Annotated in this window: 50 protein-coding genes and 1 pseudogene (1 of these 51 running past the window's edge); 42 read left to right on the forward strand and 9 right to left on the reverse strand. The window is 72.6% G+C overall.

Features of this window, described 5'->3' with window-relative positions; translation table 11 throughout:
• Positions 1–291: 291 nt before the first annotated feature.
• The 8 genes from AB0M35_RS15480 to AB0M35_RS15515 all read left to right on the forward strand — a co-directional run bounded on the left by AB0M35_RS15480 (position 292) and on the right by AB0M35_RS15515 (position 11,195).
• Positions 292–741 carry an SAV_6107 family HEPN domain-containing protein gene (locus AB0M35_RS15480; RefSeq protein ID WP_363745723.1) on the forward strand — a complete coding sequence of 150 codons (450 nt, stop codon included), beginning with the start codon at positions 292–294 and terminating at the stop codon, positions 739–741.
• A gap of 158 nt (positions 742–899) precedes the next feature.
• On the forward strand, positions 900–1,622 hold the full coding sequence (locus AB0M35_RS15485) for a hypothetical protein (protein ID WP_363745725.1): 723 nt from the start codon (positions 900–902) through the stop codon (positions 1,620–1,622).
• A gap of 60 nt (positions 1,623–1,682) precedes the next feature.
• Entirely contained in the window at positions 1,683–3,635 is a 1,953-nt protein-coding gene (locus AB0M35_RS15490) for a DNA polymerase Y family protein (RefSeq protein WP_363745727.1), read from the forward strand.
• 90 nt (positions 3,636–3,725) lie between these two features.
• Entirely contained in the window at positions 3,726–7,148 is a 3,423-nt protein-coding gene (locus tag AB0M35_RS15495) for an error-prone DNA polymerase (protein WP_363745729.1), read from the forward strand.
• Positions 7,149–7,259: 111 nt separating this feature from the next.
• Positions 7,260–8,006 (forward strand): methyltransferase domain-containing protein, encoded by a 747-nt coding sequence (locus AB0M35_RS15500; RefSeq protein WP_363745731.1) that lies wholly within the window; start codon positions 7,260–7,262, stop codon positions 8,004–8,006.
• A gap of 152 nt (positions 8,007–8,158) precedes the next feature.
• Positions 8,159–9,385 carry a nucleotide pyrophosphatase/phosphodiesterase family protein gene (locus AB0M35_RS15505; protein WP_363746187.1) on the forward strand — a complete coding sequence of 409 codons (1,227 nt, stop codon included), beginning with the start codon at positions 8,159–8,161 and terminating at the stop codon, positions 9,383–9,385.
• Between the two features lie 39 nt (positions 9,386–9,424).
• Positions 9,425–10,684, forward strand: coding sequence for a DNA polymerase IV (locus AB0M35_RS15510; RefSeq protein ID WP_363745733.1), 1,260 nt, complete (start codon positions 9,425–9,427; stop codon positions 10,682–10,684).
• 115 nt (positions 10,685–10,799) lie between these two features.
• A complete protein-coding gene (locus tag AB0M35_RS15515) occupies positions 10,800–11,195 on the forward strand; it encodes a DUF3040 domain-containing protein (RefSeq protein ID WP_363745735.1) in 396 nt (131 codons plus the stop codon).
• 401 nt (positions 11,196–11,596) lie between these two features.
• Here AB0M35_RS15515 and AB0M35_RS15520 read toward each other — a convergent pair whose 3' ends face one another.
• Genes AB0M35_RS15520 through AB0M35_RS15530 form a run of 3 tightly spaced genes read right to left on the reverse strand, consistent with a single transcriptional unit; the run spans position 11,597 to position 16,437 of the window.
• Entirely contained in the window at positions 11,597–14,071 is a 2,475-nt protein-coding gene (locus tag AB0M35_RS15520) for a DUF3488 and transglutaminase-like domain-containing protein (protein WP_363745737.1), read from the reverse strand.
• Between the two features lie 16 nt (positions 14,072–14,087).
• A complete protein-coding gene (locus AB0M35_RS15525) occupies positions 14,088–15,383 on the reverse strand; it encodes a DUF58 domain-containing protein (RefSeq protein ID WP_363745739.1) in 1,296 nt (431 codons plus the stop codon).
• A gap of 1 nt (position 15,384) precedes the next feature.
• Positions 15,385–16,437 (reverse strand): MoxR family ATPase, encoded by a 1,053-nt coding sequence (locus AB0M35_RS15530; protein WP_363745741.1) that lies wholly within the window; start codon positions 16,435–16,437, stop codon positions 15,385–15,387.
• A gap of 572 nt (positions 16,438–17,009) precedes the next feature.
• Here AB0M35_RS15530 and leuS point away from each other — a divergent pair.
• Entirely contained in the window at positions 17,010–19,892 is a 2,883-nt protein-coding gene (gene leuS, locus AB0M35_RS15535) for a leucine--tRNA ligase (RefSeq protein ID WP_363745743.1), read from the forward strand.
• Positions 19,893–19,971: 79 nt separating this feature from the next.
• On the opposite strand, the gene AB0M35_RS15540 is transcribed toward leuS, so the two are convergent.
• Complete coding sequence (locus AB0M35_RS15540; protein ID WP_363745745.1) at positions 19,972–20,808, reverse strand: hypothetical protein; 837 nt, start codon at positions 20,806–20,808, stop codon at positions 19,972–19,974.
• Positions 20,805–21,716, reverse strand: coding sequence for an ATP-binding cassette domain-containing protein (locus AB0M35_RS15545; RefSeq protein ID WP_363745747.1), 912 nt, complete (start codon positions 21,714–21,716; stop codon positions 20,805–20,807). Before AB0M35_RS15545 ends, AB0M35_RS15540 begins: the two co-directional genes overlap by 4 nt.
• Before the next feature lie 130 nt (positions 21,717–21,846).
• Between AB0M35_RS15545 and AB0M35_RS15550 the strand changes: the two genes are divergently transcribed.
• Positions 21,847–23,133, forward strand: coding sequence for a histidine kinase (locus tag AB0M35_RS15550; RefSeq protein ID WP_363745749.1), 1,287 nt, complete (start codon positions 21,847–21,849; stop codon positions 23,131–23,133).
• Entirely contained in the window at positions 23,130–23,786 is a 657-nt protein-coding gene (locus tag AB0M35_RS15555; protein ID WP_363745751.1) for a response regulator transcription factor, read from the forward strand. The genes AB0M35_RS15550 and AB0M35_RS15555 overlap by 4 nt, the downstream gene beginning before the upstream one ends.
• Before the next feature lie 44 nt (positions 23,787–23,830).
• Here AB0M35_RS15555 and AB0M35_RS15560 read toward each other — a convergent pair whose 3' ends face one another.
• The 3 genes from AB0M35_RS15560 to AB0M35_RS15570 are packed head-to-tail and all read right to left on the reverse strand — an operon-like array spanning position 23,831 to position 26,497.
• Complete coding sequence (locus tag AB0M35_RS15560; protein ID WP_363745753.1) at positions 23,831–24,541, reverse strand: VTT domain-containing protein; 711 nt, start codon at positions 24,539–24,541, stop codon at positions 23,831–23,833.
• Positions 24,538–25,260 carry a glutamine amidotransferase gene (locus AB0M35_RS15565; protein ID WP_363745755.1) on the reverse strand — a complete coding sequence of 241 codons (723 nt, stop codon included), beginning with the start codon at positions 25,258–25,260 and terminating at the stop codon, positions 24,538–24,540. Before AB0M35_RS15565 ends, AB0M35_RS15560 begins: the two co-directional genes overlap by 4 nt.
• A complete protein-coding gene (locus AB0M35_RS15570; protein ID WP_363746188.1) occupies positions 25,250–26,497 on the reverse strand; it encodes a MurT ligase domain-containing protein in 1,248 nt (415 codons plus the stop codon). The genes AB0M35_RS15565 and AB0M35_RS15570 overlap by 11 nt, the downstream gene beginning before the upstream one ends.
• A 346-nt stretch (positions 26,498–26,843) precedes the next feature.
• On the opposite strand from AB0M35_RS15570, the gene mraZ reads away from it, so the two are divergent.
• The 24 genes and pseudogenes from mraZ to AB0M35_RS15690 form a co-directional block, all read left to right on the forward strand.
• Positions 26,844–27,275: a division/cell wall cluster transcriptional repressor MraZ gene (gene mraZ, locus AB0M35_RS15575; protein ID WP_363745757.1), complete on the forward strand. Its 432-nt coding sequence runs from the start codon at positions 26,844–26,846 to the stop codon at positions 27,273–27,275.
• A 209-nt stretch (positions 27,276–27,484) separates the two neighbouring features.
• Positions 27,485–28,585: a 16S rRNA (cytosine(1402)-N(4))-methyltransferase RsmH gene (rsmH, locus tag AB0M35_RS15580; protein WP_363746189.1), complete on the forward strand. Its 1,101-nt coding sequence runs from the start codon at positions 27,485–27,487 to the stop codon at positions 28,583–28,585.
• Positions 28,582–29,190: a hypothetical protein gene (locus AB0M35_RS15585; RefSeq protein ID WP_363745759.1), complete on the forward strand. Its 609-nt coding sequence runs from the start codon at positions 28,582–28,584 to the stop codon at positions 29,188–29,190. The genes rsmH and AB0M35_RS15585 overlap by 4 nt, the downstream gene beginning before the upstream one ends.
• A gap of 3 nt (positions 29,191–29,193) precedes the next feature.
• Positions 29,194–31,401 (forward strand): penicillin-binding transpeptidase domain-containing protein, encoded by a 2,208-nt coding sequence (locus AB0M35_RS15590; protein WP_363745761.1) that lies wholly within the window; start codon positions 29,194–29,196, stop codon positions 31,399–31,401.
• Between the two features lie 159 nt (positions 31,402–31,560).
• Positions 31,561–33,081 carry a UDP-N-acetylmuramoyl-L-alanyl-D-glutamate--2,6-diaminopimelate ligase gene (locus tag AB0M35_RS15595; protein ID WP_363745763.1) on the forward strand — a complete coding sequence of 507 codons (1,521 nt, stop codon included), beginning with the start codon at positions 31,561–31,563 and terminating at the stop codon, positions 33,079–33,081.
• Positions 33,078–34,502 carry a UDP-N-acetylmuramoyl-tripeptide--D-alanyl-D-alanine ligase gene (gene murF, locus AB0M35_RS15600; RefSeq protein WP_363745765.1) on the forward strand — a complete coding sequence of 475 codons (1,425 nt, stop codon included), beginning with the start codon at positions 33,078–33,080 and terminating at the stop codon, positions 34,500–34,502. Before AB0M35_RS15595 ends, murF begins: the two co-directional genes overlap by 4 nt.
• A complete protein-coding gene (gene mraY / locus AB0M35_RS15605) occupies positions 34,499–35,632 on the forward strand; it encodes a phospho-N-acetylmuramoyl-pentapeptide-transferase (RefSeq protein ID WP_363745767.1) in 1,134 nt (377 codons plus the stop codon). Before murF ends, mraY begins: the two co-directional genes overlap by 4 nt.
• Before the next feature lie 450 nt (positions 35,633–36,082).
• A complete protein-coding gene (locus AB0M35_RS15610) occupies positions 36,083–37,516 on the forward strand; it encodes a putative peptidoglycan glycosyltransferase FtsW (RefSeq protein ID WP_363746190.1) in 1,434 nt (477 codons plus the stop codon).
• A complete protein-coding gene (murG, locus tag AB0M35_RS15615; protein WP_363745769.1) occupies positions 37,516–38,622 on the forward strand; it encodes an undecaprenyldiphospho-muramoylpentapeptide beta-N-acetylglucosaminyltransferase in 1,107 nt (368 codons plus the stop codon). Before AB0M35_RS15610 ends, murG begins: the two co-directional genes overlap by 1 nt.
• A 121-nt stretch (positions 38,623–38,743) precedes the next feature.
• A complete protein-coding gene (gene murC / locus AB0M35_RS15620; RefSeq protein WP_363745771.1) occupies positions 38,744–40,276 on the forward strand; it encodes a UDP-N-acetylmuramate--L-alanine ligase in 1,533 nt (510 codons plus the stop codon).
• On the forward strand, positions 40,273–41,088 hold the full coding sequence (locus tag AB0M35_RS15625; protein ID WP_363745773.1) for an FtsQ-type POTRA domain-containing protein: 816 nt from the start codon (positions 40,273–40,275) through the stop codon (positions 41,086–41,088). The genes murC and AB0M35_RS15625 overlap by 4 nt, the downstream gene beginning before the upstream one ends.
• A 242-nt stretch (positions 41,089–41,330) precedes the next feature.
• Entirely contained in the window at positions 41,331–42,446 is a 1,116-nt protein-coding gene (ftsZ, locus tag AB0M35_RS15630; protein ID WP_013735081.1) for a cell division protein FtsZ, read from the forward strand.
• A gap of 9 nt (positions 42,447–42,455) precedes the next feature.
• Complete coding sequence (locus tag AB0M35_RS15635) at positions 42,456–43,202, forward strand: YggS family pyridoxal phosphate-dependent enzyme (protein ID WP_363745775.1); 747 nt, start codon at positions 42,456–42,458, stop codon at positions 43,200–43,202.
• Between the two features lie 195 nt (positions 43,203–43,397).
• Positions 43,398–44,087: a cell division protein SepF gene (sepF, locus tag AB0M35_RS15640; protein ID WP_363745777.1), complete on the forward strand. Its 690-nt coding sequence runs from the start codon at positions 43,398–43,400 to the stop codon at positions 44,085–44,087.
• Between the two features lie 29 nt (positions 44,088–44,116).
• The gene (locus AB0M35_RS15645; RefSeq protein ID WP_111212523.1) at positions 44,117–44,422 is read left to right on the forward strand and encodes a YggT family protein; all 306 of its coding nucleotides are present in this window, start codon (positions 44,117–44,119) and stop codon (positions 44,420–44,422) included.
• 44 nt (positions 44,423–44,466) lie between these two features.
• The gene (locus tag AB0M35_RS15650; RefSeq protein ID WP_363745780.1) at positions 44,467–45,267 is read left to right on the forward strand and encodes a DivIVA domain-containing protein; all 801 of its coding nucleotides are present in this window, start codon (positions 44,467–44,469) and stop codon (positions 45,265–45,267) included.
• Positions 45,268–45,335: 68 nt separating this feature from the next.
• Positions 45,336–45,890 (forward strand): hypothetical protein, encoded by a 555-nt coding sequence (locus tag AB0M35_RS15655; RefSeq protein WP_363745782.1) that lies wholly within the window; start codon positions 45,336–45,338, stop codon positions 45,888–45,890.
• A 10-nt stretch (positions 45,891–45,900) separates the two neighbouring features.
• Positions 45,901–46,209, forward strand: coding sequence for a DUF167 domain-containing protein (locus AB0M35_RS15660; RefSeq protein WP_363745784.1), 309 nt, complete (start codon positions 45,901–45,903; stop codon positions 46,207–46,209).
• 321 nt (positions 46,210–46,530) lie between these two features.
• On the forward strand, positions 46,531–46,950 hold the full coding sequence (locus tag AB0M35_RS15665) for a TraR/DksA C4-type zinc finger protein (protein ID WP_363745786.1): 420 nt from the start codon (positions 46,531–46,533) through the stop codon (positions 46,948–46,950).
• 68 nt (positions 46,951–47,018) lie between these two features.
• A complete protein-coding gene (locus tag AB0M35_RS15670) occupies positions 47,019–47,657 on the forward strand; it encodes a signal peptidase II (RefSeq protein ID WP_363745788.1) in 639 nt (212 codons plus the stop codon).
• The gene (locus AB0M35_RS15675) at positions 47,654–48,598 is read left to right on the forward strand and encodes an RluA family pseudouridine synthase (protein ID WP_363745790.1); all 945 of its coding nucleotides are present in this window, start codon (positions 47,654–47,656) and stop codon (positions 48,596–48,598) included. Before AB0M35_RS15670 ends, AB0M35_RS15675 begins: the two co-directional genes overlap by 4 nt.
• Positions 48,599–48,640: 42 nt before the next feature.
• Positions 48,641–49,684: a hypothetical protein gene (locus tag AB0M35_RS15680; protein ID WP_363745792.1), complete on the forward strand. Its 1,044-nt coding sequence runs from the start codon at positions 48,641–48,643 to the stop codon at positions 49,682–49,684.
• A 96-nt stretch (positions 49,685–49,780) separates the two neighbouring features.
• A complete protein-coding gene (locus AB0M35_RS15685) occupies positions 49,781–51,247 on the forward strand; it encodes an AAA family ATPase (protein WP_363745794.1) in 1,467 nt (488 codons plus the stop codon).
• A gap of 49 nt (positions 51,248–51,296) precedes the next feature.
• A pseudogene (locus AB0M35_RS15690) lies at positions 51,297–51,923 on the forward strand (DUF2567 domain-containing protein); the annotation flags it as partial.
• Positions 51,924–52,128: 205 nt separating this feature from the next.
• Here the strand turns inward: AB0M35_RS15690 and AB0M35_RS15695 are convergent.
• A complete protein-coding gene (locus tag AB0M35_RS15695) occupies positions 52,129–52,830 on the reverse strand; it encodes an LON peptidase substrate-binding domain-containing protein (protein ID WP_363745796.1) in 702 nt (233 codons plus the stop codon).
• A gap of 106 nt (positions 52,831–52,936) precedes the next feature.
• Between AB0M35_RS15695 and hisD the strand changes: the two genes are divergently transcribed.
• The 7 genes from hisD to priA form a co-directional block, all read left to right on the forward strand.
• Positions 52,937–54,256, forward strand: a complete 1,320-nt coding sequence (gene hisD / locus AB0M35_RS15700; RefSeq protein WP_363745798.1) for a histidinol dehydrogenase — start codon at positions 52,937–52,939, stop codon at positions 54,254–54,256.
• Entirely contained in the window at positions 54,253–55,368 is a 1,116-nt protein-coding gene (locus tag AB0M35_RS15705) for a histidinol-phosphate transaminase (protein WP_363745800.1), read from the forward strand. The genes hisD and AB0M35_RS15705 overlap by 4 nt, the downstream gene beginning before the upstream one ends.
• Positions 55,368–55,979 (forward strand): imidazoleglycerol-phosphate dehydratase HisB, encoded by a 612-nt coding sequence (hisB, locus tag AB0M35_RS15710; protein ID WP_363746192.1) that lies wholly within the window; start codon positions 55,368–55,370, stop codon positions 55,977–55,979. The genes AB0M35_RS15705 and hisB overlap by 1 nt, the downstream gene beginning before the upstream one ends.
• A gap of 46 nt (positions 55,980–56,025) precedes the next feature.
• The gene (locus tag AB0M35_RS15715; protein ID WP_363745802.1) at positions 56,026–56,199 is read left to right on the forward strand and encodes a hypothetical protein; all 174 of its coding nucleotides are present in this window, start codon (positions 56,026–56,028) and stop codon (positions 56,197–56,199) included.
• A complete protein-coding gene (hisH, locus tag AB0M35_RS15720) occupies positions 56,196–56,849 on the forward strand; it encodes an imidazole glycerol phosphate synthase subunit HisH (protein WP_363745804.1) in 654 nt (217 codons plus the stop codon). Before AB0M35_RS15715 ends, hisH begins: the two co-directional genes overlap by 4 nt.
• An 84-nt stretch (positions 56,850–56,933) precedes the next feature.
• Positions 56,934–57,257, forward strand: coding sequence for a hypothetical protein (locus tag AB0M35_RS15725; protein ID WP_363745806.1), 324 nt, complete (start codon positions 56,934–56,936; stop codon positions 57,255–57,257).
• Positions 57,258–57,276: 19 nt separating this feature from the next.
• Positions 57,277–57,671, forward strand: the 5' portion of a protein-coding gene (priA, locus tag AB0M35_RS15730; RefSeq protein WP_363745808.1) for a bifunctional 1-(5-phosphoribosyl)-5-((5-phosphoribosylamino)methylideneamino)imidazole-4-carboxamide isomerase/phosphoribosylanthranilate isomerase PriA. The gene runs 331 nt beyond the window's last position; the window shows 395 of its 726 coding nt (coding positions 1–395); the start codon lies at positions 57,277–57,279; its stop codon lies beyond the right edge, outside the window.

Below are 57,671 nucleotides of genomic sequence, written 5' to 3' on the forward strand. Positions count from 1 at the left end.
GTTTTTCGCGGCACCCGCCCCTGTTTGGGGGGGTCCCGCGGACCGCACGGGGGCCCCGGGCCGTCGCGAGTCCGCACCAATCAGGCAGCAACGGCCCCCGCCCCCCCCCACCCCGGGGCGGCGGGCGACGGACCCGCCGGTACGCCGGCCGGGTGTGGTGTGGGGAAGCTCCACACCCGGCCGGCCGCCCATCTGGTGCGTCTTCCTCCGCACCGCCCGCCGCGGGTGTCCCGCGCCGACGGATGCGTTCCGCCGCGCGGTCGCCCGCCCCGGTCCGCCTGGAGGAGTGACATGCCGACCAGCCCGGCCCAGGTGCCGACGGTGCCCGCGCACGTGCTGCCGCACCGCACCCCCGCCCAACTGCTGGCGGTGGCTCGGCAGGGGCTCGCCGAGGCCGCCCGGACGACCCCCGACGGCCTCCGGTACGCCGCCGCCCACCTCGCAGCCCTGCGCGCCGCTGCGGCGGTGCTCGCCGCCCGGGCCCGCCCCGCACCCACCCGCCGCAGCCGGATCACCAGTGTCTGGGTCCTGCTCGCCGGCGTCGCCCCCGAGCTGAACGAGTGGGCCAACTACTTCGCCCTCGCCGCCGGCAAGCGGGCCGCCGCCGAGGCTGGCATACCTCGGGTGGTCACCGCCCGGGAGGCCGACGACCTGCTCCGTGCCGCCGAGGATTTCGTGGCGGTGGTGGAGTCCGCACTCGGTCTGGCTCATCAGCCGGCGATCGAGGGTCTCGTCGCCTGAGTCGCGGCGTCCGGTCACCACCGGCGGGATCCAGGGTGACCGGACGCCGTCCGGCAAACGGCGCCGACCTGACCACGCTGCGTCAGCACGTCCTTATCCGATCAACGACAGCACCATCCCGGGCCGGTGCCCGGGGCGACACGACGGGGGTAGATCCGATGGCGGGCCGCATGGTCGTCGGTTCCGCCGCGCTGGCCGAGCTGGTGCGTCCGGCCAGCGCACCCGACCCGGCGGGCGCACACCGGATGCTGCCGGTGCGGCCCGAGCTGAGTGGGTTGCTGCCCGGCCGAGGGTTGCGGCGCGGCAGCACCATCGCGGTCGGCGCCGGGCAGCCCCGGCACCACGGCACCACGTCGCTGGTGTTCGCCCTGCTCGCCGAGGCGTCCCGCACCGGTTCCTGGTGCGCGGTGGTCGGGATGCCGACCTTCGGGGCTGGCGCGGCAGCCGAGGCAGGGATCGCCCTGGACCGGCTAGCCCTGGTGCCGCAGCCCGGTCCCGAATGGCCCACCGTGGTCGCCGCGCTCATCGACGGGGTCGACGTGGTGGTCACCGCCGTACCGGCCACCGTCTCCGCCTCCGTCGCCAGTCGGCTGGCCGCCCGGGCCCGGCAGCGCGGCAGCGTGCTGGTGCCGTACGGCCGGTGGGACGGTGCGGACGTGACGCTCCAGGTGGTGCGTGGGGTGTGGGAGGGACTCGGGTCGGGGCGGGGGCGGCTGCGTCGCCGCGAGGTGACCATCTCGGCCCGTGGCCGGGGCGCGGCCGCCCGCCCCAAGGAGGCCAAGGTCTGGCTACCCGGTGCCGCCCTGACCCGGGTCATCCCCCGGCCGACCGGTACCCCCGACAGGCGTGCGCCGATCTTGCAGTTGTGGTCGTCGAGATGAGTATTTCGCGGCTTATCTGGCGACCAGAAGTGCAAGATCGCGGCGGGTGGTGAGGGCGACGTGAGTACGGCGACGCGGACCTTGCTGCTCTGGTGTCCGGACTGGCCGGTGCTGGCCGCAGAGATCGTCGACGGGGTGCCGGCCACCGGTCCGGTCGCGGTGCTGCACGCCAACCGGGTGCTCGCCTGCTCCGAGCAGGCCCGGGTCGAGGGCGTGCGCCGAGGACTACGTCGGCGGGAGGCGCAGGGGCGCTGCCCGCAGCTGACCGTCGTCGACCACGATCCCGGCCGGGACGCGCGGGCCTTCGAGCCGGTGGTGGCCGCGGTCGAGGAGGTGGCGGTCGGAGTCGAGGTGATCCGCCCGGGGGCCTGCGCGCTGCCCGCCCGGGGACCGAGCCGGTACCTCGGCGGCGAGGAGGCGGCGGCCGAGCGGATCGTGGAACAGGTCGCGCAGAGTTGCGCGGTGGAGAGCCAGGTCGGCATCGCCGACGGGGTCTTCGCCGCCGGGCTGGCCGCCCGGCAGGGGCGGATCGTGCCGCCCGGCGGGACACCGGAGTTCCTGGCCGCCCAGCCCGTCGAGGCGATCGGCCGGCCCGCCCTGGCCGATCTGCTGCGCCGACTCGGGGTGCGTACGCTCGGTGACTTCGCCGCGTTGTCCGCCGGTGACGTGCTGGCCCGGTTCGGCTTCGACGGGGCGCTGGCCCACCGGATGGCCGGCGGCCGGGACGACCGCCCGCTCGCGGTCCGGCGTCCGCCCGTCGACCTGACGGTCACCACCGACCTCGACGAGCCGATCGAACGGGTCGACGTCGCGGCGTTCGCCGCCCGTACGCTGGCCGAGCGGCTGCACGAGCGGCTGGCCGGGCACGGGCTGGCCTGCACCCGGCTCGGCATCGAGGCGGTCACCGCGCACGGCCAGGAGTTGCACCGGGTCTGGCGGCACGACGGTCTGCTGAGTGCGGCGGCGATCGCCGACCGGGTCCGCTGGCAACTGGACGGCTGGCTCACCGGAGCTCGCCGGGGTGGCCCGGCCCGGCCCACCGCCGGGATCATCCGGCTGCGGCTGGTGCCGGACGGGATGGTCGCCCAGACCGGGCTGCAGGCCGGGCTGTGGGGAGAGGCCGGCGAGGAACGCGAGCGGGCACACCGGGCGCTGAGCCGGGTGCAGGGCCTGCTCGGCCCCGAGGCGGTGGTCACCGCCGTGCTCGGTGGCGGGCGGTCACCGGCTGACCAGGTACGGATGGTCCCGTGGGGCGACGAGCGTCGGCCCGCCCGCCCCGGTCCGGCACCGCTACCCGAACCCGCCGACCAGCCCGACACCTGGCCGACCGGCACCGACGCAGGCGATTCGGCCAGCCAGGTGTCCGACCCGGACACCTGGCCCGGTGGCTACGCCGGGTCGGCTGGTTCCGGCGCGCGGCAGTCGCCTGCCGGGTCGGCTGGTTCCGGTTCCGGGTCGGCTGGCTACGCCGGGTCGGCTGGTTCCGGTTCCGGGTCGGCTGGCTACGCCGGGTCGGCTGGTTCCGGTGTACGGCGGTCGGGTGCCGGGTCGGGCATGCCGTCCTGGCCGGGTCGGCTGCCGCCGCCCTCCCCGGCGGTGGTGTTGCCGACCCCACTCGCTGCGAGTGTGCGGGACGCCACCGGTGCGCTGGTCCTGGTGAGTGCCCGGTTGGCGGTGAGTGCCCCGCCGGCCCAGCTGACCATCATCGCGACCGGGCAGCCCGCTACCGGCCCCGATGCCGCGATCGCGCGGCCTGCCAACGGCCCCGGTGCCGCGATTGCGCGGCGTGCCAACGGCCCCGATGCCGCGATCGCGCGGCCTGCCAGCGGCCCCGGTGTCGCGACCACGGCCGAGATTGTCGGCTGGGTCGGTCCGTGGCCGGTCGACGAGCGGTGGTGGGTCCCGGCCGAGGCCCGCCGCCGAGCCCGCTTCCAGGTCCTGCTGGCCGACGGTGCCGCACTGCTGCTCGCCGTGGAGGGCGGCCAGTGGCTGGTGGAGGCGATCTATGACTGAGATGGATCTTGGTGCGTTTCCGCCCCGTGGAGGGCCGAAACGCACCAAGATCTCGATGGCGGTCCGGGGATCTGCGGAGGGCGGGGGACGGTGAGTTTTCACAATCCTCGGCTGCCCTGGTCGGAGCTGGAACGGGTGCTCTCCGGGCGGCCGGCCGGTGCCGGGACGAGCGGTGCGGAGCGCGGCAGCGGTGGAGCGCGGGGGAAGGGGGCTGGGCGGCATCTGCATGTGGTGGATCCCCTCGCCGTCGATGCCGACGGAGGCGACTCGCCGGCCTGGAGCCGGCGGCGGGAGCACTACCGGCCGCCGGAGCTGATCCGGCCCGACGGCGCGGTGCCGTACGCGGAGTTGCACGCGCACACCAACTTCAGCTTCCTCGACGGTGCCAGCCACCCGGAGGAACTGGTCGAGGAGGCGACCCGGCTGGGGCTCACCGCGCTCGCCGTCACCGACCACGACGGCTTCTACGGTGTGGTGCGCTTCGCCGAGGCGGCCCGTGCGCTGCACCTGCCGACGATCTTCGGGGCGGAACTGACCCTCGGCCTGTCCGACCCGCCAGGGAGGTCCGGGGGACGCAACGGCGTACCGGACCCGTACGGCAGCCACCTGCTGGTGCTGGCGCACGGTCACGAGGGGTACGCCCGGCTGGCCACCACCATCGCCCGCGCCCACCTGCGCGGCGGGGAGAAGGGCCGCCCGGTCTACGGCGAGCTGGAGGAGATCGCCGCCGACCTGCGCGACCACGTGCTGGTGCTGACCGGCTGCCGCAAGGGGCACGTGCCGGCCGCCCTGCTCACCGAGGGGGTCGACGCGGCGGCCCGCGAGCTGGACCGGCTCACCGCGCTGTTCGGGGCGGAGACGGTGGCGGTGGAGTTGACCGACCACGGGCATCCGGTCGACGGCGACCGCAACGAAGCCCTGGCCGAGTTGGCCGCGGCAGCCGGGCTGCCCACCGTGGCCACCAACAACGTGCACTACGCCACGCCGGGGCGGCGCCGGCTGGCCACCACCCTCGCCGCCGTACGGGCCCGGCGCAGCCTGGACGAGATCGACGGTTGGCTACCGGCCGCCGGCACCGCCCACCTGCGCAGCGGCGCCGAGATGGCGGCCCGGTTCGCCGCGTACCCGGGTGCGGTTGCCAGGGCGGCCGAGTTCGGCGCGGAACTCGCCTTCGATCTTCAGCTCGTCGCGCCGCAACTGCCGGCGTACCCGGTGCCGCCGGGGCACACCGAGATGAGCTGGTTGCGACAGCTCACCGAGGCCGGCGCGCGGGAACGCTACGGCCCCCGCGAGGCGCACCCGCAGGCGTACGCGCAACTGGACCACGAACTGAACATGATCGAGGCGTTGGGGTTTCCCGGCTACTTCCTGGTGGTCTACGACATCGTCGAGTTCTGCCGGCGGGCCGACATCTACTGCCAGGGTCGGGGCTCGGCGGCGAACTCGGCGGTCTGCTACGCGCTGCGGATCACCAACGTCGACGCGGTCCGGCACCGGCTGCTGTTCGAACGCTTCCTCGCCCCCGAACGCGACGGCCCGCCCGACATCGACGTGGACATCGAGTCCGACCGTCGGGAGGAGGTCATCCAGCACGTCTACGCCCGGTACGGCCGGGAACACACCGCCCAGGTGGCCAACGTGATCTCGTACCGGCCCCGGTCGGCGGTGCGGGACGTGGCCAAGGCGTTCGGTTTCCCGCCCGGCCAGCAGGACGCCTGGAGCAAGCAGATCGACAGGTGGGGCGACGTGGCCACGGTGGACGTGCCGGAGATCCCCGAGCAGGTGATCGCGTACGCCAACGAGGTGCAGACCTTCCCCCGGCACCTGGGCATCCACTCCGGCGGCATGGTGATCTGCGACCGGCCGGTGATCGAGGTCTGCCCGGTGGAGTGGGGTCGGATGCCCGGCCGCAGCGTGCTCCAGTGGGACAAGGACGACTGTGCCGCCGTCGGCCTGGTCAAGTTCGACCTGCTCGGCCTCGGCATGCTCTCCGCGTTGCACTACGGCTACGACATGATCGGGATGAGTCTGGATCTGGGCGACATGACGCTGGACGATCCCGAGGTCTACGACATGCTCTGCCGGGCCGACTCGGTCGGGGTGTTCCAGGTGGAGAGCCGGGCCCAGATGGCCACCCTGCCCCGGCTGAAACCCCGGACGTTCTACGACCTGGTGGTCGAGGTGGCACTGATCCGGCCCGGCCCGATCCAGGGCGGCTCGGTGCACCCGTACATCCGGCGCAAGAACGGCCAGGAGCCGGTGACGTACGCGCACCCGCTGATGCGCAACGCGTTGGAGAAGACCCTCGGCGTGCCGCTGTTCCAGGAGCAGTTGATGCAGCTCGCCATCGACCTGGCCGGCTTCGACGCGGCCGAGGCCGACCAGTTGCGCCGGGCGATGGGCGCCAAGCGGTCGGTGCAGCGGATGGCGCGCATCGCCGACCGGCTCTACGCCGGTATGGCGCAGCGGGGCATCACCGGCGAGTTGGCCGACGACGTCTATCGCAAGCTCACCGCGTTCGCCAGCTACGGCTTCCCGGAGAGCCACGCGATGAGCTTCGCCTACCTGGTGTACGCCAGTTCCTGGCTCAAGCGCTATCACCCGGGCCCGTTCCTGGCCGCGCTGCTGCGCGCCCAACCGATGGGTTTCTACTCGCCGCAGACCCTGGTCGACGACGCCCGCCGGCACGGCGTGGAGGTACGCCGCCCGGACGTCAACGCCAGCGGTGTGCAACCGGTGCTGGAGTCCACCCCGGACACCCGGTGGGGCAGCCGGCCGGGGGAGCCACCGCACGCCTGGGGGCTGGGCGGGCCGGTCGTACGGCTCGGGCTGTCTGGTGTGCGTACCCTCGGCGAGCCGGTTGCGCAGCGGATCGTGGCCGAGCGGACGGCGCACGGGCCGTACCGGGACATGCCGGATCTGGCCCGGCGGGTGGGTCTGACCGCCGCGCAACTGGAGGCGCTGGCCACCGCGGACGCCTTCGCCTGCTTCGGACTGACTCGGCGGCAGGCGCTGTGGGCGGCGGGCGCGGCGGCCCAGGATCGACCGGACCGGCTGCCCGGCACGGTGACCGGCGCGACGGCACCGACCCTGCCCGGGATGGAGGCGGTGGACCGGCTGGTCGCCGATGTGTGGGCCACCGGCTTGTCCCCGGAGAACCATCCGGCCCGGTTCATCCGCCCGCAACTGGACACGATGGGCGCGGTACCGATCGACCGGCTGGGCCGGGTGGATCCGGGTCGGCGGATCCGGGTCGGCGGGATCGTCACCCACCGGCAGCGGCCGGCGACCGCAGGTGGGGTCACCTTCCTCAACCTGGAGGACGAGACCGGCATGCTCAACGTCACCTGCTCGCCGGGGCTGTGGCAGCGGCACCGGCGGGTGGCCCGCACCAGCGCGGCCCTGGTCGTGCGGGGACGGCTGCAACGGCACGAGGGGGTGATCAACCTGGTCGCCGACCGGTTGGAGGCCATCGAGCCACCGGTCCGTCCGGCCTCCCGCGATTTCCGCTGACGAGGTGGGCAGACCACCTCGGGTGGTCCGACCCGGCGTGACCTGGGCCGGTGGCGCGCGGACCCAACCTCGGTGAGCAGGATCGGCGGGACAGGCCCTAGGCTCGACCGGGTGGAACAGACCCCAGGCGCGGCCGGGCCGCCACTGACCCCCCGTACCGCCGTGGTCTGGTCGGTGCTGCGCGCCGAGCTGGACCGTCGGCCCTCCGCCGAATTGACCGTGTTGGACGTGGGAGGCGGCACCGGCGGTTTCGCCGTACCGCTGGCCCAGGCCGGGCACCAGGTCACCGTGGTCGACGCCAGTCCGGACGCGCTCGCCGCACTCAGCCGCCGGGCCGCCGAGGCCGGGGTGGCCGAGCGGGTACGCGCGGTGCAGGGCGACGGTGACGCGCTCGCCGGGCTGGTCGAGCCGGCCAGTGTCGACCTGGTGCTCTGTCACGCCGTACTGGAGGTGGTCGACGATCCGGCGCCGGTGGTGGCCGCGCTGGCCGGTGCCCTGCGCCCCGGCGGTGCGGCGAGCGTGCTGGTCGCCGGCCGGTCGGCGGCGGTGCTCGCCCGGGCGATGAACGGTCACCTCGACATGGCCGCCGCGTTGGCCGCCGACCCCGACGGCACCGCCGGGCCCCGGGACACGTTGCGCCGCCGCTTCGACGCCGAGGGCGCCGCTGCGCTGCTCACCGCCGCCGGCCTCACCATCGAGGAGATCCACGGCGTACGCGTCCTCGCCGACCTGCTGCCCGCAGCCGTCGCGGACGGCCAGCAGACCGCCCTGGTCGAGTTGGAGCGGACCCTGGCCGCCCAGTCGCCCTGGCGGGACGTCGCCGCGCAGCTGCACCTGTTCGCCCGCCGTCCGGCATGACCGACCCCACCGCAACACCCGCCCCTCACCCGGTGCCGCCCGCCCCTCACCCGGTGCCGGCCGTCCCTCACCCGGTGCCGCCCGCCCCTCACCCGGTGCCGGCCGTCCCTCACCCGGTGCCGCCCGCCCCTCACCCGGTGCCGGCCGCCAGCATGCCCGCCGGGCAGCACTCGCCGGCCCGGCCGCCGGTGTTAAGCGGGGCCCCCTCCTCTACACCAGGCGTTAACAAGGGGCCCTTCCTTGCGCCGGTGGCGCCGCAGTACGGCGGGGCGAGCCTGGCCGACGTGCTGCCCAGCGTGCTGGCGGTGCTCGGGGTGCCCGGCGCCGCCGACCTGCTCGGGCTCACCGACGAGTTGATCGGGGTACGTCGTGTCGCGGTGCTGCTGGTCGACGGGCTCGGCTGGCACCAGATCCCGACCGCCGCGCCGTACGCGCCGACCCTGGCCGGGCTGACCGCCACCGCGGGACGGCCGCTCACCTGCGGTTTCCCCTCCACCACCCCGACCAGCCTGGTCACCCTCGGCACCGGTACGGCCTCCGGCGCGCACGGCGTGCTCGGTTTCACCCTGCGTGTGCCGGGCACCGACCGGGTGCTCAACCACATCGAGTGGTCCGGCGAACCGCCACCGCTGCGCTGGCAGCCGGTCCCCACCCAGCTGGAACGGGCCCGGGCCGCAGGTGTCGCGGTGACCGTGGTGAGCCGGCCGGAGTTCGGTGGCACCGGCCTGACCGTGGCCGCCAACCGGGGAGGCGACTACCGGGGTGCCGCCGGTGTCGACGCGCTGGCCGCCACGATGCTGGCCGCCCTGGCCGCCGGGAGCGGCCCCACCCTGGTTTCCGGCTACCACCCGGACGTCGACCGGCACGGTCACCTCAGCGGCGTCGACTCGATGCCCTGGCGTACGGCCGTCAGCGAGGTGGACGGGCTGTTGGCCCGGTTGGTGGACGGGTTGCCGCCGGACGCGGCGCTGCTGGTCACCGCCGACCACGGGCAGTTGAACGTGCCGGCCGGACACCGGTTCGACCTGGACACCGACCCCCGGTTGACCGCCGGGTTGCAGGTGGTCGCGGGGGAACCCCGGGTGCGCTACCTGCACGTCGCCCCGGGCGCCACCGAAGACGTACGGGCCGCCTGGTCGGAGGTGCTGGGCCCGGCCGCCCGGGTGCTGACCCGCGACGAGGCGGTGGCCACCGGCTGGTTCGGGCCGGTACCCGAGGATCACCTGCGCCGAATCGGCGACGTGGTGGTGGTCTGCAACGACACGTACGCCGTGCTGGCCAGCCGGTCGGAGAGCCCGGTGCTGTCCCGGCTGGTGGGCTTCCACGGTGCGGACACGGCGGCCGAGATGACCATTCCGCTGCTGGTCGTACGGGGCTGACCGGCCGGTTGTGTCGGTGGCGGGCGCTAACCTGCCCAGGTGGGCCGCAGCCAGTCGTTACCTCGGGGAGGTGATCCCCGTTTCGGGCCGGATGCCGACGACACCGGCTGTCCGATCCTGCACGTCGACATGGACGCCTTCTACGCCTCCGTGGAGGTGCGACACCGGCCGGAGCTGCGCGGCCGGGCCGTCGTGGTCGGCGGAGTCGGTCCGCGCGGGGTGGTCAGTTCGGCCAGCTACGAGGCCCGACGGTACGGCGTACGCAGCGCGATGCCCACGATGCGGGCCCGCGCCCTCTGCCCGCACGCGGTCTTCCTCCCGCCGGACTTCACCCGCTACACGGCCGCCTCCCAGGCGGTCATGCAGATCTTCCGAGACGTCACACCGTTGGTCGAGCCGCTCTCGCTGGACGAGGCGTTCCTCGACGTCGCGGGGGCCCGGCGGTTGTTCGGCTCGCCCACGACCATCGGCCGCCGCATTCGCGAACGGGTCGCGGCGGAACAGGGCCTGACCTGTTCGGTCGGGGTGGGGCCGAGCAAGTTTGTCGCCAAGCTCGGCTCGACCCGGGCCAAGCCCGACGGGTTGCTCGTCGTCCCGGCCGCCCGGGTGCTGGACTTCCTCCATCCGCTGCCGGTGTCGGCGCTGTGGGGGGTGGGGGAGCGCTCCGCCGAGGCGCTGCTCCGGCTCGGCCTGCGCACCGTCGGTGATCTCGCCCAGGCGCCGATCGGCATGCTGCGCACCGCGCTGGGCCAGGCCGCCGCCACGCACCTGCACGAGCTGGCCTGGGGGCGGGATCCGCGCCGGGTGAGCCCCGAGCAGGTGGAGAAGTCGATCGGCGCGGAGGTCACCTTCGACGTCGACGTGGACGACCCGGAACAGCTCCGCCGGACGCTGCTCGCGTTGGCCGAGAAGGTCGGCGCCCGGCTGCGTGATGCCGGTCAGGTGGGGCGGACCGTGTCGGTGAAGGTGCGGATGTCGGATTTCCGCACCGTCAGTCGGTCACGCACCCTGGAAGTACCGACTGATGTCGCTCGGGAGATCTTCGACACGGCATGGTCCCTGTTCACCGCCCTGCCTTCCGGTGACCGGATCCGTCTGTTGGGCGTACGAGCTGAGGGACTCAATTCGGCGGACGCGACACCCCGGCAGCTCACCCTTGGCGAACCGGAGCGGGGATGGCGGGAGGCGGAGGTCGCCGCCGACGCCGCGGCTGCCCGTTTCGGGCGGTCCGTCATAGGACCGGCGAGTCTTCTCACCGGCCGTGATCCGCGACGAAAGGAAAATCCGACCCGGCCATAGGTCGTCCCGCTTTCCGACGCGCGAGCCCCCTCGTAGACTTGCGGGTAAGCAGCCGGTTGGCTGCCACGGTCTGTCGGTCCGACCGGACCGACCAACGTGACCGGGGAGGAGTGCCGTGCCGCTCTCGGAGCACGAGCAGCGGCTGTTCGAGCAGATCGAGCGGTCGCTTGCCGAGGACCCCAAGTTCGCCTCGGCCGTGCGCGCCAGCGATCCGCGCTTCCACGCGCGGCGTCGCCTGCTCGTCGCTGCCGGCTTGATCGTCGCCGGCTTGGCGTTGTTGGTTTATGGCGCGGTGATCAAAACTCCGCCGCTGGCAGTGGCGGGATTTGTTGTCATGTTGGCCTCGGCCGCGTTCGCGGTGCAGTCGCACCGTCGGGCGCAGTCGCCGGACCTGCACATTGTCGGGGGGACGGCGAGTCGTCGTCGATCTCGCGGGCGTGCCGGACGGCGTTCGGGCTTCATCGACCGGATGGAGGACCGGTGGCGGCAGCGTCCGGAGGGGCACCGCTGATTCGGTCCCGCCAGCCCTAGGCGGCGGGCCCGCGTCACCGGCCCCACACCGGGCGCCTCTGTGCTCGATCGACCCAGTGTCGATCGAGCGTTCCGCCGTACCCACCGAATGGGCGGGCAGCAGCAGACCGACGACCGCCCGAGACCCCCAACGCGCTCGGCCCCGGCCACCCCCACCACCGCTACGACAAGCGCACCGCACCGCGCGCCCCCAGCCCAGCTCGTCCCACCTCGTCCCCGCCCCACCCCGCCCCGCCGTGCTCGCCCCGCCCCAGGGCGAGCACGTTGAGCGCGATCTTGCACTTTCGGTCTGAACATAAGCAGACAAAAGCGGCATTCCGGCGACCAAAAGTGCAAGATCGGCGAGGCGGACGGGCGGACGGGGCGAGCGAGGGCGGTGGGTTAGCGGCCGGTGCGGTTGGCGATCAGTCGGCGCGGGTTGAACCGCAGCAGCCGGTACCGTAGCTGTGAACCGGAGGCCACCAGGCGTGCGGAGGTGTCCGCGACGGCGGTGCGCCAGCGTCCCAGCACCGACGGCGGCAACGCGGTCGCCACCAGCCGGGTTCGCCGGTCGGCTTGTCCGGCGAGGGCGCCCCGCACCGTCCGTAGGGCGGCCGGCAGGGGTTCTCCGGTCAACGGGTCCCGCGCGTAGCGTGCCCGTTCCTCGGCCCGTCCGAGCAGGCGTACCGCCGTACCGGCTTCGGTGGCGGCGCCGACCGATTCCCGGGCGAGTCGGTCGGCGGTCGCGCGGGGGGTCTCCGTCGGGTCGATCCGGACCCGGTAGTCGACCAGCGTGTCGATCAATTCGTCCCAGGCGGCGTGTGCGTCCGCCCGGGCCCGGTCCGGATCGGTGTCGACAACCACCCGTGGCTGACCCGGGGTGGCGGAGGCCGCGTCCGGTGGGTCGAGTGTCCGGGCGACCGGGGTCAGCCGCCCTCGCCGCCTACGCAGCGCGAGTCGGCGCAGCGCGGGCACGGCGAGCAGGACGAGCAGCGTCAGCACGCCGAGAGCGGTCAACCAGGGCCAGGGCGACGTCTGGCTGGCCGGGGTGTCGGGACCACCAGCGGCACCAGGGTCGAAACCGTCCTCGAACTGGTTCGGGCCACTGTCCGGCTCCGCCGTGGGGTCGGTCTGGTCGGGCGCGTTCGACGGTCCGGTCTGCGGCGTCGTCTGCTCCGGCGCGTCGACGTCCGGCGCCCAGGCGGACCGGGTCGAGCCGGGCACCCCGTAGGTCGGGGTGGCGTCGAACGGCACCCAACCGATCTGGTCGAAGTAGACCTCGGTCCAGGCGTGCAGGTTCCGGTTGGTCAGGGTCAGGGTGTCACCGGCGCGTTTGTTGCCGTTGGTGAAGCCGAAGGCGACCCGGGCCGGGATGCCGGCGTCGCGCACCATCCAGGCCAGTGCCGCGGCGTACTGCTGGCAGTAGCCGACCTTGTTCTCCAGGAAGTCGAGGATCTGCTGGCCGCTGGTGCCCTCCTCGGTACTCAGCTGATAGGTGAAGCCGTTGTCCTCGGAGAAGTAGTCGTAGATGGCCCGCACCTTGTCGTACTCGGTGCGCTTGTCCTGGGTCAGCTCCGCGACCAGGGCCCGCACCTCGGGCACGTCGGGGGTGACGGTCTGCTGTCGGCGCAACGGCAGGTCGGCCGGCAGCGGCTGCGCCGAGCGCAGGGCCTGCGGGGTGTACGTCGAACGCACGTAGTCGAACGAGAACTTCTTGCCCCGGGAGTTGTCCCGGTTGGAGAAGAGTACTTGCAGGTTCGGGTCGTAGAACCAGTTGTTGCCGAGGTCGGCGAAGTTGACCGGCTCGGCGTAGAACGGCAGGAAGTGCATGTTCAACTCGCGGGACACCTCCACGGTGGCCCGGTGTCGCGTCCGCTCGATGCCGGGCCGCGACCCCCCGGCCGGATCCGGCAGATCCCCGGTGGCCCGCTGGCCGTTGGAGCCACGGACTCGGAAGCCGTCGGCGCGCAGGTCGTCGGCGACCCCGAAGCGTAGGTAGAACGGCTCGTCCTCGGTGGTGGTGACCTTGACCAGGTCGGTCACCTGGGACTGGTTGAGTTCCCCGCTGAGCGCGGCGAACAGGTCCACCCGGCCGGGGGCACCGCCCAGCCCCGAGCCGCCGAGGCCGGAGCCCACACCGGAGTTCAACGAGTTCATCAGACCGACGGTCATCCCCGGTACGGCCAGCGGCACCAGCACCGCCAGCGCGAGGCCCACCACGGCCAGCCGCCGGCCGGCGGCGGCCAACGGGGACGCCTCCCAGACATCGACGTCGCGGCCGTCGCCGGTGAACCGGCGGCCGAACCGGCGGACCCGGTCCACGTTGTCGGTGACGAGCAGCCAGAGGAAACCGGCGGCGCCGAGGGCGAACGGCAGCGGCGGGACGCTGTCCACGTAGACCGCCACCGGCACCGAGTAGATGGCCAACATGGGTAGCCCGGCCAGGGCAGGTCGGCGCATCCCGACACAGAGCACGTCCACCACCACCGCCACCGCACCGATGCCGAGCACGGTGACGAACAGCAGCGGGTCGGTGTCGGGCACCTTCACGCCGTAGGCGCGCATGTCGTCGACCGAACCGGTGAGCAACTCGGCGAAATGCCCGAAGGTGCCTGGCGTGGGCAGCACGGCCAGCAACTCGGCACCGCTGGGGAACAGCCAGGTCAGGGCGAGCGTGAGGCCGCCCAGCATGGCCAGTACCTGGGCCCACAGCGGGGATCGGCCGAGCCGGGCCAGCGCCGCCGCAGCGGCCACCGCGGCCACCGCGATGACGGCCTGCACCAACCAGGTCCAGCGTTCGAAGATGGTCGACAGGGGCGCGGCGGCGAGCAGCGTCGCCGCGGCGGCCACCAGGCCCAGGTTCCGGTGGGCGATCATGAGGGGGACCTTCCGTTCATCGCACGCCGCCGGCCACCGTCTCGGCCATCGCCGCACGCAGGGCGAACCCTTGTGAGCCCCGACCGGCCTGCGGCCAGAGCGCCGGCAGCCGGCCGCCGTGGTCGACGCCGATCACCCGCCACCCGGCCTGGAGCAGGGCCAGCGCGGCAGCGTCGTGCGCCTGGTCGGCCTCGGTCCGGGCAGGCGCCGGCAGGTTGAGCCAGGCCGAGCTGTCCAGCAGGAAACACACACAGGTGGCGTTGTTGGCGCGCAGCCCGGCCAGCAACTCCGCCTCGGCGGTGCTCAGCGTTCCGAACAGGCCGATGACCAGGCCACCGTCGGAGCGTTGTCGGACGTGCTGCATCAGGGTGGTGATCTCGACCCGCTGGTCCAGCCGGACCTCGGCGAGATGGTCGAGCAGCAGTCCGTCGCTGCCCTCGCCGGCGTCGACGTCCGCACCGGCGCCGGTGACCAGGCGCAGCTTGTAGCCGGCCTGACGCAGGTGTACGGCGATGCTGGCCGCCGCGGAGACGGCCCACTCGAAGCTGGCCGTCGGGCCGTCACCGTGGTGGCCGTACGCCCGGGTGTCCAGCAGGACCGTGGCCCGGCTCTCCCAGGGCTGCTCCTCCCGCCGCACCATCAGCTCACCCGTGCGCGCGGTCGACTTCCAGTGCACCCGGCGCAGATCGTCACCGCGTCGGTACTCACGGGTCGCCGCGTCGTCCTCGCCGTGCACCGCGACCGAGCGGGCCCGGCTCTCACCGCTGCCGGTGTACTCCCCGGGCAGCCGTACCGACGGCAGCGGCACCACCTGCGGGACGACCGTGAGCCGGTCGGTGCCGGGGAAGGCCCGGGTGAGTTCGCACAACCCGAACGGGTCGGTCATCCGCACCATCAGCGGACCCACCTCGTACCGGCCGCGCACGTCGGCCCGCACGGTGTAGGCGACCGAACTGGCCTGGTGTGCGCCGAGGCGTTCCAGCACGACCCGGGGACGGCTGCCCAGCGCGTACGGCAGGCGGTCCTCCAGCAGCAGGGTGCCGGTGGGCAACCGGGACATGTTCTGCAACCGCAGGATCACCCGGGCGCTGGCGCCGACCGGCATCCGGTGCGGCTCCAGCGACCGGTGGCAGGCCAGCTTGTACCGGCTGCGGCCGACGTAGAGGGCGGCGAGCAGGGGCAGGACGGCCAGCAGCACGGCCACCCGGAGCAGATCCTTCTCGCCGAGGATGCCGGCGGAGATGGCCGCCGCCACCGCGGCGGCCAGGAACGAGCGGCCACGGGTGGTCAGTCCGCGCAGACCGTCACGCACGTCACGGCCTCCGCGGCTCGAACGGAGCCCGACCGTTGCCGGTCGGCGGCCGGTTGTCGTACGGCGAACGCTTGCGGTCGTGCGGCAGCGGCAGCCGGTGCACCAGGTCGGCGATGATCGCGTCGGTGGTACGGCGGGCGAGCTGGGCGTCGGCGGTGGGGATGAGCCGGTGCGCCAGCACGGGCACGGCGAGCACCTGGAGGTCGTCCGGCAGCACGTAGTCGCGCCCGTCGAGGGCGGCCACGGCCCGGGCGGTACGCAGCAGTTGCAGCGTGCACCGGGGGGACGCGCCGAGCCGCAGGTCGGGGGACTCGCGGGTGGCGGTGACCAGGTCGATGGCGTACTGCTTGACCGCGTCGGCGACGTGCACCTGCCGGACGTGCCCGATCAGCCGGCGTACCGTCGCGGCGTCGGAGACCGGCCGCAGCGCCGGCAGCGGATCCACCGCGCCGTGCGCGTCGAGCATGGCCAACTCGGCGGTCGGGTCCGGGTAGCCCATGGCGATCCGGGCGGTGAAGCGGTCCCGCTGCGCCTCCGGCAGCGGGTACGTCCCCTCCATCTCGATCGGGTTCTGGGTGGCGATCACCATGAACGGCGTCTGCAACTGGTAGGTCACCCCGTCGACGGTGACCTGCCGTTCCTCCATGCACTCCAGCAGGGCGGACTGGGTCTTCGGCGAGGCCCGGTTGATCTCGTCACCGACGACCAGGTTGGCGAAGACGGCACCCGGCCGGAACTCGAAGTCGTGCGTCTCCTGGTTGTAGACGCTGACCCCGGTGACGTCGCTGGGCAGCAGGTCGGGGGTGAACTGGATGCGCCGTACCGAACAGTCGATCGAGCGGGCCAGGGCCTTTGCCAACTTGGTCTTGCCGACTCCCGGTACGTCCTCGATGAGCAGGTGACCCTCGGCGAGCAGGACGGCCAAGGCCAACCGCACGGTGGCGGTCTTGCCCTCGATGACCTGTTCGATGTTGGTCACGATGGCATCGCTCGCGGCGCGGAACTCGTCGAACGGCAACAGGCCGCCAACCTCGTCCCAGGTCTGTTGTGTCACGGGCCTCCTCCTCGTCGCCGTCACGGCAGCTCTGTATAGAGCACCTGGCCCCGCCGTTGGGTTCGCGACGTGCGAGCCTCGTCTGCCGCAGCAATCTCACTGGCCTCTCAGGCTAACCATGTTTGTCGCCGACGCCGACCGCTGCAGGCGTTTGGGTGCTTACGCAGCGATTTGTCGTTCACACAGTGCATGTCGTCGGTTCTGTCGGGTGATGCACGGCCCGGTGCACCGGCTCCGCCGGCAGCTATCGACCGCCCGGCGAGGCCCGCGCGGGGCCCTGGCCGACGCCGTCCGGCGCCGTCACTGGCCGCCACACCCCGCGACGAGTCCGGGCGTAGGGGTGGCGGACGGCAGGGCCGTACCAGTTGGCGGTAGACTGCCGGACATGGCCGGAGTCTTCCTGCTTACCCAGCCGTGCTGATGCGCTGAACGCGCGACAGCACGGCGGCCCCTCCTGCGTGAGGGGCTTTTTCGTGCCCGCCGCCGGCCCCTTTCGGGGACGGGCCGGCGAGACAGACCCGAGACCAGCCAGCACTCCGACAGACTCCGCCGAGCGACGCGAGGAGAAGGCCATGAGCGAGCGGCAGCGAACGAGCGAGGCAGCCACCCCGACGAGCGACACGCCACCGTTCCGGTACACCGCGACGCTGGCCGACGAGATCGAACGCCGCTGGCAGGACGTCTGGGAAGGCGAGGGCACCTTCCACGCGCCGAACCCGTCCGGTCCGCTGGCCGACCCGACCCACCCACGGTCCGGCGCGGAGAAGCTGTACGTGCTGGACATGTTCCCGTACCCGTCCGGCGCGGGTCTGCACGTGGGGCACCCGCTGGGCTACATCGGCACCGACTGCTTCGCCCGCTATCAGCGGATGGCTGGGCGCAACGTGCTGCACGCGATGGGCTTCGACGCGTTCGGCCTGCCCGCCGAGCAGTACGCGGTGCAGACCGGCACCCACCCGAGGACCACCACCGAGGCCAACATCGGGCGGTACCGGGAGCAGTTGCGCCGGCTGGGGCTGGCCCACGACCAGCGGCGTTCGGTGGCCACCATCGACACCGACTTCTACCGCTGGACGCAGTGGATCTTCCTGCAGATCTTCAACTCCTGGTACGACCGCGACGCCGGTCGGGCCCGCCCGATCAGTGAGCTGATCGCCGAGTTCGCCGGCGGCACCCGGCGTACCCCGGACGGGCGCCCGTGGGGCGAACTGTCCGATGTGGAGCGTCGCCGGATCGTCGACGATCACCGCCTGGCGTACGTGTCGCAGGCGCCGGTGAACTGGTGCCCAGGGCTGGGCACGGTGCTGGCCAACGAGGAGGTCACCGCCGACGGCCGCTCCGAGCGGGGCAACTTCCCGGTCTTCAAGCGCAACCTGAAGCAGTGGATGATGCGGATCACCGCGTACGGTGACCGGCTGCTGGACGACCTGGACAAGCTGGACTGGCCCGAGCCGATCAAGCTGATGCAGCGCAACTGGATCGGCCGCTCCACCGGCGCCCACATCTCCTTCCCGGCCGCGACCCGTGATTCCGATTCTGCGGGCGAAGCCCGCATCACTGTTTTCACCACCCGGCCGGACACCGTCTTCGGGGCCACCTACATGGTGCTGGCGCCCGAGCACGAACTGGTCGACGCGCTGGTGCCGGGCGCCTGGCCGGAGGGGACCCGGGACGCGTGGACCGGTGGGCACGCCAGCCCCCGGGCCGCCGTCGAGGCGTACCGCAAGGCGGCGGCGGCCAAGACCGACGTCGAGCGGCAGGCCGACACGAAGGAGAAGACCGGCGTCTTCACCGGCGCGTACGCCACCAACCCGGTCACCGGCGGGCAGGTCCCGATCTTCATCGCCGACTACGTGCTGGCCGGTTACGGCACGGGCGCGATCATGGCGGTGCCCGCGCAGGACGAGCGGGACTGGGACTTCGCCGATCTCTTCGAGCTGCCGATCGTGCGTACCGTGGCGCCGCCGGAGGGCTTCGACGGCAAGGCGTACACCGGGGACGGTCCGGCGATCAACAGCGCCGCGCCCGAGCGCGGCCTGGACCTGAACGGGCTGGGGGTGGCCGACGCCAAGGCCCGGATCATCGCCTGGCTGGAGGAGACCGGCAACGGCCAGGGCGCGACGACCTACCGGCTGCGGGACTGGCTGTTCAGCCGGCAGCGCTACTGGGGCGAGCCGTTCCCGATCGTGTACGACGCCGACGGCGCCGCCATCGCGCTGCCGGAGGAGATGCTGCCGGTCGAGCTGCCCGAGGTGGACGACTTCTCGCCGCGTACCTTCGACCCGGGAGACGCCGACAGCGACCCGGAGACGCCGCTGTCGCGCCGCCGCGACTGGGTCGAGGTCGAGTTGGACCTGGGTGACGGGCCCAAGCGGTACACCCGGGAGACCAACGTGATGCCGCAGTGGGCCGGCTCCTGCTGGTACGAACTGCGCTATCTGGACCCGACCAACGACGGGCGGTTCGTCGACGCCGACAACGAGCGGTACTGGATGGGCCCGCGCAGCGAGGGCGACTGCGGCGGGGTGGACCTGTACGTCGGCGGGGCCGAGCATGCCGTGCTGCACCTGCTGTACGCCCGCTTCTGGCACAAGGTGCTGTACGACCTGGGCCACGTCTCCAGCTTCGAGCCGTTCCGCAAGCTGTTCAACCAGGGCTACATCCAGGCGTACGCGTACACCGACGCCCGGGGCGCGTACGTGCCCGCCGAGGAGGTCGTCGAGCGCGAGGGCGGCTTCTACCTGGGCGACGTCCAGGTCAACCGCGAGTACGGCAAGATGGGCAAGTCCCTGAAGAACATCGTCACCCCGGACGAGATGTGCGCCGCCTACGGTGCCGACACCTTCCGGGTGTACGAGATGTCGATGGGGCCGCTGGAGGTGTCCCGCCCGTGGGAGACCCGGGCGGTGGTCGGCTCGTACCGGTTCCTGCAACGGGTCTGGCGGGCCGTCGTCGACGAGCAGACCGGCGCGTCGCGGGTGGTCGACACCCCGGCCGACGAGGCGACCCGGCGGCTGCTGCACAAGGTGATCGACGGCGTCCGGGGCGACATGGAGGGGATCCGGTTCAACACCGCGATCGCCAAGTTGATCGAGCTGACCAACGCGGTGACCCGACTGCCGGCGACCCCGCGTGAGGTGGCCGAGCCGCTGGTGCTGATGCTGGCGCCGGTCGCCCCGCACATCGCCGAGGAGTTGTGGCGGCGACTGGGTCACGACACCTCGCTGACCTACGCGGACTTCCCGGTCGCCGACCCGGCCCTGCTGGTCGCCGAGTCGGTCACCTACCCGGTGCAGGTCAACGGCAAGGTCCGGGGCCGCATCGAGGTCCCCGCCGACGCGACTGAGGAAACCGTGCGGGAGCAGGCGCTGGAGGCGGTGGCCGCTGTCCTGGCCGGTAAGGAGCCGCGCAAGGTCATCGTGATCGCCGGCCGGATGGTCTCCGTGGTGCTGTGAAGGAAGGGGCCCTTCTTAACGCCTCGTGTAGAGGAAGGGCCCCTTGTTAACAAACACCGAGCGAGCAGGCGCGTCGGCGTTACGGCTCGCGGCGGTGCAGCGCGAGCACGGTGACCATGGCGGCCACCGCTGCCCAGACGGCGTACGTGGTCCAGGACCAGGTGACGGTGGCCGGGTAGGGGTCGTTGATCCACGGCGGGGGACCGGTCGGCTCCATCAACCGCTGCCAGGCCGGCACCGGCATGGCGTGCCGGATCAGCGCGCTCCAGCGTTCGTCGGCGCTGACGGCGGTGGGCAGCAGGAGCAGCACGGTCGCGGCGGCGACGATCGCGGGCGCGGTGTGCCGGGTCAGCGCCGCCAGGGCCATGCCGGCCAGCGCGCAGAGCGGCACCAGCAGCGCGGACGCGGCGAGACCGCGCAGCGCGCCGTGGTCGCCGATCGACATGCCCGCGCCGACGTCGGCGAGGATCGCCTGCGACACCGTGAACGCCGCCGCCGCGCCGAGCAGTCCGAGCAGGGTCAGCACGCCGGTCAGCACGGTCAGCTTCGCGGCGGCCACGGCGCCGCGCCGGGGAACGGCCGCGAAGGTGGTACGCATCAGCCCGGAGGCGTACTCGCCGCCGATCGCGACCGCGCCGACGCCACTGGCCGCCAGGACGACGAACATCTGCGCCTCGGTGGGAAAGGCGTCCCAGAGCGGGGAACGTACCGCTCGCCGTTCAGCCGGCCAGTCCGGCCAGCCCGCGTGGGTGGCCAGCGCGGCGTGCACGGCGAGGCCGACCATGGCGAGCACGATCAGGGCGAACGCGCCCCAGGTCGAGCGCAGCGACCAAAGCTTGATCCATTCCGCGGCGAGCAGGTCCCGGTAGCGGGCCGGCTGCCGCGTGCGCGCAGGCGCAGTGGGGACGGTGGTCATCGGTCCTCCCCGGCGGCGTACTCGACGTCAGCGGCGGTGAGCGCCATGAAAGCCTCCTCCAGCGAGGCGGTGCGGGTGGTCAGTTCGTGCAGCGGGATCCGCAGGCCGAGGGCCAGCTCGGCGATCCGCTCGGCGGTCACGCCGGTCACCGCCAGCGTCCCGTCCGGATCGGACCGTGTGGTCGCACCCTCGGCGGCCAGCGCCGTCACCAGCGATGCCGGATCGGGGGTACGCACGACCACCTCCGACCGGCCGGCGCGGGCGGCGAACTCGGCCAGGGACTCCTCGGCGATCAACCGGCCTCGGCCGATCACCACGAGTTGGTCGGCACAGTGCTCCATCTCGCCCATCAGGTGACTGGAGACGAAGACGGTGCGGCCCTCGGCGGCGAGCCGCCGGAACAGCTCCCGTACCCAGCGGACCCCCTCCGGGTCCAGCCCGTTGAACGGCTCGTCGAAGAGCAGCACCGGTGGGTCCCCGAGCAGGGCGGCGGCGATGCCGAGGCGCTGCCGCATGCCGAGCGAGAATCGGCCGACCCGGCGATCGGCCACACCGTCGAGGCCGACCCGGCCCAGCACCTCGTCGACCCGGTCGACCCCGAGGCCGTTGCTGCGGGCCAGCGCCGCCAGGTGGGCTCGGGCGCTGCGCCCACCGTGCACGTCCCCGGCGTCGAGCAGCGCGCCGGCGTGCCGCAGCCCTCGGGGTAGGTCGCGGAACCGGACGCCGCCGACCGTGGCGGTGCCGCTGGTCGGCGCGGTCAGCCCGAGGACCATGCGCAGGGTGGTGGACTTGCCGGCGCCGTTGGGGCCGAGGAAGCCGGTCACCTGGCCGGGACGGACGGTCAGGGTCAGATCGTCGACGGCGGTGGTGCGCCCGTACCGCCTGGTCAGTCCGTGCAGTTCGATCATGTCTGCCACGCTGCCCGGCGACGGGTCGGTCGGCGTCACCCCGCCGGCTACACCGGGCGTCGGGTGGTGGCCTGCGGGCGTACGCCCGTGGGCCGATGCCACACCGTGCCTGGCTGGATACCGTGTGCCCGTGGACACCACCGTCTCGCGCCGGTCCCGGACCGCCCTGTCGGCGGTGCGGGCGGTGCTGGTCTGGGCCGGGGTGGCCGTCCTGCCGGTGCTCTGGGCGTTGACGTTGCGGGCGGAGACCAGCGGCGACGGGATCGGCCTGGTGGGCTGGTGGCTGCCCGAGCGGTACCTGGTGCCGCTGTCGATCGTGGCCCTGCCGGCGGCGTTGCTGCGCCGTCGGCCGCTGACCGGTCTGGGGCTGATGCTCGCCGGGGCGACGTGGACCAGCATCCTCCTGCACGGCTGGACCCAGGAGTACCACACCGTCCTGTTCAACGTGCAGTTCCTCGCCGTCGACGCGGCGCTCGGCGTGGTCGCCGCGAGCCGGTCCCGCCGGGTGTCCGGGATCGCTGCCGCCGTGGTGCTCGTGACCCAACTCCTCGCGCCTTTCGCGAACGGCGTCGTCGAACCCGTCGACCAGGCCGCGCTCTCCGTGCTGGCGGTCGTGACCGCCTGGGCGCTCGGCAACTCGGTACGGACGCGGCGGGAACACGCCGTCGCGTTGCAGGCACACGCCGCCGCCGAAGCGGTCACTGCGGAACGGCTGCGCATCGCCCGGGAACTGCACGACATGGTGGCGCACAGCATCGGCGTCATCGCCATCCAGGCCGGTGTGGGTGCCCGGGTCATCGACACTCAGCCGGCGCAGGCCCGGGCCGCGCTCGCCACCATCGAGGCGGCGAGCCGAGACACCCTGGCCGGGCTGCGGCGTACCCTCGGCATGCTGCGTCGCGGTGTGGGGGAGGCGGCGTCGCTGGATCCGCCCCCCGGCCTGGCGGACCTGGACCGCCTGGTCGCGGCGTCGGCCGACGCCGGGGTCCGGGTCGAGCTGCATCGGTACGGCGAGCACCCGGTCCCGCCGGAGGTCGACCTCGCCGCGTTCCGCATCGTTCAGGAAGGGCTGACCAACGTGGTACGACACGCGGGCGTCGACGCCTGCCGGGTCGCCGTGCGGTGTGTTCCCGGCCTGGTCGCGGTGGAGGTCGTCGACGAGGGCCGGGGTGGATCGATAGGTGTCGAGGGGCATGGGCTGGTCGGGATGCGGGAGCGGGTCCAGGCCCTCGGCGGCCAGTTCTACGCCGGCCCTCGACCCGAGCGCGGCTTCCACGTGACCGCTCGGCTGCCGCTCTCCGTACCGACCGACGGCGATGAGCCGCCGACCCAGGCCGGACCGATCGACGCTGCCCGGCCGGCCAACGGTGATCACACGACCGGCGGCGATCTGCCGGGTGCGGCGGTGCGGCGGTGAGCGTCCGGGTGCTGCTCGCCGACGATCAGCCGCTGGTCCGGGCCGGGCTGCGGGTGCTGATCGCCGACGTGCCGGACATCGAGGTGGTCGGAGAGGCCGCCACGGGTGCCGAGGCGGTGCGCCTGGCCCGCGAGGCGGTGCCCGACGTGGTGCTGATGGACCTGCGGATGCCCGGCACGGACGGCATCCAGGCGACTCGCCAGATCATCGCGGCGGGTGGCCCCACCCGGGTGCTGGTGCTCACCACCTTCGACGACGACGAGCACGTGCACAGCGCGTTACGCGCCGGGGCGAGCGGCTTTCTGGTCAAGGACATGGCGCTGGAGGACATCCTCGCCGCGATCCGGGTGGTGGCCGCCGGAGACTCGCTGATCGCCCCGGGGGTGACCCGCCGGCTCATCGCCGAGTTCATCCGCCGGCCGGCAGCGGCGTCCCGGCCGCGGTTGTTGGCCGGGATCACCGACCGGGAGCGCGAGGTGCTCACCCTGGTCGGTCGGGGCCTGTCCAACGCCGAGATCGCCGAGCAACTCGTGATCAGCGTGGCGACCGCGAAGGCGCATGTGGCCCGGCTGTTCAGCAAGCTCGGTGCCCGGGACCGGGTTCACCTGGTCATCGCCGCCTACGAAACCGGCCTGGTCACCCCACCCCGCTGACCGCCACCGACCCCGTAACTTCGCGCGGTGGTGGGGGTGGGTGGTCAGGGATGGTGGGACGGGCGTCGTTCGGCGCGCCACCAGCGGGCGATCAGTACCGCACTGGCGATGAAGCCCAGGGCGGCGGGGGTGGCGGCGTACCAGTTGATCCCGCCGGGGGAGGTGACGGCGGCACCGAGGGCCGCGTAGCCGAACGCGGTCGGCGCGGAGGCGATCACGCTGCCGGCGAGGAACGGCAGGAGCCGGGCGCCGGTGGTGCCGTAGCCGTAGCTGACCAGGCCGAACCCGGAGATGGGCAGCAGCCGTACGGTGATCACCCCGAACACGCTCTGCCGGGTGAACCAACGATCCAGCCGAGCCAACCGGCCGCGTACCCGTTCGGCGACGAAGTCCCGGCCGAGCAGCCGGCCCACGGCGAAGCCGATCGCCGCCGCCAGCAGGGCGGCGGCGAGTGCGTACGCGGCACCTTCCAGGGCACCGAAGACGGCGCCTGCGGCGAGGGTGATGAACGTACGGGGGACCAGGGCCACCAGCAGCAGGGCTCCGCCGAAGACGCCGGCGACCGGGGCCAGGGCGCCCAGCCGGTCGCCGAACTGCGGCAGCGCCGTCGGATCGGGGTGCGGCACCACCAACAGGGCCACCCCGAATCCGGCGAGCAGGAGCAGGAGCAGACAGAACCGGACGACCGGCGCCCTGGCGGCGACCGGATTCGCCGGTCGCCAGTAGTCCAGTAGCCGCCGGACGGCCGGGATCATGGCCGGGCGGCAGCGGCCACCGCGGCTCGACGCTCGGCGCGCAGCCGGTCGGCCCAGGTGTCGTCCAGCGGCGGCAGTTGCTGCGCGCCGGTGGCCCAGCGCAGCAGCAGGTCGGCCAGGGCCGGGTTGCGGGCCAGCGCCGGCCCGTGCGAGTACGTGCCGAGCAGCTTGCCCCGCCACGCCCCCTCGGTGGCGCCGTCGTTGCCGACTCCGGCGGTGACCCGGGCCAACGGGGCGACCCCGGGGCCGAGCTGGGTACGGCCGCCGTGGTTCTCGAAGCCGGTCAGCGGCGGCAGGCCCAGCCGGGCGTCGATGTCCCCGGCCAGCTCGCCGACCGCACGGCTGGCGCCGCGGTCCGAGCTGAGGTCGAGCAACTCCAGGCCGCGGTACTGGGTGCCCTTGGCGAAGAACGAGGTGCCGAGCAGCTGGTAGCCGGCGCAGACCCCGAACACCACCGAGCCCTGGGCCACGGCCCGGTGCAGCCCGCCGTCGGCGAGCAGCCGCTGCGCGCCGAGCGCCTGCGGGCCGTCCTCGCCGCCACCGATGAGGTAGATGTCGGCGGTGGTCGGCAACGGTTGGTCGGAGCGGACCTCCAGCACCTCGACCGGGAACCCGCGCTGGCGCGCCCGCCGGGCCAGGATCAGCACGTTGCCCCGGTCGCCGTAGGTGGACAGCAGGTCGGGGTAGATCCAGACGATGCGCAGGGTCTCAGTTGACACGGTCCAACTCCGCTCGGATGTCCTGGAACGCGGTGTAGTTCGCGATGACCTCCAACCGTCCCGGTGGTACCGCCCGGACGGCGTCGTCGAACGTGCGTACGTGCTGGAAGGGCACGTCGTTGACGTCGAGGCGGACCGCCAGGTCGTACGCCCGGTCGCCGGTGATCAGCACCTGACGTCCGCGCAGCGGGGCGAAGTCGACGTCGAACAGCCATGAGGTGTCCAACCCGTCGGGATCCCGCGCGTTGATGGACAGCAGTGTCGGCGCCAGCTCGGCCATGTCGAACGCTTCCAGCCAACTCGCCGGGTTCTTGGCCAGCAGCAGCCGGACCGTACGCCCGTCCCGGACGACCTGTGCGTACCGTCCGGCGACGGAGGTGACGTCGGCCAGGCGGGGAACCGCGTCGAACGGGCGGACGCCGAACTCGGCGGCGACGGCCAGTGCGGTGGCCGCGTTGCCGACGTTGACCTTGCCGGGGAGTTGGAGCTTGACCTTGAACCAGGCCCCGGTCGGGTCCAGGACGCCCTCGTCGTCGACCGTCCACTGGGGTTGCGGGCGGCGCAGCGGGCATCCGGTGCACCACCACTGTTCCCCGGAGCGCTGGATGGTGGACCCGCACTCGGGGCAGACCCAGGAGTCGTCGTGCCAGCGCTGCCCGGCGGAGAACCAGGTGACGTGCGGCGGCGTGATCCGCTGGTCGTGGGTGGCCGGCGGGGTGGCCGCCCAGACCACCATCGGGTCGTCGGCGTTGGCGACGATGCGGATGTCGGGGTGCCGGACCAGCGCCGCGCGCCAGAGCTGCGCCATCATGGCGACCTCCTTGGCGCGGTCCAGCTGGTCGCGGGAGAGGTTGAGCAACGCCACCACGTGCGGCTCGGTCGCCTCGATGACCTGCGCGAGGTAGTGCTCGTCGACCTCCAGCACGGCGTACGGTGTGCTGCCCGCCTTCGCCAGCGCAGAGGTATGGCCGGTGGGCATGTTGGCACCGAACGAGTTCGTGGCGACCCGCCCGAGGACGCCGACCGCCGCGGCGGCCAGCCGGGTGGTGGTCGTCTTGCCGTTGGTGCCGGAGATCAGCGCGATGGCCCGTCCGGCGGACAGGTGGGCCAACAGGTCCGGGTCGATCTTCAGGCCGATCCAGCCGCCGATCACCGAGCCGTCGCCACGGCCCGCAGCCCGCGACAGCGCCGCAGCTGTCCGTGACACGGAACTGGCCACCTTCGCCCGCAGGGGCATCTTCGCGTCCGTCACGCGAGCGAGGTTACCGGACCATGGCAGGGGTCAGATCGCCGATCCGTTCGGGTGGGCTTTGTCGGCGATGGGACCGGTGGTGCTCAGCCGGGTGGAGTTGATCTATGTCGGAAAGCGGACGCTGGCTGAGGGCGCGCTCCGCCCTCCACTCCGCTCCACCCCGACTGACGTGCGGTTTTGTCGTCCAACATGGCGCGCCACGCGGTCGAATCTGGTTGCGGGTGGAGGGAAGTGGAGTAGAGTGGGGCGCATTGGTGAGGCCGGGAGGGCCCACCGGCCCGGGGGGTCAGCGGCGCGCGAACGCCGCTAGAAGGGCGAGGGGGTTGGGCCGATGTTTCTCGGCACCCACACTCCACGCCTGGACGACAAGGGCCGGTTGATCCTTCCGGCGAAGTTCCGGGATGAGCTGGCGGGGGGTGTCGTGATCACCAAAGGGCAGGAGCGCTGCCTCTACGTCTTCCCGACGCCTGAGTTCCAGCGCATCGCGGATCAGTTGCGTGCGCAGCCGATGACGCACAAGGCGGCCCGGGCCTACAGCCGGGTCTTCTTCGCCAGCGCACACGACGAAGTGCCCGACAAGCAGGGCCGGGTGACCATCCCGGCACACCTGCGCAGCTATGCGGGGCTCGACCGGGACCTGGTGGTCATCGGCGCGAGCACCCGGGTGGAGGTCTGGGACAAGGTCGCCTGGGAGACCTACCTCGCCGAGAGCGAAGACGACTTCGCCGACATCGAGGAAGGGGTGCTGCCCGGCGGTCTGTAGGGCGTGACGACGCCCGACGTACTGCGAGATCTCCAGCCGCTTTCGAGTTCCTGGCATCCCTTCCCCGGTGCCAGGCGCACGATCCGACACGGAGGGCTGTGGCCCGACGGGCGGGCGGGGAGCGGATGGGGATCTGGCGGTACGACGGCACGGCGTCGTCCGACGAGCAGGACGCGAAATTCAACAGGGTCAAGCCAGTGGGGGTCGACATGGGGGAGCTACGCGGCACGCACGTGCCGGTGCTGCTTGAGCGGTGTCTCGAGCTGCTGGCCCCCGCACTGGGCCGGGGTGGGCGCTCCGTGCACGTCGACGCGACGCTGGGTCTGGCCGGTCATGCCGAGGCGGTGTTGCAGGCTCATCCGGAGACGATCCTGGTGGGCCTGGACCGCGACACCGAGGCACTCGCCCACGCCCGGGTGCGGCTGGCCCGCTTCGCCGATCGGATCCACCTGGAGCACGCCGTCTACGACGAACTGCCCGAGGTGCTCGACCGGCTGGGCTATCCGACGGTGGACGGAATCCTGTTCGACCTCGGCGTCTCCTCGCTACAGCTCGACGCGCCCGACCGCGGGTTCGCGTACGCGCAGGACGCGCCGCTGGACATGCGGATGGACCAGACCCGGGGGGTGACCGCCGAAGAGGTGGTCAACACGTACACCCACCCGGAGCTGGCCCGGGTGCTGCGGGTGTACGGCGAGGAGAAGTTCGCCGGTCGGATCGCCTCGGCGATCATCCGGGAGCGGGAACGCGCCCGGATCACCTCCTCGGCGCGACTGGCCGAGCTGGTCCGGGAGTCGATTCCGGCACCAGCCCGACGAACCGGGGGACACCCGGCAAAGAGAACGTTTCAGGCTTTGAGGATCGAGGTAAACAGGGAACTGGCAGCGCTGGAGACGGCGTTGCCGGCCGCCCTGGACCGACTCTCCGTCGGCGGTCGTCTGGTGGTCCTGTCCTACCACTCGTTGGAGGACCGGCTCACCAAACAGGCGCTCGCCGGCCGGGTCCGCAGCACCGGCCCGGTCGACCTCCCGGTCGAACTGCCCGGGTCGGAGCCGACGTTCCGGCTGCTCAGCCGGGGCGCGGAGCTACCCGGGGAGGCGGAGGTCGCCGCCAACCCGCGCGCCGCCTCGGTGCGGCTGCGGGCGGCGGAACGGATCGACCCGCAGGCCCGGCAGCAGGGGCGTACCGACCGCGAACGGTACCGCCGCCGGGTCAAGGCGATGCACCAACCGGGGACGGGATCGGCCACCGGATCCGGATCGGGTCCGCGGCCGGGGGAGACGACGGACGAAGAGGGGGAGGGAACATGAGCGTGGACAAGCGCCGGAATGTGGCCGGCGTCGGGCAGCGCGTACCGCGGTCGGGGGGCCGGATCGCGGCGGAGCGGGCCCGGGGGGCCGGGGACACCGGCCGGCGTACGGAGCCGATGAGCCCGCTGGAGCAGACTCGCGCCCGGGGGGCGCGCGAGTTCCGCACCGAGGGCAGCGCCGCGTTGCGGCCGGTCGAGCGGACCGGTGTCACCGAGCCGCAGCGGGAGGCGGCACCGCAGCTGCGGGTCGCTCCGCCGCCGCCGGTACGGGTGCCTCGGGCGCCGTTCGCGGCGCTGATCGTGATGCTGGTCGTCGGCGGGGTGCTGGGCATCCTGGCGGTCAACACGAAGATCAACGAGAACGCCTTCCGGCTGCTCGAACTCCAGGAGCAGCAGGCCAAGCTCGACGTGGAGCAGCAGCAGCTGACCAAGCAGATCGCCGACGCCGAGGCGCCGGGCAATCTGGCCGCGCAGGCCCGCAAGCTGGGCCTGGTCGAGTCCGGCGAGCCAGCGCTGATCCGGCTGCCGGACGGCAAGCTGATCGGCGTGCCGCAGCCCGCCGGTGGGCAGGCGTCGATCACGAGCACCCAGGGCGCGGAGGGGTAGACCGTGCCATCGAGGTCGGAGGAACCGCGCCGGGACGCCACAGGCTCCCGGCGCGGTTCGTCGCGTGGTGCATCGGATCGGGGCGTACCACCGCGCGCCGCCGGGGAGCGCGGCGGCGAACCGGGCATCGGTGGCATCTCCGACGCCCGCGCGTACACCCCACGCGGTCGGACCATCCGGGAAGGCGCCACCCCGGCGGCGGGGCGGGCCGAGCAGCGGCGTACCCCGCGTAGCAACCGGTCGCAGGATCCGTTCCGGCCGGCCTTGCAGGTGCTCGACGGCGGTCGGGCGGCGGCGGTCCGGGGTGGTGGCCGGCAGGGTGGCCCGGCCCGTCGGGACGGCGGCACCGGCCGGGCCACGGTGGTGCGTACCGTCACCGCCCGCACCCCGCGTGGTGAGGCGGCCGAGCCGCCACGCCGGCGGGTCGGCGGCCGGGACCAGGACCGGGCCGCCTCCCGTCGTCCGGCGCGCAAGCCGCCCCGCCCGCCCAGGCTCGCCGATCCGGTCCGCCGACTGCGGCTGGGCACCGCGCTGGTGATGGCCATGTTCGTGGCGATCGGCATCCGGCTCGTCGTGCTCCAGGCGGTGGACACCCCGGCGTACGCCGACGGCGGCGTCGCCGACCGGCTGCGGACCGTGCAACTACCCGCGCCGCGCGGGGCGATCTACGACCGGGACGGCGCGGCCCTGGCACACAGCGTCGAGGCCCGGTACGTCTACGCCGATCCCACCCGGGTCGAGGACATCGAGACGACCGCCCGGACACTCTCCCCACTGCTCGGCATCCCCGCCTCGGACCTGGCCGAGAAGATGCAACCCCGCAAGCGGATCAACGGCGTCGACTCGCGATTCGAGTACCTGGCTCGCGGGGTGGACATCGATCGCGCCCGCGAGATCATGGCGCTCGACCTGGCGGGCATCTACACCCAGCGTGACGAGCGACGCGAGGTGCCTGGCGGTGACCTGGCGGCCAACCTGATCGGCTTCACCAGCCTCGACATGGCCGGGCTGGAGGGGTTGGAGGCGCGCTACGACGACCTGCTGCACGGCGAGGACGGCGAGCGGACGTTCGAGATCGGTCTCGGTGCGCCGATCCCCGGCGGCTACAGCCGTACCACCCCGGCCAAGCCGGGCAGTTCTATGGTGTTGACCATCGACCGGGACCTGCAGTTCATGACGCAGCGGATCCTCAGCGAGCAGGCCAAGGCGGCACAGGCCAGCACCGCTGCGGCGGTGGTGCTGGACGCCCGTACCGGTGAGGTGCTGGCCCAGGCCAGCGAGCCGACCTACAACGCGGCGCGACCGCAGGCCAGCGAACCGACCGACCGGGAGGACGCGGCCACCAGTTTCGTGGTCGACCCGGGCTCGGTGCACAAGGCGATCACCTTCGGGGCGGCCCTGCAGGAAGGGGTGATCACCCCCGACACGTCGTTCCCCGTGTCCAACGCCATCCGCAAGGGCGACACCTGGTTCCCGGACACGCACTTCGCCAACGGTCGGCGGATGAGCGTGGCCGGGATGATGGCCTACTCCTCCAACGTCGGCACCATCCAGATCGCCGACAAGCTCGGCCCGGAACGGCTGATCGACTACCAGCGTCGCTTCGGCCTGGGCAAGCCGACCGGGGTCGGCATGCCCGGTGAGGCCGGTGGCCGGCTGCTGCCGCTGTCGGAGTGGAGCGACTCGTCGCGCGGGTCGGTGCCGATCGGGCACAGCGTGGACGCCACCCCGTTGCAGATGGCCGCCGCGTACGCCGCCATCGCCAACGACGGCACGTACATCCAGCCGCATCTGGTCAAGGAGACGATCGACCCGCAGGGCAACCGCACCCCGGCCGAGGCCCCGGCGACCCATTCGGTGCTCAGCCCGGAGAACGCCAAGGCGCTGCGCACCATCATGGAGGCGGTCACCACCGTGGAGAACGCCACCGGGTTGGCCGCCGCGGTGCCCGGTTACCGGGTCGCCGGCAAGACCGGCACCGGTTGGCGGCTGGTCGACGGCAAGAAGCAGCCCGGTGATGTCGCCTCGTTCATCGGGATGGCACCGGCGGAGAATCCGCGGTACGTGATCGCGGTCTTCGTGCACAGCCCGAGCGGCGGCGGCGGAAAGGTCGCAGCCCCGGCGTTCCGCGACATAATGACCTTCACCCTCCGGCACTTCAAGGTGCCGCCGTCGAGTGAGCCGCCGCCGAAGTTCACCGTGTTCCCGTAGCGGGGTCTGCTCAGCTGTCGACTCGCCGGCCCGGTTTGCCGGCGAGTCGACTCTGCCTGTCTGCTCCCGAGCCTGTCCGACCTGCGCTTCGACTCCCTGTGGCGGAGATTCAGGCGCGCCGTGCGGCCGCGAGCGGGCGACCGGGTAGGGTCTGACGCCGTGCGCGGCAATCCTCGTCCCCGTACCGTGACCGGAATCCGGCTCGGTGACCTAGCCGCCCGGCTCGCCGTGGCGCCCCCCACCGATGTCGATCCGGTGGTGACCGGGGTGACCCACGCCAGCGGTGAGGTCCATCCCGGCGATCTGTACGCGGCCCTGCCCGGCGCTCGGCGCCACGGCGCGGAGTTCGTCGCCGACGCGGCGGCGGCCGGCGCGGTGGCCGTGCTCACCGACCCGGCCGGTGTCGAGCTCGCCGCCGGGCACGGGTTGCCGGTCCTGGAGGTGGCGGACCCGCGTGCGGTGCTCGGCACGCTCGCCTCGGCCGTCTACGGCGACCCCACCGAGAGGTTGACCGTGATCGGGGTGACCGGCACCGCCGGCAAGACCTCGACCGCGTACCTCGTCGAGTCGGGGTTGCGGGCCGCCGGTCACACCACCGGCCTGATCGGCACCGTGGAGACCCGCCTCGGCGATCTGGTGCTGGACAGCGTACGGACCACGCCGGAGGCCACCGACCTGCACGCGATGCTCGCCGCCGCGCTCGAGCGCGGGGTCACTGCGGTGGTCATGGAGGTGTCCAGCCACGCCCTGGCGATGGGGCGGGTCGGCGGGGTGCGCTTCGACGTGGGTGGCTGGACCAACTTCGGCTCCGACCACCTCGACTTCCACGCCGACGCCGCGGACTACTTCGCGGCCAAGGCGCGGCTCTTCGACGGTCGCTGCACCGTCGAGGTGCTCAATCATGACGATCCGGCGTTGAAGGCCCTGTTCAAGCCCACGACGGTCAGCTTCTCGGCGGTGGGTGACCCGGCGGCCACCTGGTGGGCGGAGAACGTCGGCGGCGAAGGGTACGCCCAGCGGTTCACCATGCACGGCCCGGACGGGCTGGTGCTCGACGCCGGGGTGGCGCTGCCCGGACGGCACAACGTGGCGAACGCCCTGCTGGCCGTCGCCGTGCTGGTCGCCGCCGGGGTGGACCCGGCCGTCGCGGCGGCCGGGGTGGCGGCCTGCGGCGGGGTACCCGGGCGGCTGGAGTCGGTGGGGGTGGCCGGCGGGGTACGCGGGGTCGTCGACTACGCCCACAAGACCGATGCGGTGGTGGCGGTGCTGGCCGCCCTGCGGGAGATGAGCAGCGGCCGACTGATCTGCGTGATCGGCGCGGGCGGTGACCGGGATCGGGGCAAGCGGCCGACGATGGGCGCCGCCGCCGCCCAGGGAGCCGACGTGGTGCTGGTGACCGACGACAATCCCCGCACGGAGGAACCCGCGGCGATCCGCGCGGAGGTGCTCGCCGGGGCGACCGGGGCCGGCACTCCGGCCCGGATCGTCGAGGTGGCCGGGCGGCGGGCGGCGATCGACGAAGCGGTCCGGCTGGCCGAGCCCGGCGATGTGGTGGCGGTGCTCGGCAAGGGCCACGAACGTGGTCAGGAGATCGCCGGTGAGGTGTACCCGTTCGACGACGTGACCGAACTGGCCGACGCGCTGCGGGCCCGTTTCGGCAGCCTGGGAGGCCAGCGATGATCGCACTGAGTCTGGCCGAGATCGCGTCGGCCGTCGACGGGCGGCTGGTCGCCGCCGACCCGGCCGCACAGGTGACCGCGGGCGTGGAGTTCGACTCCCGCAAGGTCACCTCCGGCGGGCTCTTCGTCGCCTTCGACGGCGAGAAGGTGGACGGGCACGACTTCGCCGACTCGGCTGTGCAGGCCGGTGCGGTGGCGGTACTGGGCAGCCGTGAGGTGCCCGGGGTGCCCATGGTCATCGTCGCCGATCCACTGACTGCGATGGCCCGGCTGGCGCGCGCCGTGGTGGACCGGTTGCCCGGGTTGACCGTGATCGGGTTGACCGGTTCGTCCGGCAAGACCACCACCAAGGACCTGATCGCGCAGCTGACCGCGCGGCTGGGGGAGACGGTGGCGCCGCCCGGGTCGTTCAACAACGAGCTGGGTCACCCGTACACCGCGTTGCAGGCCGGGTCCTCGACGCGTTACCTGGTGCTGGAGAAGGGTGCTCGGGGCATCGGTCACGTGCGGTACCTGTGCGAGGTGGCGCCACCGCGCATCTCCGTGGTGCTCAACGTCGGGGTCTCGCACATCGGCGAGTTCGGCTCGCAGGAGAACATCGCACTGGCCAAGGGCGAACTGGTCGAGGCGTTGCCGGCGGACGGTCTGGCGGTGCTCAACGCCGACGATCCGCTGGTCGACGCGATGGCCACCCGTACGGCCGCCCGGGTGGTCCGCTACGGCGAGGCGGCGCACGCCGACGTGCGGGCGGTCGACGTGACGCTGGACGAGCGGGGGCGGGCCGCGTACACCCTGGTGACACCGGAGGGCAGCGCGCCGGTACGGCTCGGGCTGACCGGGCGGCACCAGGTCTGGAACACCCTCGCCGCCGCTGCGGTGGCGAGGGAACTGGGCATGCCGTTGGCCGAGACGGCCATCGCGTTGGGCGCGCTGGGTCTGGTTTCCACCCGCCGGATGGACGTCTTCGAACGCACCGACGGGGTGACCGTGATCGACGACTCGTACAACGCCAACCCGGCGTCGATGGCGGTGGCGTTGCGTGCGCTGGCCGGCGTCGGAGCGGGGCGGCGAACCGTCGCGGTGCTCGGCTACATGGCCGAGCTGGGCGAGTTCGAGGCGCAGGGACACACCGAGGTGGGCCGGCTCGCGGCCGAGTTGGGCGTCGACCGGCTGCTCGTGGTTGGCGAGGCGGCGGCGCCGATCCACCACGGGGCGACATCGGTAGGTGACTGGGGAGGAGAATCGGTGCTGCTCACCGATCAGGCGGCGGCCGTTCAGGTGCTGCGCAGCGAGCTACGGCCGGGGGACGTGGTCCTGGTGAAGGGGTCCCGGTACCGGACCTGGGAGGTGGCCGACGCGCTGCGTGCCGGCGCCGTCGCCACCGGCCCGGCTGATCCGGCGGCCGGAGGTGGCGCCGCGTGAGGGCCGTCATCGTGGCCATCGGGGTGGCCTTCCTGGTCTCGCTGTTCTGCACCCCGATCGCGATCAAGGTCTTCACCCGGCTGAAGGCGGGCCAGCCCATCCGGGCCGAGGGCCCGCAGATGCACCAGGGCAAGAAGGGCACGCCGACCATGGGCGGCGTGGTGTTCATCCTCGCCACCGTGATCGCGTACGTCGCCGGTCACCTGGCCCTGACCACCCTGCCGGATGCGCAGATCGCCCAGGTCGAGCCGACCATCACCGCGCTGGTGCTGCTGGGGCTGATGGTCTTCGCCGGCGCGGTCGGCTTCATCGACGACTTCCTCAAGGTACGCAAGCGGCACAGCGGTGGCCTGAGCGCCAAGGGTAAGCTGCTCGGGCAGATCCTGGTCGGCGCGGTGTTCGGCGTGGTCGCGCTCTGGTTCCCGTCCACCATGACCGACTCCTCCGGCGCGGTGACCAACACCGAGACGGTCGGCAGCACCACGCTGAGCTTCATCCGGGACATCCCGGCCCTGGACGTCACCAAGATCGGCGCGGTGATCATCTTCATCTTCGTGGTGATGGCGGCGACCAACGGGGTGAACCTCACTGACGGCCTCGACGGCCTGGCCACCGGCGCGTCGGTGATGGTGCTCGGCGCGTACGCGGTGATCGCGTTCTGGCAGTACCGGCACTGGTGTGCCGACCCGGCGTACACCGCCAACCCGAACAACTACTGCTACGCCGTCCGGGATCCGTTGGAGATCGCGTTGATCGCCGGGGCGGCGGCCGGAGCCTGTGTGGGCTTCCTGTGGTGGAACACTTCGCCGGCCCGGATCTTCATGGGGGACACCGGCGCGCTCGGCCTGGGCGGTCTGATCGCCGGCATGGCGATGTCCACCCGCACCATCCTGCTGCTGCCGATCATCGGCGGCCTGTTCGTGATCATCACGATGTCGGTGGTCATCCAGATCATCTCCTTCAAGACCACCGGCAAACGCGTGTTCCGAATGTCGCCCTTGCAGCACCACTTCGAACTCGCCGGCTGGAGCGAGGTCAACATCGTGGTCCGCTTCTGGATCATCGCCGGCATCGGCGTAGCCATCGCCCTTGGCCTCTTCTACAGCGACTTCCTGGCCAACATGGGCTGACCCCGCACCCCTCCGTCGGGGTTGATCAAGAAGTTTGCGTCGAGATCCGGCCGTCCGGTGACGCAAACCTCTTGATCAACGCGGGGCAGGGTGGTGCGGTGCGGGCAGGTGCGACACGCCGAGTGGGGGATACCGGGGGTGTCGGGTGGCGGCAGCGGCGATGATGGCGCTGTGGGGGAGGCGCGGGAAGACAGCGGCGGTGAGCCGGTTGGCCGGCGACGGACCAGCGATGCGGCAGCCAGGGCCGGGGCGGCGGCGAGAGCCGACACGGTGAAGGCTGGCGCCGCGGTGAAGGCCGGCGCGGCGGCAGGGGCGCAGCCCGGCCGTGGGGCCGGTCCGGCGCGGGGCGAGGACGCGGTGCGGGCCGCAGGACCCGGTACGGGCGGTGCCGCGCGCTCGGCTGGGCCCGGCCCGGTAGCGGAGGGCGGCCCATGGCGCGGGCTGGACGCGATGGGCGGATTCGCCGCGCTGGCCGCGCTGCGGGGTCTGCTGGCCCGGCCGCTGGCCTCGTACCATCTGCTGCTGGCCAGCGCAGGGCTGCTGCTGCTGATCGGCCTGACCATGGTCTTCTCGGCCACCAGCGTGCGCGACTACGCGGCGGGCGGCAACGCCTCGGCCTCGCTGGTCAAGCAGGCGATCTTCGCGGTGATCGGCATCGTGGCGTTCTGGGTCTGCCAGCGCCTGCCGGCACGCACCTACCGGGCGTTGGGGCGGCCGGTGCTGGCCATCGCGGTGGGGCTGCTGGTGCTGCTGAACCTGCTGGTGGCCTACGGGCGGTTGACCGGCGCTCCGGCGAGGATCGGGCCGCTGGAGGCCGAGCTGCTCGGGCTGTACGTCGGTGGTATCGGGCTGCAGCCCTCGGAGGTGGCGAAGTTCGCGCTGGTGCTGTGGGGGGCGTACGTGCTGGCCCGCAAGGGCGCGGCGCTGGGCTGGTGGCGGGAGCTGGCCACCCCGTTGTTCCCGGTGGTGGGCCTGATGTTCGTGCTGGTCGGCTACAACGACCTGGGCAGCATGCTCTGCCTGATGGCGCTGGTCATCGGCCTGCTCTGGGCGGCCGGGGTGCGGCTGCGGGTCTTCGCCACGCTCAGCGCGATCGGTCTGGCCGGCATCGGCCTGTTGGTCGCGGTGGCTTCCCTCGGCGCCGGTTCCGGGGTCCGGGGGGAGGACAACTACCGGCTGCAACGACTGACCATGTTCGTCAGCCCGCCGCCGCTGGAGCAGTGCCGGGAGGAACTCTGCTACCAGATGGTGCAGGCCCGGTACGCCATTGCCAACGGCGGCTGGTTCGGCACCGGCCTGGGGCAGGGGCGCAGCAAGTGGGACTGGCTGCCGGCGGCGGAGAACGACTTCATCTTCGCGGTGATCGCCGAGGAACTCGGCGTGGTCGGCTGTGCCGTGGTGGTCACGTTGTTCGCCGTGCTGGCCTACACCGGCCTGCGGATCGCCCGGCGGGTCGACGATCCGTTCCGGCGGCTGGCGGCAGCGGGCGTCACCGCCTGGCTGATCGGGCAGGCCTTCATCAACATCGGTGGGGTGATCGGCCTGCTGCCGCTGACCGGCGTACCGCTGCCGTTCATCTCGGTCGGCGGCAGTGCCCTGGTCGTCACCCTCGCGGCCGTCGGCATGCTGGCCTCTTTCGCCCGCGCGGAACCCGATGCGGCCCGGGCACTGCATGCCCGTCCGCCCGCCCGATGGGTCCGACTAGTGTGGGCTCCGTTGCCGCCGCTTCCCGGTCGGCGTCGCCGTGCGGCGTCGTCGCCGCCGGCTGCCCGGGGATCCGTGCCCCGGGCCCGCAAGCGGCGTGAGGACGACCAGGCCGCACCGCGTGGCGCCCGGGACGGCCGGGGCCGCGGCGGGTCGGCGGCGAGCGAGAGGAGACGTTGATGGGTCCGCTGCGTTCGGTGGTACTCGCAGGCGGTGGCACCGGGGGACACATCTACCCGCTGCTCGCCTTCGCCGACTGCCTGCGCCGACACGACCCCGGCGTCCGGATCACCTGTCTCGGCACACCGAAGGGCCTGGAGAACCAGCTGATCCCGCCCGCCGGCTACGACCTGCGCAACATCCCGGCGTACCAGCTCCCGCGGTCGGTCAACATGAACCTGGTCCGTACGCCGGGCCGGATGTGGACCGCGGCCCGCGCCGCAGGCAAGGTCATCGACGAGGTACGCGCCGACGTGGTGGTCGGCTTCGGTGGGTACGTCTCGGTGCCGGCGTATCTGGCCGCGTGGCGGCGGGAGCTGCCGATCGTGATCCACGAGGTGAACGTGCCGCCGGGGGTGGCCAACCGGCTGGGTATGAAGTTCACCAAGCACGTGGCGGTGGGCTTCCCGCACCAGCCCGCGCAGGCCGAGTCGTTGCGGGACGCGCGGGTGGTCGGCGTACCGCTGCGGCGCAACATCGCCGGGCTGGACCGGGTGGCCATGCGCAGCGCCGCCCGCGCCCACTTCGGGCTCCGCCCGGATCTGCCGGTGCTCTTCGTCGCGGGCGGCTCGCAGGGCGCCCGGTCGATCAACCTGGCGGTGGCCGGTGCGGCCAAGGAGTTAGCCCGCAACGGCATCCAGGTGCTGCACGTGATGGGCGCGCGCAACGAGCCGGTGCCGATCCCCACCGACCTGCCGGTGCCGTACGTGAGCCTGCCGTACCTGTCCGACATGGATGCCGGCTACGCCGCCGCCGACCTGATGCTCGGCCGGGGCGGTGCGATGACCTGCGCGGAGGTGGCGGCCATCGGCCTGCCGACCATCTACGTGCCGTACCCGCACAGCAATCAGGAGCAGAAGCGCAACGCGCTGCCGGTGGTCGAGGCCGGTGGCGGGCTGCTGGTCGACGACGGCGAGCTGACCCCGGACTGGCTGGAACGTACGGTGATCCCGCTGATCCGTGATCCGCAGCGACTGCACGCGATGGGCACCGCCGCCGCGGCCTACGGCCGACGCGACGGCGACGAGGCGCTGCTCAACTTCGTCTACGAGGCGGTCTCCCAGTGAGCGCGAGGAGTGAGCCGGGTCTGCGAGCCCCGCAGTCGCGAACGAAGACCGGGCCAGTGAGCGCGAGGAGTGAGCCGGGTCTGCGAGCCCCGCAGTTGCGAACGAAAGAAGGTGCGGCTCAATGAGGACGTTCAGCCCGGCCGGCACGCTGACCGCTGAGGACCTGGGCCACATCCACCTGATCGGGGTGGGTGGGGTCGGCATGAGCGGCCTGGCCCGGCTGTTCCTCACCCGGGGTCTGCCGGTCTCCGGCAGCGAGCTGCGCGAGTGGCCGTCGCTGGCCGGTCTGCGGGCGCTCGGCGGGAGCATCCACATGACCCATGAGCCGGCCAACCTCGACGGCGTCGACACCGTGGTCTACTCCTCGGCCATCCCGGCCGATCATCTGGAGATGGTCGAGGCGCGTCGGCGCGGCCTGCGGATCCTGCACCGTTCGGAGGCGCTGGCCGCCGCGATGACCGGCCGGCGTACCGTGGCGGTCGCCGGCACGCACGGCAAGACGAGCACCACGTCGATGGTCACCATGGTGTTCCAGCAGGCGGGCGCCGATCCGTCCTTCGTGATCGGTGGCGAGATCTCCGAGGTGGGCTCGGGTGCGCATCACGGCACCGGCGAGTACTTCGTGGTCGAGGCGGACGAGAGCGACCGGTCCTTCCTCATCTACCGCCCGTTCGTCTCGATCGTCACGAACATCGAGGCCGATCACCTGAACACCTACGGTGACCTGGCCAACCTGGAGGCCACCTTCGCCGAGTTCGCCCGGCTCACCGACCCGGACGGGTTCATCATCACCTGCGCGGACGACGCGGGCGGGCAGCGGCTGGCCGCCACGCTGCGGGCCGAGGGGCGCCGGGTGTACACCTACGGCGAGTCCGCCGACGCCGACCTGCGGCTCAGTGAGCTGGCCTCCTCGGCGCGGGGTGTGCGCTACCTGGCCCATATCGACGGCCGTTCACTGGGCGAGTTCCGGATGCCGGTGCCCGGCCGGCACATGGCACTCAACAGCGCCTCGGCGGTGCTGGCCGCGTACCTGCTGGAGCTGCCGCTGGCGGCGGCGGAGGCCGCGCTGGCCGCCTTCCCCGGCGTGCGTCGGCGTTTCGAGCGCAAGGGCGTCGCCGACGGTGTCCTGGTCTACGACGAGTACGCCTACCACCCGACTTCGATGACCCTGGCGCTGCAGACGCTGCGCGAGGTGGCCGGCGAGGGCCGGTTGCTGGTCGTCTTCCAGCCCTACCGGCTGTACCGGACCCGTGACCTGCAGGCGGAGATCGCCGAGGCGCTCGCGATCGCCGACGAACTGGTGCTGCTGGAGGTCTTCGGCCCCGGTGAGCAGCGCGGCCCGGGGGAGGGGTCGGTGGCGCTGGTCGAGGCGGTGGCGTTGCCGGCGGAGCGGAAGGTCTTCGTCGACTCCTGGGACGCCGCGCCGGCCGAGGTGGCCCGCCGGGCCCGCCCCGGCGATGTCGTGGTGACCATGGGTGCTCCGCCGATCTCGCTGATGGGTGATGAGCTGCTGGCCGCGTTGAGCGCGCGTACCGCCGATCCGCAGGAACCGGCCGGCACGGTCGCCGGTGGGCTGACCGGCGGATCGACCAGCATCGGCGGGACCGTTCCCGACGCCGCCGCGCGCAACGGTGCGGCGCCCGTGGCGGAATGAGTCCCGGTCCGGCTCGCGGGCGCGGTACCGGCGTCGACGGCGGTGGGGGGTGGCGCCCGGCCCGCCAGTGGCAGTTGGTTCGTGCCGGCCGTGATGCGGTGCCCGCCTCCACCCGCCGCTTCATGGCGCGGGCGCGGCGCCGTCGGATGCGGGCCGCGTTGCCGTGGGCGGTGGCCGGGGGAGTGCTCGCCGTGGCCGCTCTGGTGGCGTGGGTGCTGCTCGGCACCGGCCTGTTCGGGGTACGCGAGGTGCGGGTGGAAGGCGCCGAGTTGGTGACCACCGTGCAGGTACGCAACGCCGCCGGGGTGCTCGATGGTGCCCCGCTGGCCCGGGTGGACCTGACCGAGATGGCCGACCGGATCGGCACCCTGCCGCCGGTGGAGCGGGTGTCCGTGCACCGTGACTGGCCGGACGCGCTGGTCGTCCGGGTCACCGAGCGCACACCGGCGGCGGTGGTGCCGCGTGGGGAGCAGTTCGTGGTGGTCGACGCCGCCGGGGTGGCCTTCCGTACGCTGCCGCAGCGCCCGGCGGGTCTTCCGTTGATCCGGCTGACCGAGCCGGGTCCGGACGATCCGGCGACGCATGCCGGTCTGGAGGTGCTCGGCGCGCTCACCCCGCAGTTGCGTGCCGATCTGGTGGAGATCACGGTCGACGGTCTGGCCCGGATCAGTGTGCGGCTGCGTGATGACCTCACCGTTTTCTGGGGGGACGCGACCCGGGGGACGGACAAGGCCCGGGTGGCCACCGCCCTGCTCGACCAGGACGCCACCCGCATCGACGTCAGCGCGCCGGACGTGGTCACCTTCCGGTGAGCCGTTGATCAGGTTGTGACGCTTGGCGCTCCACCCGGCGACACGCCGGAAAGGTCCTTGGCTCATCGCTCGGCTGCGCTTACGTTGCCCGGAAGAGGATCAGTGGTTGACATAACTGTAACCCTCTAGTAGAGGGTGAGGGTTTACCCCCTCGACCTCACTGGTGACAGCTGCGTCGACCATGGGTCTGGCCGCGCCGTAACCGGTCGGGGAGTAGCCAATCTCGAAGGGAAGGACCGGAGATGACACCTCCGCACAACTACCTGGCGGTCATCAAGGTCGTCGGCATCGGGGGCGGCGGCGTCAACGCCGTCAACCGGATGATCGAGGTTGGGCTCAAGGGCGTCGAGTTCATCGCGATCAACACGGACGCGCAGGCGCTGCTGATGAGCGACGCGGACGTCAAGCTCGACGTGGGCCGGGAACTGACCCGGGGGTTGGGCGCCGGAGCCAACCCGGACGTCGGCAAGAACGCCGCCGAGGACCACCGCGACGAGATCGAGGAGGTGCTCAAGGGCGCCGACATGGTCTTCGTCACCTGCGGCGAGGGCGGCGGCACCGGAACCGGCGGCGCGCCCGTGGTGGCCAACATCGCCCGTAAGCTGGGCGCCCTGACCATCGGCGTGGTGACCCGCCCGTTCTCCTTCGAGGGTAAGCGCCGGCAGGTGCAGGCCGAGGCCGGCATCGACGAGCTGCGCAACCAGTGCGACACGTTGATCGTCATCCCCAACGACCGGTTGCTGGCGCTCGGGGATCGCAACATCAGCATGATGGACGCCTTCCGGACCGCCGACCAGGTGCTGCTCTCCGGTGTCCAGGGCATCACCGACCTGATCACCACCCCCGGTCTGATCAACCTGGACTTCGCCGACGTCAAGAGCGTGATGAGCGGCGCGGGCAGCGCGCTGATGGGCATCGGCAGCGCCCGTGGCGAGAACCGGGCCGTCGAGGCGGCCGAAGCGGCCATCTCCAGCCCGCTGCTGGAGCAGAGCATGGACGGTGCCCGCGGGGTGCTGCTCTCCATCGCCGGTGGGTCCGACCTGGGTCTGTTCGAGATCAACGACGCGGCACAGTTGGTCACGGACGCGGCGCACCCGGACGCCAACATCATCTTCGGTGCGGTCATCGACGACGCGCTCGGCGACGAGGTGCGGGTGACCGTGATCGCGGCGGGCTTCGACGGTGGTACGCCGGCCTACAAGGCGGCCGAGCCGGCCCGCAAGACCAATCAGAACCAGCCTGCGCAGCCCAGCACGCCGGTCGTGCCGTCGCCCGCCACCCCGGTGACGCCGCAGTCGCCGCGTCGGGTGCTCTTCGACGACGTCGACGTGCCCGACTTCCTCAAGAACGGCTCCTGAGTACCGGACATGACCGACAGCCCCGCTCTGGTGCGCCCTGACCGACGTGCCGAACTGGCCGCCGGGCTGGCGCGCGTACGGTCCCGGATCGCCGACGCCTGCGCTGCGGCCGGTCGGGACCGGGCCGAGGTGACCATGATCGCGGTCACCAAGACCTACCCGGCGGCCGACGTGATCGCGTTGGCCGGGCTCGGGGTGACCGACGTCGGTGAGAACCGCGACCAGGAGGCGGCGCCGAAGGCCGCGCAGGTCGCCACAGCCGGGGTCACCCCGCGCTGGCACTTCATCGGTCGCCTGCAACGCAACAAGGTGAAGTCGGTGGTCCGGTACGCCGACGTGGTCCAGTCCGTCGACAGCGTCCGGTTGGCGTCCGCCCTGGACGCGGCCGCGACGGGTCGTCGGGACCGGCCGCTGGAGGTGTTGGTGCAGGTCAGCATCGACGACGACCCGACCCGTGGCGGGGCGGTGGCCGGCTCGGCCGATCCGGACATCGGCCTGGGACCGGTCGCCGCCGCGGTGGCCGGATCGGCCGGACTGCGGCTGGCCGGCCTGATGGCCGTGGCGCCGTTGGGCTGGGAGCCGGAGCGTGCCTTCGCGCGGCTGGCCACCATCGCCGAGGTGTTGCGGGCCGAGCATCCGCAGGCCGTCGTCCTGTCGGCCGGGATGAGCGGGGATCTGGAGGCGGCGATCGGCCATGGCGCGACACATGTCCGCGTCGGCAGCGCGTTGCTCGGAATGCGTCCCACGCTGCGGTAGCCTGGCCGCGAGGGAAGCAAATTACATCAGTGTTGTTTGTGGGGACGGCCTTGCCGGCGACCGGGGGGCGTGACGTGCAACGCGAATTGCGCGTCAGGGGATTGCCGTTCCGGTCCGGTGGGCAGGAATGGTCCACTCGCGACAGGCGACACGTACGGGGGCGTGTGCCGCACGGCGGACGGGAAGGGCGCGGGGATGGGTGCACTGCGCAAGGCGGGGGTCTGGCTCGGACTTGTCGAAGAGGACGACGAGCGGGCCTACGACGACGGCGGCTACGACAAGGGCGGTTACCGCGAGTCGCGCTACCGGCAGAGCCGGTACGCCGAGGAGTTCGCCGACGAGGTGGACGACGAGGTGGACGAGCCGCCCGCGCCTCGTCCCCGACTCGGCGACCGGGGCCGGCTCAGCGAGCGGTCCGGCCGGCTGGGCGAGTCCGAGCGACTGGACTCCGAGCGTCCGGAGCGGGTCGAGCGGTCCAGCGTACGCTCGATCACCCGGTCGACGGGGGACCAGTCCGGGGCGTTGACCTACCACACCCGGGACAATCTGGCGTTGGCGCCGCAGGCGCAGCCCCGTGAGCGCACGGTGGCCCCGGAGGAGGAGCAGCGCTACCAGATCACCACGTTGCATCCGACCACCTACCGCGAGGCTCGCACCATCGGGGAGCACTTCCGGGACGGCGTTCCCGTGATCATCAACCTCACCGAGATGGATGAGGCGGATGCCCGCCGTCTGGTGGACTTCGCCGCCGGGTTGGCGTTCGGACTGCGCGGTACGATCGAGCGCGTGACCAACCGGGTGTTCCTGCTCTCGCCGGCCAATGTCCAGGTCACCGCGGAGGACAAGGCCAAGATTGCCGAGGGCGGGTTCTTCAGCCTGAGTTGACCCGCCCGACCCGAGGGACGTCGCCTGCCGTGTTGTCGATCTTGCTACAGGTCCTCTACCTGATCACCTATGTCTTTCTGATCGTTCTTCTGGCCCGGTTCGTACTGAGCGCGGTTCTGCAGTACGGCCGGCGCTGGCAGCCTGGTCGCGGAGCATCGGCTGGACTGGAATCCGTGTGGAGCGTCACTGATCCCCCGCTCTGGGCGTTGAGGCGTGTGATCCCTCCGCTGCGAATTGGTACCGTGAGCATCGACCTGGCCTCCCTTGTGCTCCTGGTTATCCTGTTCGTGCTGATGAGGTTTGTGTTAGAGCCGGCGATCATCAGGACCGCCTGATGACCGACGCGCTATCGCGGCCGCAACTGACCCGAGGAGTTTCGATGCCGCTGACCCCGGCCGACGTCCACAACGTCGCCTTCAAGAAGCCGCCGATCGGCAAGCGGGGCTACGACGAGGAGGAGGTCGACGCCTTCCTGGACGAGGTCGAGCGCGAACTCGCCCGTCTGATCGAGGAGAACAACGAACTGCGCGCCCAGGTGGAGCGCGGGGGGCGGGGCGGTGCACCCGCCGGTCCCGGCGGCGACGCCCGCCTGGCGGCCGAGCTCAACGACGTCAAGGCCCAGCTCGACCGGGTTCAGCGCGACAAGGCCGCCGCCGAGCAGGCCGCCCGCGCGATGCAGGCCGAGCTGGAGCAGGTGCGCGCCGCCACCGGTGGCGCGGTGCCGGGCGGTGACGGCGAGCAGCAGGCGCTTCGGGTGCTGATGATGGCCCAGCGGACGGCGGACGACCACGTCTCCGACGCCCGCCGCGAGGCCGACCAGCTCCTGTCCGAGGCTCGTTCCAAGGCCGAGGAGGTCACCCGCGAGGCCCGTGCCAAGGCCGACGCGCTGGAGCGGGACGCCCGGCAGCGGCACCAGGAGGCCATGGGCGGCCTGGACGCCAAGCGCACCGCGCTGCAGAAGCACATCGAGGAGCTCAAGCAGTTCGAGCGGGAGTACCGCACCCGTCTCAAGGCCTACCTGGAGAGCCAGCTGCGCGACCTCGACGGTCGTGGTCAGGGCCTGGAGGCGGAGATGACTCGCGGGGACGGCACCCGCGCGGCCGGCAACGGGCTGGCCGCCGCAGGTCTCGCCGGTTCCTACGGCGGGGGTCGCTCCGGGGCACTCGAGGCCGGTCGCTGAATCGGGCGGCGGCCGTCGTGACGGTCGCGTGCCCTGCCTCATCTTCTACGACGCGGCGGGGGTGAGCCGTGATAGTCATCAGTATCGCGCTCATCCTCGTCGCGGTGGCGCTACTTGTGTTCGGGTTGGCCAGCGGGTCCAGCCTGTTGCTGGTCGTCTCGATCGGCGCCAGTCTGCTGGCTGCGGTGGCCCTGGTCGCCGGCGCCCGCCAGGCAGCCGCCGGCCGGTCCGCGACGCAGCGGGAGGCGGCCAGCGGTCAGCCGCCCCACATCCCGGCGCAGCATGTCCCACCAACCACAGACGCCGGCACGTCCGGGTGGCGGCAACCACCCGGCCCACCGGTGGCGACGGCGCCGGGAACCACCGCCGGCCCGGTGGAGGCGTACGACGACGAGCCCGCCGCGCAGGAGGTCACCCCGGAGCAGGCCGCCCAGGTGTCCCGGCTGCCGGACGAGGTCCGGGTGATCGACGGCCGACCCCGTTACCACCTGGACGAGTGTTCGCACCTTCTCGGACGTGAGCACGAGCCGCTGCCCGTCGCCGAGGCGGTCGAGCTCGGTTTCACTCCCTGCGCAGAGTGCGCGCCCGACACCACCCTGTTGTCGCAATCCGGTCGGCGCTGAGCCCGAGCCGATGGCCGATGACGAGTTCACCGTCGCCGTCCGGGTGAAGCCGGGGGCGTCCCGGGCCCGGGTGGGCGGTCGGTACGACGGTCCGCACGGGCCCGCGTTGGTGATCGCGGTCAACGCCCCGGCGGTCGACGGCCGGGCCACCGAGGCGGCCCGGCGTGCGCTGGCCGAGGCGCTGGGCGTCCGGCCGGCTGCGGTGTCGCTGCGCGCGGGCGCGGCGAGCCGCGACAAACTCTTTCTGGTCGCTCCCGCTGCTCCTGATCTGGTGGAGCGGCTGCACCGCCTGCTGGGCGGCGCTCAACCGGCCCGTTGATCACACCCGCGCGGGAGCGGCCGTCTCCGGCCGTGCCCTGCCTCACCGGCGGAAATCGCGACGGCTGGCTTTCCTACGGTACGGCCGGCAGTAGGCCGCCCATCTGCTAGCGTTCCCTTGGCTCCGATACGGCATGAATCGGGGTGGAAGGGACGTTACGGTGCGGCACGTTGTCGGACACCTTTACGTTCCGTATCCTTGCCAATCTCCGGAGTGCGCGGCCGTCAGGCCGCGCGCCCGTTTTGTACCTGGGGCAGCCGATGCTGGCGGCCCTGTCCAGGCGCTGCGGATCACCGCGGCTCCATGGCAGAGGGAGCGACGATGGCCAAACCAGCCGACACCAGGACCGCTGGCCGCAAGCCCGCGGTGAAGTCCACCCGCAGTGCCGCGGAGACCGAGAAGATCCGTGCCGCCCTGGCAGCACGGCACGACGAGTTGCGCGCCGAGTACGATCAGACGCTGAGCGAGATCACCGAGTTGCAGCGCGAACGTCTCACCGACTCGGCCGGGGACGACCAGGCCGACACCGGCACGAAGACGTTAGAGCGGGAGCAGGAGATCTCTCTCGCCAACAGCATCTTGGAACGGATCACGCAGGTCGAGCGGGCTCTGGAACGCCTCGACGAGGGTGGTTACGGCTGGTGCGAGCGGTGCGGCAACCCCATTCCGGTGGAGCGGCTGGCCGCCTTCCCGTCGGCCACCCTCTGCGTGACCTGCAAACAGCTGGAGGAGCGACGCTGACGGCGGGCTCCCCGGCGCTGGTGCACGGCGGTGCCTCGGCACCGCCGTGATACGTCGATGGGGAGCAGATGAGCGCAGTACCGTCCGCCGGATCCGGCACCGCCGAGCCGGGCACCGCCACGAGATCGCGGCGTAGACCCGTCACGATCCTGCTCGGCCTCGCGGCGTTCGCGCTCACGCTCGACGTGCTCACCAAGCACCTGGCGCTGGTCGAGCTGAGCGACCGCGAGCCGGTACGGCTGCTGGGCGGGGCTGTCTATCTCTCCCTGACCCGTAACAGCGGGGCCGCGTGGAGTCTCGGTAAGGACTACACCTGGATCTTCCCGCTGATCGCGATCGGCGTGCTCGCCTGGATCGGCTGGATGGGACGGACGCTGCGCTCGGTGCCCTGGGCCATCTCGCTCGGCCTGGTGGTCGGCGGCGTGACCGGTAACCTGATCGACCGGATCTTCCGGGCCCCCGGCTGGTTCGTCGGCCACGTGGTCGACATGATCAGCGTCTTCGACCCGTACGGTCGGGTTTTTCCGATCTTCAACATCGCCGACAGTGCCCTGGTCTGCGGTGTGATCCTGGCGATCGGGTTGGAGTTCACCGGCCGCCAACGTGACGGCACCCGGCTGGTCGGCGACGACCGCAAGGGCGACGGGCGCAAGGGCGACGGGCGTTCGGCGGAGAGCGCCGACGGCGAGCGGCAGGAGCGGGCATGACGGCCACCTTCGCCGCCGGCGGCGACCACCGCAGCCTGCCCGTCCCCGACGGCCTCGACGGAATGCGGTTGGATCAGGCGGTCGCCCGGCTGTTCGGGCTGTCCCGCACGGCCGCCGCCGCCCTTGTCGACGCCGGTGAGGCGTTGGTCGACGGCGCGGTGCGGCCCAACTCGCACAAGGTCCGGGCGGGTGCCTGGCTGGAGGTGACGCTGCCTGCGCCGGCCGCGGCGCCGGTGGTGGTGCCCCAGGCGGTACCGGGACTGCGGGTGGTCTACGCCGACGACGACATCGTGGTGGTCGACAAGCCGGTCGGGGTGGCGGCCCATCCCAGCCCCGGCTGGAGCGGCCCGACCGTGATCGGCGGGCTGGCCGCGATCGGTCACACGATCGCCACCAGCGGCGCCGCCGAGCGCCAGGGCGTGGTGCACCGGCTCGACGTCGGTACCACCGGGGTCATGGTGGTGGCCAAGAGCGAGCAGGCGTACAGCGCGCTCAAGCGGGCCTTCAAGTACCGCGAGGTGGAGAAGCGCTACCACGCGGTGGTGCAGGGGCACCTGGATCCGCTGCGGGGCACCATCGACGCCCCGATCGACCGGCATCCGCATCACGACTACCGCTGGGCGGTGGTCTCCGGTGGCAAGCCGAGCATCACCCACTACGACACCATCGAGGCGTTCCCGTCGGCGAGCCTGGTCGACGTACAGCTGGAGACGGGCCGTACCCACCAGATCCGGGTGCACTTCTCCACCCTGCGGCACCCGTGTGTGGGTGACCTGACGTACGGCGCGGACCCGACCCTTTCCGCCCGGCTCAAGCTGGATCGGCAGTGGTTGCACGCCAGAGAGTTGAGTTTCGAGCACCCCCGTACGGGGGACGAGGTCCGCTTCGTCAGCGACTACCCTGACGATCTGGGACGCGCGCTGGAGATTCTCCGCGACTGACGCGCCCCGCCCGTCCCGACCGATTCGACGAGGGGGCCGCCCGTGCGCGCCGGCGATCTGCTGCGGCAGCTGGACCAGCGACTGCTGCCCCGCCTCGCCACCGTGTTGGCCCGGCTCGACCAGGGACCGGCCCGGACCTCGCTGCTCAGCTGGGCGGCGGTGCTGTCCTGCGCCGCCGTGCTGTTCACCGCCGTGCTCGCCACCGGCGGTCCGCCGTTGTCCGACCGGACGGTCGGCGAGGTGACCCGGGTGGGGATCGCCGACGGCGACTGGATCCCCGGCTACGAGCGGACGGCCGCGGCGGACCTGGCCGGCCTGGCTCGCGGCGCGTCGCTGGCCGACGGCACCTACGCGCTGGTCTCGCTCTCGGAGTACGTCACCCCGCAGTCGCTCGCGGCGGTGGTCGGCGACGTCGGGGTCTCTTTCGTGTTCGGACGGGTGCCCCTGCCGGACCGGCAGACCGAGATCGTGCGCATTCCGGCCCAGCGGCTGCCCGACGACGTCACGGCCGGGATGGCGGAGCTGGCCGAACGCAAGGCGCGCGAGGCCGCCGACTACCGGTCCCGGGCCGCCGCGCTGGGCGGTGGCGGCCCGCAGGAACGCGAGCTGCGCCAGCTGTACGTCAGTGGGGCGCGACTCGCCGAGCGGGAGGCGGACGCGTACCGCGCGGGCTGTGCCTGCGTCTACGCCCTGGTGGTCCGGGCTGAGCCGGCGGTGTTGCGCGGCGTCGCGGCCCGCCCCGGGGTGCGGGTGGTCGATCCGGCCCCCGAGGTCCGGCGGCTGGAACGTACGGTGTTCACCCCGCCCCTGCCGGAGCAGCGCGACGTGGCCCGGCCACCGATCGATCGGGATCTTGTGCCGAGTGCCTCGCCCAGTGCCGAGTCCGAGGCGCCGTCGCCGGATCCGGCGCCCGAAAGTCGCGTACCGGTGGCGCCGGAAGTGACGGATTCATCACCATCGCCGGCGATTTCCCGGCCGGCTCCGACATTCGCGCCACCGTCGACGGCTCCCACCCCGACGACAGATTCTCTGCTTAAGGACGATGTGGACGCTCTGGTGGAGGGTGGTGCGGAGCCGACACCGTGACGGTTGACGTCACATCGGTGGGTGTCCCGGTGTGGCTTCAAAACGGTTTCGTTCGTAGCCTGTCAGACGGAGACCGAGGCGCTGGGGAGGCGAGCCGTGGACGGCAGCGAGACCGCTTGGGGACGGCCCGCCGAGCCCGCACCGCGGTGGCGGGCGCTGCTCGACCGAGCCCGCCTCGGCGGTCGCGGCGCTGAGCAGGCAACCACCGAGCGGCGGGCCGAGGAGGCGCCGCCACTGCCGACCGAGCCGCTGCCACGCCGGGCGTCGGGCTCCGGCTACTCGGGGCGCGCCTCCGCCACCGGGCAACCGGTGGATCGGGGGTACGGCGCGGAGCCGGGTTACCGCGAGCCGAGCTATCGGCCCGACGCCGCTCGTCCGGCACCGACGTACCGCGGTCAACCGGGATACCCGCCGGAGCCGGCCGCTTATCCGCAGGCACCGCCGGAGCCGGCGGCTTATCCGCAAGCTCCGCCGGAGCCGGCTTATCCGCCGGTGCCGGAGCCACGTCGGCCGGCGCCGGTGGAATCCCGGTACACCCTGCTGGACAACGGTTACCGGCATGCCGCGCCGCCCGTGGAATCCCGCTACGCCCTGCTGGACAACGGCGGCTACCAGCCGTCCCCACCACCCCCCGCCGGGCTTCCGGCTCCCCCCGCACCCCCGGCCGGGCTCCCGGCGCCGCCCGCGTCGGTCGGGTCGGCCACGGTGGCCGGTCGCCCCGGGCGGATCGAGTGGCGTGCGCAGAGCATCGAGAGTGAGCTGGAACGCGCCGCCGCCGGGCTGCGCAAGGATCTGGGCACGCCGCGGGTGATCGCCTTCGCCAATCCCAAGGGCGGCGTGCACAAGACCACCGCCACCGTGCTGGGCGCGGCAACCATCGGCAGCGTACGCGGGCGCGGCGTGCTGGCCTGGGACGACAATGAGTTGCGCGGCACCCTCGGGCTGCGCGCCGGCAGCGCCCGGCACGCCCGGACGATCCGGCATCTGGTCGCCGATCTCGTCCAGATCGAGATCCGGGAGGGCAACGACCTGCTGGAGGCTCTCGACGACTACCTGCGGCACGCCTCCGACGGGTCGTACGACGTGCTCGCCGGTGAGGAGAGCCCCCGGTTCGCCCAGCGGCTGGACCAGTTCACCGTCAAGCGGGTACTGGAACTGCTCCGGCGTACCCACGACGTGATCTGCGTGGACACCGGCAACAACGTGGAGAGCCCCAACTGGCGTACGGTGATGCACGCCGCCGACCAGCTGGTGGTCACGACCGTGCCACGGGAGGACGCCGCGTTCAGCGCGGACTGGATGCTGGACCTGCTGCACTCCGAGGGCATGGGCGAGCTGGCCGACAACGCGGTCACCCTGATCTCCTGTCCCACGCCGGGGCGGCTGCCGTTGCAGAACGACCTGGAGAAGCACTTCGCCACCCGTACCCGGGCGGTGGCCGTGGTGCCCTACGACCCGGCGCTGGAGACCGGCTCCTCGATCGAGTATCACCAGCTCCAGGCCGAGACCCGACAGGCGTGGATGCGGGCTGCGTCGGTGATGCTGGAGCCCTTTGCCCGCTGAGGCGACCACACCGTGTACAGCTCGCGCCGGGAACTGCGAGGATCATCGGGTGAGCCCGGAAAACCCCGCCGCCGAACCGCCCGCACCGGCATCGCCGGCCGACCCGCCGGCCCTCGCCGACTCGCCGGTCCCCGCCGATCCGCCGCGCCGAACGGTGGTGGTCGGTGCGGCGGCCGTGCTCTCCCTGGCCCTGCTGGGCGTGCCGTTGGGGTTGCTCTGGGCGGCGATCTCCCCGGCCACCCCGGTCGTCAAGACCGCCGACGGCGCCGTCTACGGCCAGCCTCAGCCGGAACAGCCGGTCGCCGCTGACGGCTGGTTCAGCCTGCTCGGTCTGGCCTTCGGGGTGCTTGCCGCGCTCGCCCTGTGGTTCGTGCTGCGCCGCCGTCGGGGTCCGGTCGGGCTGGTCGTGGTGGTGGTCGGGTCGTTGGCCGCCGCGTTGGCCGCCTGGCAGGTCGGTCGCCGCATCGGGTTGGGCACGTACGAGCGCCTGCGGGAGACCGCACCGGAGGGCACCGTCTTCACCAAGCCGGCCGATCTGCGGGCCGGTGGGATCGAGCTGTTCCTCGGCGTGCTGCCCCTGCCGCACGGCAACCTGCTTCTGCCGGCGTTCGGCGCCGCGGTGACGTACACCCTGCTGGCCGGCTGGTCCCGGTGGCCGTCGCTGCGCCCCGAGCCGGAGCCCGCCGTGGCCCTGCCGTATCCGGCGGCCGGCTACCCGCCGCCGGGGCCGTGGCCGGGCGTGCCCGGTGCGTCGGGTGGCTACCCGCCGGGTGGGCCGGCGCCGGGGCCGTGGCCGGGGGCACCCGGGACGTCGGGTGGGCCGGGTGGCTACCCGCCGGGGATGCCCGGCGCGGGGCCGTGGCCGGCCGGACCGGGCGGGGTCAGTTCGGAGCCGGCGGCGGCGTGGCCAGCTCCGCCAGTGGCACCGGAACCGCCCGCACCTGGCGCAGCAGAACCGCCTCGCGGTTGAGCAGGGCCAGCTCGGCGCGCAGCCGGGCCGCCGTGTCGTCGATTGCGAGCAGCCGCTGCCGGTCCGCCACGGTCAGCGCCGCGGTCGCGGCCACCAGATGGGAGAGCACGGTCGGATCCTCCGGCAGTTGCTCGGTCAGCTGACCGGCCTCGGCGCGCATCAGGCCGAGGTACTGCCGGAAGACGGCGATCACCCGCGCCGCCAGCAGGTTGGCCGTCTCGTCCGGACCGGTCGGCTCGGGCAGCCAGCTCACCTCGGCGGTCAGGTACGGCGCGGCCTGGCGGTCGAGCTGAACGACGCGGAACCGTCGCCGCCCCACGGTGACGATGTCGAACCCACCGTCGGTCAACTCGGTGACCTGTCGAAGCTCCGCGGTGCAGCCCACCTCGTGCAGTGTCAGCTCGCCGCTGCCCGCGACGACCCGGCCGGGGGCGGGCGCCACCTCCCAACCGCTGCGGATGGCCACCACCCCGAATTCGCGCGGCGCACCCTCGGGTAGCTGCATGAGGTGCCGGACCAGGGCGCGGTAGCGCTCCTCGAAGATGTGCAGCGGCAGTACCAGCCCGGGAAAGAGCACCGTGGCGAGCGGGAACACCGGCAGCCGTGCGGTCACGGAATCGAGGGTAGCCGCACCGGCGGCGTACCGAGTGTCCCGGCTCACCGTCCCGGCCTGCGGGCGGCGCGGGTCGGTCCGCGCGGCGCCGCCTAGACTCGCAGGGGTGTTGAACCGCATCGACCTGCGCGGTGGCGTAACTGACCCGCGTGACCTGCTGCCTCGTGCCCAGCTCGACGTCTCGGTGGCCGTCGAGCAGATCCGACCGCTCGTGACGGCGGTCCGTGAGCATGGCTACTCGGCGGTCCGCGAGGCCAGCGAGCGGTTCGACGGGGTGGCGCCGGAGGTGCTGCGGGTGCCCGTCGAGGCCATCGCGGCGGCGGAGAGCACGCTCGACCCGCAGGTCAGGGCCGCGCTGCTGGAGGCGATCGCCCGGGTCCGCAAGGTGCACGCCGACCAGCGCCGTACCGATCACACCACCACGGTGGTGCCGGGCGGCACGGTCACCGAACGCTGGGTTCCGGTCGAGCGGGTCGGTCTCTACGTCCCCGGCGGCCTGGCCATGTACCCCTCGACCGTGGTGATGAACGTGGTGCCCGCCCAGGAAGCCGGGGTCCGGTCGCTGGTGGTGGCGAGCCCGCCGCAGAAGGACAACGACGGGCTGCCCGATGCGCGGGTGCTGGCCGCCTGCGCACTGCTCGGTGTCGACGAGGTCTACGCCGTCGGCGGCGCCCAGGCGGTGGCCATGCTGGCGTACGGCTGCGCGGTCGACGCCGCTGGCAGCGCGCACTGCGCACCCGTCGACATGATCACCGGCCCGGGCAACATCTGGGTCACCGCGGCCAAGCGGCTGCTGCGCGGCGTGGTGGGCATCGACGCCGAGGCGGGCCCCACCGAGATCGCCATCCTGGCCGACGACAGCGCCGACCCGGTGCACGTCGCCGCCGACCTGATCAGCCAGGCCGAGCACGACCCGCTGGCGGCCAGCGTGCTGGTCACGCCGTCGGTGGCGCTGGCCGACGCGGTGGACCGGGAACTGGTCCGGCAGGTGTCGGCCACCAAGCACACCGAGCGGGTCGACACCGCGCTGCGCGGACCGCAGAGCGGCATCGTGCTGGTCGACGACCTGGCGGCCGGGCTGCGGGTGGTCGACGCGTACGCGGCGGAGCACCTGGAGATCCAGACGGTCGACGCCCGGCAGTGGGCGATGCGGGTACGCAACGCCGGGGCGATCTTCGTGGGCGCGTACTCGCCGGTGTCGCTGGGCGACTACTGCGCCGGCTCCAACCACGTGCTGCCCACCGGCGGCTGTGCCCGGCACTCGTCCGGGCTGTCGGTGCAGTCCTTCCTACGCGGCATCCACCTCGTGGAGTACACCGAGGCGGCGCTGCGGGAGGTCGCGCCGCATGTGGTCACCCTGGCCACCGTCGAGGATCTGCCGGCGCACGGCCAGGCGGTCAGCCTCCGCTTCCCGGAGATGTCATGACCCGGCTGGAGGATCTGCCGATCCGCGACGACCTGCGCGGCCGGTCGCCGTACGGCGCCCCGCAGCTGGACGTGCCGGTGCGGCTGAACACCAACGAGAACTCGTACCCGGTGCCCGACGAGGTGGTCGAGGCGATCGGCAAGGCGGTCGCGGCCGAGTTGCGGGACCTCAACCGCTATCCGGATCGCGACGCGCTGGCGCTGCGCGCCGACCTGGCCGCCTACCTCGGTCACGGGCTCACCGCCGAGGGGGTGTGGGCGGCCAACGGCTCCAACGAGATCCAGCAGCAACTGCTCCAGGCGTTCGGCGGCCCCGGGCGGGTCGCGTTGGGCTTCACCCCGGCGTACTCGATGCATCCGTTGCTGGCGCTGGGGACCGGCACCCGCTGGGTGTCCGCCCGCCGAGACGCCGACTTCGGTCTGAGCATCGACGATGCGGTTACCCAGGTCCGCGAACACCGCCCGGACGTGATCTTCCTCTGCTCGCCGAACAATCCCACCGGGACCGCGCTGGACCCGGCGGTCATCGCCGCCGTGCTGGACGTCGCACCCGGGATGGTGGTGGTCGACGAGGCGTACGCGGAGTTCGCCCGCCCGGGTACGGTCAGCGCTCTGGCGGTGCTGCCCGGGCATCCGCGGCTGGTGGTCACCCGCACGATGAGCAAGGCGTTCGGGTTCGCCGGCGGTCGACTGGGCTACCTCGCGGCCGATCCGGCCGTGGTGGACGCGGTGCAGTTGGTCCGCCTGCCGTACCACCTCTCGGCGCTCACCCAGGCCGCCGCCCGGGCCGCGCTGGCGCACCGCGACACCCTGCTCGGCACGGTCGCCGCGATCATGCAGCAGCGCGACCGGATCGTCACCGAGCTGCGTCGCCGTGGCCTGCGGGTCGCCGACAGCGACGCCAACTTCGTGCTGTACGCCGTCGGCGGTGACCAGACCCTGGCCTGGCAGGCGATGCTGGATCATGGTGTGCTGGTCCGCGACGTCGGTCTGCCCGGCTGGCTGCGGGTCACCGCGGGCACGCCCGCCGAGACCGACGCCTTCCTGGCAGCCATCGACCAGATCCAGCGCGCGGGCCTGTCAGCCCCGCAGCCGCGACCGAAAGGCACATGATGAGCCGGACCGCCCGGGTGGAGCGGATCACCAAGGAGACCAAGGTCCTGGTCGAGATCGACCTGGACGGCGCCGGAGCGGCGGAGATCAGCACGGGGGTCGGCTTCTACGACCACATGCTGAACCAGATCGCCCGGCACGGCGGCTTCGACCTGACCGTGCAGACGGTGGGTGACCTGGAGATCGACGCGCACCACACGATGGAGGACACCGCGCTGGCGCTCGGCGCCGCGTTCGACCAGGCGCTGGGGGACAAGGCCGGCATCCGCCGGTACGGCTCCGCCACCGTCCCCATGGACGAGGTGCTGGTCCGGGCCGCCGTCGACCTGTCCGGCCGACCGTACGTGGTGCACGACGAGCCGCCGCTGGCCCCGTACATCGGGCCGGTCTACCCGACCAGCATGACCCGACACATCTGGGAGTCGTTCGGCCAGGCGGCCCGGATCACGCTGCACGTCGACGTGCTCCGGGCGGCCCGTCCGGGTGGCCACCCGGACGCCCACCACGTGGTGGAGGCACAGTTCAAGGCGGTGTCCCGGGCCCTGCGGGAGGCCACTGCGGTCGATCCGCGTTCGGCCGGCGTGATCCCGAGCACGAAGGGTGCGCTGTGATGGCCGCCGCGCGGGCTGTCGCGCACCTCGGGTGGAGCGGGCGCCGATGAGCGGGGTACTGCCGACGCTGCTGCTGATCTTCGCCGGGGTGCTGGTGGGCGGGACGCTGTCCCTGCACCGGCAGGGCGCACCACGCGGCGCGGTGGTGGTCACCGCGCTGCTGGCGGTGCTGGCCACCGTCGCCGGTGTGCTGTGGCTGCTGCCCGGGGAGGGATCGTGACGGACCAGAGCACCGGTCGGCGTCGGATCGTGGTGCTGGACTACGGCTCGGGCAATCTGCGCTCCGCGGAGCGGGCCCTGGCCGCCGCCGGTGCCGACGTTGCCGTCACCGACGACCTGGCCGCCGCTGCCGACGCCGACGGTCTGGTGGTACCCGGGGTCGGTGCCTTCGCCGCCTGCATGGCCGGCATCGAGGCGCTCGGCGCCGGCCCGGTGATCGCCGGGCGGGTCGCCGCCGGCCGCCCGGTGCTGGGCATCTGCGTGGGCATGCAGATCCTCTTCGAGTCCGGCGACGAACACGGCGTGATCACCAAGGGGCTGGGCCTGCTGCCCGGCAGCGTCACCCAGCTGCCCGCCGCCCGGCTGCCGCACATGGGTTGGAACACCGTCCAGGCACCGGTCGGCTCGGTGCTGTTCGCCGGGTTGCCGGCCGACAGCCGGTTCTACTTCGTCCACTCGTACGCCGTCTGCGACCCTGCCGCGCTGGTCACGGCCGGGGCTCGGGTGACCACCGCCCACCACGAGGCCGATTTCGTCGCCGCAGTGGAGCGGGGGCCCCTGTCGGCCGCCCAGTTCCACCCGGAGAAGTCCGCCGACACGGGCGCCACGTTGCTACGCAACTGGCTGGAAACCGTACCCACCGATGGCTGACCTGAACGGCCGGGCGGTCCCGGCTGAGCTGGACGGCCGGGTGGCCCCGGCTGAGCCGAACGGCCGCTCGCGGCGGTGGTCGCGGTGAGCAAGGAACGAGCCCGCCGCCGCGCGGCCCGGGAGGCGGAGGCGGCGCGCAGACGGGTGGCCCGGGAACGGGCGCTGGCCCGCCGGGCCCGCCGCCGGGCGCTGGTCCGGCGGATGGTGCCCGCCGTGCGACGCGGTCGGACGGGTCGGCTGCCGAGGTACTCCCGCCGCGAACGGGCCACCATCGTGGCGTTGACCCTGGCGGCGATCGTCCTGATCTGGTCGCTCGTACCCGACCTGGCGTTGCGCGTCGTGCTGATCGTGCTGTTGCTGCTCGTACTGCCGGTGATCGTGGTGGTTGCCCTGGACCGCCGTTCCTGAATCTGGAAGGACAAGACACGTGAGCCTCACTCTGTTGCCCGCCGTGGACGTTGCCGACGGCCAGGCCGTCCGGCTCGTGCAGGGCGCCGCAGGCAGCGAGACCACCTATGGCGACCCGTTGGAGGCCGCCCTGGCGTGGCAGCAGGACGGCGCCGAGTGGATTCACCTGGTCGACCTGGACGCGGCGTTCGGCCGGGGTTCCAACGCCGAACTGCTCGCCGAGGTGGTGCGCCGGCTCGACGTACGGGTGGAGTTGTCCGGTGGTATCCGCGACGACGCTTCCCTGCGCGCGGCGCTGGCCACCGGTGCGGCCCGGGTGAACATCGGCACCGCCGCCCTGGAGGACCCGGCGTGGTGCGACCGGATCTGCGGCGAGTACGGCGACCGGGTGGCGATCGGGTTGGACGTGCGGGG

It is taken from the genome of Micromonospora sp. NPDC051196 (assembly GCF_040682415.1).
GTDB lineage: Bacteria > Actinomycetota > Actinomycetes > Mycobacteriales > Micromonosporaceae > Micromonospora.

What these genes read in the sequence shown, in the direction of transcription:
- AB0M35_RS15480 (WP_363745723.1), top strand. Translation starts at nt 292, where the DNA reads ATGCCGACCAGCCCGGCCCAGGTGCCGACGGTGCCCGCGCACGTGCTG.
- AB0M35_RS15485 (WP_363745725.1), top strand. Translation starts at nt 900, where the DNA reads ATGGCGGGCCGCATGGTCGTCGGTTCCGCCGCGCTGGCCGAGCTGGTG.
- AB0M35_RS15505 (WP_363746187.1), top strand. Translation starts at nt 8,159, where the DNA reads ATGCCCGCCGGGCAGCACTCGCCGGCCCGGCCGCCGGTGTTAAGCGGG.
- AB0M35_RS15520 (WP_363745737.1), bottom strand. Translation starts at nt 14,071, where the DNA reads ATGATCGCCCACCGGAACCTGGGCCTGGTGGCCGCCGCGGCGACGCTG.
- leuS (WP_363745743.1), top strand. Translation starts at nt 17,010, where the DNA reads ATGAGCGAGCGGCAGCGAACGAGCGAGGCAGCCACCCCGACGAGCGAC.
- AB0M35_RS15540 (WP_363745745.1), bottom strand. Translation starts at nt 20,808, where the DNA reads ATGACCACCGTCCCCACTGCGCCTGCGCGCACGCGGCAGCCGGCCCGC.
- AB0M35_RS15545 (WP_363745747.1), bottom strand. Translation starts at nt 21,716, where the DNA reads ATGATCGAACTGCACGGACTGACCAGGCGGTACGGGCGCACCACCGCC.
- AB0M35_RS15560 (WP_363745753.1), bottom strand. Translation starts at nt 24,541, where the DNA reads ATGATCCCGGCCGTCCGGCGGCTACTGGACTACTGGCGACCGGCGAAT.
- AB0M35_RS15570 (WP_363746188.1), bottom strand. Translation starts at nt 26,497, where the DNA reads ATGCCCCTGCGGGCGAAGGTGGCCAGTTCCGTGTCACGGACAGCTGCG.
- mraZ (WP_363745757.1), top strand. Translation starts at nt 26,844, where the DNA reads ATGTTTCTCGGCACCCACACTCCACGCCTGGACGACAAGGGCCGGTTG.
- rsmH (WP_363746189.1), top strand. Translation starts at nt 27,485, where the DNA reads ATGGGGGAGCTACGCGGCACGCACGTGCCGGTGCTGCTTGAGCGGTGT.
- AB0M35_RS15585 (WP_363745759.1), top strand. Translation starts at nt 28,582, where the DNA reads ATGAGCGTGGACAAGCGCCGGAATGTGGCCGGCGTCGGGCAGCGCGTA.
- murF (WP_363745765.1), top strand. Translation starts at nt 33,078, where the DNA reads ATGATCGCACTGAGTCTGGCCGAGATCGCGTCGGCCGTCGACGGGCGG.
- AB0M35_RS15610 (WP_363746190.1), top strand. Translation starts at nt 36,083, where the DNA reads ATGGGCGGATTCGCCGCGCTGGCCGCGCTGCGGGGTCTGCTGGCCCGG.
- murG (WP_363745769.1), top strand. Translation starts at nt 37,516, where the DNA reads ATGGGTCCGCTGCGTTCGGTGGTACTCGCAGGCGGTGGCACCGGGGGA.
- murC (WP_363745771.1), top strand. Translation starts at nt 38,744, where the DNA reads ATGAGGACGTTCAGCCCGGCCGGCACGCTGACCGCTGAGGACCTGGGC.
- AB0M35_RS15625 (WP_363745773.1), top strand. Translation starts at nt 40,273, where the DNA reads ATGAGTCCCGGTCCGGCTCGCGGGCGCGGTACCGGCGTCGACGGCGGT.
- ftsZ (WP_013735081.1), top strand. Translation starts at nt 41,331, where the DNA reads ATGACACCTCCGCACAACTACCTGGCGGTCATCAAGGTCGTCGGCATC.
- AB0M35_RS15635 (WP_363745775.1), top strand. Translation starts at nt 42,456, where the DNA reads ATGACCGACAGCCCCGCTCTGGTGCGCCCTGACCGACGTGCCGAACTG.
- sepF (WP_363745777.1), top strand. Translation starts at nt 43,398, where the DNA reads ATGGGTGCACTGCGCAAGGCGGGGGTCTGGCTCGGACTTGTCGAAGAG.
- AB0M35_RS15650 (WP_363745780.1), top strand. Translation starts at nt 44,467, where the DNA reads ATGCCGCTGACCCCGGCCGACGTCCACAACGTCGCCTTCAAGAAGCCG.
- AB0M35_RS15660 (WP_363745784.1), top strand. Translation starts at nt 45,901, where the DNA reads ATGGCCGATGACGAGTTCACCGTCGCCGTCCGGGTGAAGCCGGGGGCG.
- AB0M35_RS15665 (WP_363745786.1), top strand. Translation starts at nt 46,531, where the DNA reads ATGGCCAAACCAGCCGACACCAGGACCGCTGGCCGCAAGCCCGCGGTG.
- AB0M35_RS15670 (WP_363745788.1), top strand. Translation starts at nt 47,019, where the DNA reads ATGAGCGCAGTACCGTCCGCCGGATCCGGCACCGCCGAGCCGGGCACC.
- AB0M35_RS15675 (WP_363745790.1), top strand. Translation starts at nt 47,654, where the DNA reads ATGACGGCCACCTTCGCCGCCGGCGGCGACCACCGCAGCCTGCCCGTC.
- AB0M35_RS15705 (WP_363745800.1), top strand. Translation starts at nt 54,253, where the DNA reads ATGACCCGGCTGGAGGATCTGCCGATCCGCGACGACCTGCGCGGCCGG.
- hisB (WP_363746192.1), top strand. Translation starts at nt 55,368, where the DNA reads ATGAGCCGGACCGCCCGGGTGGAGCGGATCACCAAGGAGACCAAGGTC.
- AB0M35_RS15715 (WP_363745802.1), top strand. Translation starts at nt 56,026, where the DNA reads ATGAGCGGGGTACTGCCGACGCTGCTGCTGATCTTCGCCGGGGTGCTG.